Genomic DNA, 57,671 nt, shown 5'->3' on the forward strand with positions numbered 1-57,671 from the left:
GTTTGGTAGGTCCGGTGTAACTATAGTAAACATTGGTCATGATGTTGAATTTCTTCGGTAGAAAATATTTGATATATCCCGAAGCTCCACCTTCAAAGTTGGTTGCGTTATATTGTGTGTTGATTGAATTTTGCTGTGTATTAAGGCCCGCATTCACCGAGAGATCAAAATCAAAGCCTTCTGAATCTTGTTCATTTAAACTCGAGCCCAGGCTGAAAGAGGTATTTTTTGAATTGTTCAAGAGAAACTCACCTTGAGATTGACCACTTTCAAATTTTGTGTAGCTGTAACTATTGTTGTACCGGATATTTGCACTTTTATTGAAGTTAATGCGACGATTGGCCAGGGGTTGCATATGATTGATGTTCAATCCGCTGTTCCAGTTCGATTTGCCCGATAAGTTTTCATAGCTACTGATTTGAGCAGAATTCTCCATGACTGTCGTCTTATTGACAATTGGGTTATTAACAAAAGAGAAATTTCCGTTAATATTAATGTTCGTACCCTTCAGCAAACTGAATGCATTATAATTTGCCGAAATGTTGTTGGTGACAGCCCGTTTGAGGTCTGGGTTACCGATCTGTTGAAATAGTGGGTTAGTCTGCGGTTGCAGCGGTTGTAACTGATCAAATGAAGGAATGATATTCGAACTCTGGTAAGCCAGTCGGATATTTTTGCTATTTGAAATTCGGTAATTGGCATCAAAGTTTAGATTGTTGTCCCAAAAATTCCTTGAAAGGTTTATATCCCGGTCACTATCGCTTAACTTTTGATTTTTGTAAAATGTTCGGTTGGAGAGATTAACCTCAAATTTATCCTTCCGATAAGACAAATGGACATTAACTCCCTGGTTGGTATTATTGTCAATCTGATTTTTAGAGTATAATGGATCTTTCTCTTCAGTTTCTATGTCTGTTGATATCTGTTCATTCCTGTTGTTTGACTGATTGAAGCTGTAGCCCAAAGCTAAATTCATGGCGTCATTGAGCCTGTTATTGAAATTCAATGAAGTAGAAAAGTTATTGCCTTTGTTATTACCCCTTCTATTTTGGTTAATACGCGTGGTATCATTGCTCTGATGGATAATTGTTTCTGAGTTAACCTTGCTGTCCGAAGTTGATTCATTATAGTTGTTTCCGACCATTAGATTCAATGAACTGCCGGCTTTGAGTCTTTTTCTATAGTTCAGGCGAAAATTATTGCTTTGGCTCGAAGTATTCGATTCATTTTTCTCATTAAAGGAGCTAACAGCAGCACCAGTGCCATCTTTGGTGGCACTTTCCGACTGACTTAAACTGAAATTATTTGACCAATTTCCGTTGGTCTGTAGTTCTAAATTTTGAGTTGAATCCAGTCGCATGGAGAGATTGGATCTGACGCCATTGCTTCTTGCGCTATTTTCGTTGTAATTTTTGCTATTTCGTTCTAAGATCGAGTTATCAGGGAGAATGTTTTTGTTGTAATTTTCCGATTGATTTTTGTTGCTACTGTTATTGTAATTATAATTCGCATTTACCTTTAAAGCCTTTTTGAGAAACTGATTTTCGTAGTTAGCGCCGAGAGATGTGTTCAGTGGTTGCCCCGTGATCTGGTTGTTCATCCGCAAAGAGCCTTCACGACTATTAGAGCTCCCCATATTATTGTGATTGGCGGTGATGCCAATCCGTTCCGTCTGGTTAAATTTGGCTGCAAATAAGTTTCCAGCGTAGAGCTCCTTGGTACCACCTAATAGCTCTGCATTTCCGAAGATACCTTTTCTGGCCTTTTCTTTTAACACCACATTGACTGTCTGAATACGTACACCGTCATCTATACCCGATAGTTCGGCTTCTTCTGATTTTTTCTCATACAATTGTACTTTGTCTACTGCATCGGCCCGGACATTGCGTATGGCAATTTTAGGGTCATAACCAAAAAATTCTTCGCCATCAATAAAGACTTTCTGTACTGCTTTGCCCTGAGCGGTGATATTTCCATCTCCAGACACCGTGAAACCAGGCAATCGTCGAAAAAGATCTTCGAGCTTTGCGTTTTTCTCGGTTGCGAAACTTGCTGCATCATATTCTATCGTATCTCCCTTGAGTGTGATGGGCAGTCTACGTGTAATGATAACTTCTTCAAGGACATTTTTTTGCGAATTGATCTTAATGTCGTTGAGGTCGATTTCCTTATCCTTGATGTCGATGGTGTCACTATAAAGTTCAAACTTTGGGTAGGTCGCTAAAAGTATATAGCTGCCGGGTTTAATATTTTTGATCAGAAATTTCCCTTCCTCATTGGCTCTGTTAAAATAACGAAGCACAGAGTCTTTATTCAATAGGATGATTGAGGCATTGGTCAATGGCTTATTGTCAGCTTTATCTAAAATTTTCCCCTTTATGCTTGTCTGGGAATAAGCTGTGCTGATAACAAAAAATAATAGGAATAATTGAATTAATCTTTTCATTTACTGGTTGTATGTGCCAAAGATAATTTAGTTAATTGTTAATAAATGTGAAATTATTGTCAAGGAGTGTAAAATCTTTGGTATAGAGATTTTTGACAAAGTAGGATCTAAAAATTACCTTTGCACAAAATTGATGTTATGACGTTTGAAAATTATTTGCAACAATTCGAAGATATATTGAATCACCCTGAAAATCACCCCACCTATCAGGATGACGAGTACTATCAATACACTAAAATGAACTGGACAAGGATGGGCCGTTGGTTAAAACGTTTTGAACCAAATGAGGCTTTTCAACAGTTTATTGACACGATTTCGGAACGACAACAATGGATCATTATTACGGAGCCTTGGTGTGGCGATGCGGCACACTCTGTTCCAATGCTTGCTAAGATGGCTGCCCAAAATCCCAATATTACTGTCGATATCCAGTTGCGTGATAGCGCTCCCTTTTTAATAGATTCGTATTTAACAAATGGCGGGAAATCAATCCCGATTCTAGTAATCCGAAATCAGGATGGTGCAGATTTAGCTGTCTGGGGACCACGACCAAAGGGCTGTCAAGACCTATTCTTGAGTTTGAAGGAACAAGGGAAAGATTTCTCTGATATTAAAGAAGAGATTCAAAAATGGTATAATACGGATAAGGGAGCGGAGATCCAAAAGGAGATTCAGGCGCTTTTGCAGAAATAGAAGAAAGCTGATAAAAAGGAAGAACTAGATTCACTCGATTTGGTTCTTCCTTTTTATGGCCTCTTTCTATAAAGGTTTATTTTTGGAAACCTAGTTATTGTTTTATACTGCTCTTTGCCTCCAGTAGTATTACAATTTTATTAAACCCTTTTTTTCTCGCGTGCTGGAGCGGTGTTACACCTTCGTCGTCGGCGATATTTTTATCGCTGTTGGCGTCCAGTAGTATCTGGACAATATCCACATATTTTTGACTGCCATCTCCAAGTATAATTGCCTCTAATAGTGCGGTCCAGCCCAGTCTATTGATATGGTCAATAGGGAACCCTTTTGTATTAGCTAATAGTCTTACGGTCTCCACATGACCGCGTTCGCAGGCCGGAATAAGTGCTGTACCATTATACCGATTGAAAATCTTGAAATCCGCACCGTGATCAAGGTAAAGTTTAACCAGTTCAGTATAGCCTGAAGCGCCAGCATAGAGAAAAGGGCTGTCCAAGATATTGTCCTGCTGATTCACATTCGCACCATATTGAATAAGTAATTTCGCCATAGCGAGGTCTTTCTTCTCTGTGGCGATCAACAACAGCGGTTTTGAATCCTTACCTTTTTGGTTTGCACTAGATCCATTGTCCAATAGTGTTTTTACGGTGTTAATCTGGCCCTTGGAAACGGCTTCAATAATGTCGGTCGGGGCGATATTGTCTTGATTTGTTGTGTCCATACTCTTGCACTGTACTGAAAGTGTTGATATGATAGCGAGTAACGCTATCTTAACGTATAAATTTTTCATTTTGATGAATGGATTAATAATCTTTATTATTCTTTTAGTTTCTTTGTATTCGCTTTTTGATATACTACAAATTTAGGTAGAAACTAAGTGGTTGTTTTGTTAGATTTATATTGATTATTGTCAAATTTATATATAAATCTAACTGTTAGTAGTTGAAAATGAGTAAACTTAAATTAAGGATATATGAATATTGAAGATCTAAGAGATTATTGCTTGTCCATTGGACCGGTTACAGAGGAGACGCCTTTCGGACCAGATACGTTGGTATTTAAGGTCGGGGGTAAGATATTTTTATTGGTCGGATTAGATCAGATCGATATACTGCGATTTAATGTAAAATGCGATCCTAAGAAAGCTGTGGAACTCAGGGAAAGATATGATCAGACTGTATTTCCGGGGTATCATATGAATAAAAAACACTGGAATACAGTCATTGCGAATCGGGAACTGAATGATCGGGCACTGGAAGAACTTGTCTTGCACAGTTATAGCCTGATTGTTGAAAGCTTGCCGGCTAAAGTTAAACAGGAACTTAAAAGTAGTTAATATCCTTCTGAAGTGTAAAGAATTAGTTGCTTAGAAAGAAAAGGTGATAGAAATGACTTTTCTTGAGAGCTATAATGGTAGCTTTGCGATCATTTCAATGCATAATTAACAGCATTGGGAATATATTTACACTAATACTATTTTTTATGAAACAAAGACGAATTTACCTTTGGGTAATTTGTTTTATGCTACTTTTTAGTCTGGGGAGTTGCATAAAGGAGGAAGCATTAAATGCTGAAGCGGATATTGAAGGAGCTACTATTACTCAGAGTGACCAATTTTTAAAGAGAAAACCTTCCATTGATAATAATACAGTTGTTTTTCCGCTAAAACGTTTCACGGGAAGTTATGTGCATTCGCCCGAATTTGTATTAACTCCAGGAGCGACAATAGAGCCGAAAAGCGGAACCCAACTTGATTTCACTGAACCACAGAAATACACGGTTACTTCTGAGGATGGCGCTTGGTCCAAGACCTATACTGTTTCATTTGTTATTGATGAAGGCGCAGATTTGTATTCAGCGTTTGAATATGCTGAAGTTGTAGATACCGATAGTCCTGAAGGACACTACCATAAATTTTATGAATTAACAAAACTTGGACAGAAGACATATAGCTGGGCAACTGCAAATGATGGCTATAATATTCTGGCTGAAACACTTTTGGAAGAAGGAGAGGAATTGGTTCCCGGTTTTTATCCAACATCCCAAATCGCCGATGGGTATATTGGCAAAGGTGCGCGGCTTGTAACCAAGAGTACAGGCTCTTTAGGTGGGATTTTCGGTACCCCTCTGGCTGCTGGTAATTTATTCTTAGGAGCATTTCAAACCACTTTCCCGACGATCAAATCTCCACATTTTGGCATATTGTATGAGGAAAAAACTGCGCCATTAGCTATAAAAGGCTTTTTTAAATATAAAGCTGGTGAAAAATTTGTTGTCAATAATAAGCCATCATCACTCACCAAGGATACTTGGGATGGTTATGCCCTCTTATTTGAAAGAGCTTTACCGCCCAATGACGACTTTTTGTCGGGTGACCATGGATTTGTTGATAAGCGAATAGTCGCAATAGCACGGGTCGGGGCCAAAGAACAGATCGAAACTAACGAATGGACCGCATTTAGCTTGCCATTTTCTTTTGTAAATGGTAAATCATTTGATCCCAATAAAGAATATATGTATACGATTGTATTCAGCTCGAGTAAAGAGGGGGACAAATTTAACGGCGCAGTAGGGAGTACATTACTTATTGATGAAGTAGAACTTGTCGTCGATGATGCCAAATAATCATTGGTTCATATGCTGAATACAGCAATATGGTGTAATTGCTAACTAGGTGAATTTTTACAAGGGTGCTTGTGTGAGGAAAGGTAGGTTCTAAGAATATAGGGCACTGATTTCTGAAGACAAACATACATCAAAAGAATATTTTAATGAACAAAATACTTTATATAATAGCTGTTTTCATGATGGCGACCGGTTATGTGCAGGCTCAAAATGGTCAGTCAAACGGTAATCCGAATTTTTTTAATACAGATATTGACTACTCGGTACAGGCGCAATTCAGTATCGGTGGTAGTAGTCCATTAGGCCTTCCTAAGACAATACGCAAAATCGAAAGCTATAATCCTGGGTTACAGGTAGGCTTGGAGGCAAATGCTACAAAGTGGTTGCAGGCGGATAAACGATGGGGAATTCGTACAGGAATTCGTTTCGAGACGAAAGGAATGAAAACCGAAGCTCGTGTGAAAAATTATCTGACCGAGATTGTGAAAGATAATTCAAAAGTGAAAGGGTATTATACTGGGAAGGTAGAGACCAATGTACAAAATACCTATCTTACATTGCCCGTTTTAGCTGTTTACAAATTATCAGATCATTGGAATTTATATGGAGGGTTTTATTTCTCGACATTGCTGGATAATACATTCGATGGAAATGTATCGGATGGATATTTGAGACAAAATACCCCAGTAGGAACTAAAATTACGTTTGAAGAGGGGAGTCAGGCTTCTTATGACTTCTCCGATAATATCCGGAAATTTCAATGGGGAACACAACTTGGAGCGGAGTGGAAGATGAACAGACATTTCAAATTGTTGACAGATCTTACCTACGGTTTTAATAATATTTTAGAAAAAGATTTTACCTCCATAGATTTTGGTATGCATAATATCTATCTTAATGTGGGATTTGGATACAATTTCTAATAGAAACTGATCGTATACAATCCGATAATAGTCCGATTATCTTATAGCATAATTTCATTGGGGTAAAATGAAAATAGTCCTTTAGTAGTTAAACTAACGGACTATTTTTATTTAAGGCCTAAACGAAGCGACTTCTGTTACATTTTTAAACCGATCTCTCTCAATCTTTCATCCAGATATTCACCTGCGGTATAGTCTTCATAGGCCTTTGGATGAGCTGTGTCGATGCAAGAGTCCAACGAAGCTAAGCTCATAGAAGATTTTGGATGTAAAAAGAAAGGAATTGAGAAGCGGGAAGTACCCATTTTTTCACGCGGAGGATTGACTACACGGTGAGTTGTTGACTTAAGTTTGTTGTTGGTCAAACGCTGCAACATATCTCCCACGTTGATCACAATATCTTCTCCTTTTGCTTTGATCGGGAACCATTCACCATCTTTTGTCAATACTTCCAGTCCATCGGCGCTAGCACCAATTAATAGTGTAATCAAATTTATGTCCTCATGGGCACCTGCACGTACTGCATCAGGAGCTAATGCGTCTGGATCTGCAATTGGGAAATAATGGATCGCACGCAAAATTGAGTTACCATTGATCACAAATTTCTCAAAATAATTTTCTTCAAGATCTAAGTAGGTGGCAATAGCTTTTAACAGTTCACGACCTGTGTCTTCTAGTTTTTTATAAACTTCTGCCGTTACGCCATTAAAGCGTGGTATTTCTTCCACTTGGGGATTGTCTGGAAAGTCAGCTTTTGAATATTCTTCACCAACGATGGTTTGACCTCGTTGCCAGAATTCTTTTAGATCTGGTGTTTTAGCATCTTTCGCTTTTTCTCGTCCCTTAGCTGTATATCCACGTTGGCCCGCAAGTTCAGGAAATTCATACTTTTCTTTTGTTTCGGTTGGTAAACCAAAGAATTCTGGAACGACCTGATATAATTCTTCAATTAATTCTTTTGATAAACCATGGTTTGCAATCGTTACAAAGCCTGTCTCATTGAAAGCCTTGCCAATATCCTGAATGAATTGATTTCGTTGTTCTTGGGTTCCTTGTGTGTAATGTAACAAGTCCAAGCGAGGTATGTTTACTAAAGCCATACGAAGTTGATGTTTGTTTGGGACAAATTTAACGCAATTAATTTTGAATATTATACATTGATTGTTAATAAAAGTTTTATGTTTTACTTTATTTAACTGTGTTTCAGTTGTTAAAAGTTTTCCACAATGAGGTTTTGGTCATAAAAGTGCAAGAAATACACTTCTTAAGAGAAGGTGGACGATAATTCATAAAAATTACATTTTCTAGCTTGTTATTCTAATTCTTAACTATTATATTTGTTATGCAAGCATAATAATAAATCGCTTGTGATTACGCTATGGACCAAAATCAGACAATCGACTATTTTTTAAAAACAGGTTGGCAAACGATTGCCAATAAATATAATCAAATTGCTTCGCAGTATGGCTTTACCCAGGCTGCTGGTTATATTTTAATCAATATCCATAAGGAGGGTACTCCTGTTTCTCAGATTGCGAATTTGACGGGAGTTAAAACAACGAGTTTGTCCCGGGTGTTAAATAACTTAGAATCCTTGGGATTCATTTATCGGGAGACCAGCGAAACGGATAAACGCTCTGTAAAGGTGTATCTGACAGATTTGGGTCGGGAGAAAAGAAGAATAGCCAAGGATGTGGTACGTAATTTTAATCAGTACCTCGCTGATAATTTTTCGGAAAATGAACGTGATCAATTGATTGCTTCTTTGGCTAAGCTCAATGAGCTGGCGACCAGTTATAAGGAAGAAGTGATCGTATAGAAGTTAAACCAAATGTACAGATGTGCATGATAAATATGTTATGATGAACAGAAATATTAGAAAAGTGGCGGTTCTCGGTTCGGGTGTTATGGGCTCGCGAATTGCTTGTCATTTTGCTAACATTGGTGTCGAGGTATTGCTGCTGGATATTGTTCCCCGCGAACTGCTGCCAGCAGAACAAGCTAAGGGTCTAACGTTAGAGAGTAAAGCCGTTCGGGATCGGATTGTCAACAGTTCGTTAGAGACTGCTTTAAAGACAAATCCTTCGCCAATTTACAGCAAATCCTTTGTAAAACGTATCAAAACAGGGAATTTTGATGATAACCTCCAAGACATCGCACAAGTGGACTGGATCATCGAAGTCGTTGTGGAACGATTAGATATTAAAAAATCTGTTTTTGACCGTGTAGAACAATTCCGTAAACCAGGGACATTGATTACTTCCAATACTTCTGGTATTCCTATTCATCTGATGACAGAGGGACGGAGTGAAGATTTTAAAGATCATTTTTGCGGGACACACTTCTTCAATCCACCGCGCTATCTGCCTTTATTGGAGGTAATTCCGACACCGCACACTAAGGCTGAGGTTGTTGATTTCGTGCTTCATTTTGGCGATAAGATGCTAGGGAAGACGGTTGTTCTGTGTAAGGATACACCAGCATTCATCGGTAACCGGATTGGCGTTTATTCGATGTTGGCAGTGACTCATCTGGTTGAGCCTTTAGGGCTGACAGTGGAGGAAGTGGATAAATATACAGGCCCCGCAATGGGACATCCCAAATCAGCAACTTTCCGTACTGCGGATGTCGTAGGTCTTGATACCTTGGTGAATGTAGCTAATGGACTGGCACAGAATGCGCCCGAAGATGAAGCCAAAGGCGTCTTCCAGCTTCCTGCCTTTATCAGTAAGATGGTTGAAAATAAATGGCTAGGTGAAAAAACAAAAAAAGGATTTTATGAAAAGGTAAAAGCCGCTGATGGTAATTCCGAAATCCTTTCCTTAGATCTTAAAACATTAACATTTGGCTCGCAACAAAAAGTTAAGTCAACAACATTAGAGGCTACCAAGCCAGTTGAAGATATCCGTAAGCGGATGAAAGTCTATGAACAAGGAACAGACAAGGCGGCGGAGCTCTTCCGTGCCATGCATTATCCTTTATTTGAATATGTTTCACGTCGTGTTCCTGAAATCACAGATGATTTCTTCCGTATAGATGATGCCATGCGTGCTGGCTTTGGTTGGGAACTTGGGCCATTTGAAGTCTGGGATGCTTTGGGGGTCCGTGAGACCTTGGCTAAGATCAAGGCCGAAGAGAAGCGTTTGCCCGGACAAGATGGTGAGGTGGCATCCTGGGTGCATGAAATGTTGGATTCAGGACATGAATCTTTCTATAGAATAGAAAATGGTGTTCGCCATTACTATGATATTGCATCCAAATCCTATAAAGCTATTCCTGGAACAGAGGATTTGATTGTTTTGGATCATATCCGTGAAAGCAAAACCATCTGGAAAAATACAGGTGTTTCAATTATTGATCTCGGTGATGGAATCATCAATTGTGAGTTCCATACCAAGATGAATACGATCGGTGGCGATGTGATTCAGGGTTTGAATAAGGCAATAGATCTTGCTGAAAAGGAATACCGTGGATTGGTTGTTTCCAATGACGGAAAAAATTTCTCTGCTGGAGCCAATATTGGAATGATTTTCATGATGGCTGTGGAGCAGGATTTTGATGAGTTAAATATGGCCGTTCGAGCCTTTCAAAATACATCCATGCGTTTGCGTTATTCATCCATTCCGGTTGTCGTAGCGCCATTTCAGATGACCTTAGGCGGTGGCTGTGAATTTTCGATGCATGCAGATTTTGTGCAGGCTCATGCCGAAACCTACATGGGCTTAGTGGAACTGGGCGTAGGTGTTATCCCAGGTGGTGGTGGAACTAAAGAATTTGCATTGCGTGCTTCCGAAGAATTTAAAGATGATCAAATCGTTCAGAATACGTTAAAGGATAAATTCCTGACTATTGGTCAGGCGAAAGTCTCGACCTCTGCTTACGAGGCCTATGAGCTGGGATATCTACAGAAAGATAAATTTGCGATCACGATGAACCGTGCACGCTTACTTGCTGACGCAAAAGCAAAGGCATTGGAGTTGGCGGATGAAGGTTACGTACAACCCGCACCACGAAACGATATCAAAGTGCTAGGTAATCAAGGTTTAGGGATTGTATATGTAGGAGCATCATCCATGCGTGAAGGAAATTATATCTCCGACTATGATCGCAAAATATCGGAAAAACTGGGTTGGGTGATGTGTGGTGGTAACCTGTCATCGCCAACGGAAGTCTCTGAACAGTACTTGTTGGACCTTGAACGAAAGACCTTCCTTGAGCTCTGTGCTGAACGTAAAACACTTGAAAGAATTCAGTACATGTTGACAAAAGGAAAACCTTTACGAAATTAGTATTGGGTATTGAGTAATGAGTATTGAGCAATGCATAAGTTTCAAGAATTAAAAGTATGGCAAAAGGCAATGAATATGACTGTCAGCATTTATAGCTGTACAGAAGATCTTCCGAATACAGAGAAATTCGGATTGATATCCCAAATCAGGAGAAGTGCAATCTCTATTTGCTCAAATATTGCTGAAGGTGCAGGTAGAAATACAAAAGGTGAGTTTATACAATTTCTTGGAATAGCAAACGGCTCTGCTTATGAGTTACAGACACAGATTGAATTGGCTTATCGACTTACATTTTTAAATAAAGAAATTAAAGATGGATTGGTTGCGGAAATCGAAGAAATTGAAAAAATGCTATACAATCTTATAAAGTCTTTAAAATGAATGATAATTGAGTGGTGGTACTCAATACTGAATACCCACTACTCACTACTAAAATAAAAATAATGGAAGCATACATAGTAGCAGGATTTCGTACAGCAGTAGGTAAAGCGCCTCGAGGAGGATTTCGCTTTATGCGGGCTGATGATTTAGCATCAGATGTAATTAAACATCTCGTGTCCACTGTGCCGAATTTAAATAAAGAAGATATAGATGATGTCATTGTAGGGAATGCGATGCCTGAGGCAGAACAGGGGCTTAACATGGCACGTTTTATTTCCCTGATGGGTTTAGATACAGATAAAGTGCCAGGCGTTACCGTCAATCGGTATTGTGCCTCTGGATTGGAGACGATCGCCACGGCGGTTGCAAAGATCAAAACCGGTATGGCTGATGTCATTATCGCAGGAGGTGTTGAAGTGATGTCCGGAATGCCTTTCGGAGGCTGGAAAATTGTTCCCAATCCTGTCGTTGCCCAAGAGCATCCCGATTGGTATTGGGGTATGGGGCTGACTGCAGAGGCTGTAGCGAAGGACTACAATGTCTCCCGTGAAGATCAAGATGCCTTTGCACTGAAGTCCAATCAAAAGGCTGTTGCCGCTATTCAAAATGGTCATCTTAAAGATGGTATTGTGCCGATCACAGTCAAAGAGAACTATCTGAAGGACGGTAAGATAGCGACTCGTAAATATGTTGTAGATACCGATGAAGGGCCTCGTGCAGATACATCCCTGGAAGCTCTGGGTAAGTTGAAGCCTGTATTTGCGGCCAATGGTTCGGTGACAGCAGGAAACTCCTCACAGACATCGGATGGCGCAGCATTTGTGTTGGTTATGTCTGAGGCAAAAGTGAAAGAGTTGGGTGTTAAACCCATTGCCAAGTTGGTCAGTTTTGCTGTTGCAGGCGTACCACCGCGGATCATGGGAATCGGACCGATCTATGCGATACCAAAAGCTTTGGAACGGGCTGGACTTAAAAAAGAAGATATCGATTTATTTGAATTGAACGAAGCTTTCGCTTCCCAGTCTTTGGCTGTTATTCGTGAACTGGGGCTTGATGAAGAAAAGGTCAATGTCAATGGTGGAGCGATAGCCTTGGGGCATCCGCTAGGCTGTACAGGAGCGAAGCTGACCGTGCAGGTTTTGCATGAATTGAAACGTCGTGGCAAAAAATATGGTATGGTGACGATGTGTGTGGGAACAGGTCAAGGAGCGGCCGGTATCTTTGAACTATTAGACTAAGTTCGGACACTAAAAATAACAGTATAAACCATTTTATTTGCTAGTCTCATAGCAGATAAAAATATTCAAAATATTGTGTAAACCTGGGTGGTCAAAAGCCAACTTAGGGTTGCACCTCAAATCTAAAAAACAATGAGCGAAAATAAAGCAATCAAAGGCGGTGAGTTCGTTATTAGAGAGACTCCCTATACAGCTATTTTTATCCCAGAGGAGTTTGATGAAGAAGCGAAAATGATTCGTCAGACCTGTTTGGATTTCTTAGATACCGAAGTATTAAATAAGCTTGATCGTATTGATGCACAAGAGGAGGGATTGATGCCTAACCTGATGGATAAAGCTGGTGAACTAGGTATGCTGGGGGTGTCGATTCCGGAAGAGTATGGTGGGTTTGGTAAAAACTTCAATACGTCGATGCTCGTAGCAGAGGCCGTAGGTGGAGGTTTCTCTTTTGCCGTCGCTTTGTCTGCACATACAGGTATTGGTACTTTGCCTATCCTTTACTATGGTAATGCGGAGCAGAAAGCGAAGTATATTCCTAAACTCGCAACTGGCGAATGGAAGGCTTCCTACTGTTTGACAGAACCAAATGCCGGATCAGATGCCAATTCCGGCCGCACCTCCGCAAAACTAAATGCTGAAGGAACTCATTATCTGATCAATGGTCAGAAAATGTGGATTACCAACGGTGGATTTGCAGATATCTTTATTGTATTTGCAAAAATCGATGATGATAAGAACCTGACAGCATTTATTGTTGAAAAAGATTTTGGCGGAATCACCATGAACCCCGAAGAACATAAATTGGGAATCAAGGGATCCTCCACACGCCAGATTTTCTTTAATGACTGCGCCGTTCCGGTTGAAAACATGCTATCCGAGCGGGAAAACGGATTTAAGATTGCCGTAAACATTCTGAATATCGGACGGATCAAGTTGGGTGCTGCGACAAATGGTTCAGCTCGTATGGTGATCAATCACGCGGTTCAATATGCCAATGAACGTGTGCAGTTTAACTTGCCGATTTCTAAGTTTGGTGCTATTCGATACAAATTGGCAGAGATGGCGACACGTTTATTTGCTGTGGAATCAGCATCCTATCGTGCGGGTCAAAATATTGATGATGCCTATGATGCATTGATTGCAGGCGGTATGGACGAAGCAAAAGCCAAATTGAAATCAGTTGAACAATTTGCGATCGAGTGCGCTATTATCAAAGTATGGTGTTCTGAGATGTTAGATTATGTGGTGGATGAAGGTGTGCAGATTTATGGTGGAATGGGTTATTCAGCTGATGCGCCGATGGAGCGTGCTTATCGCGATTCACGGATCAACAGGATCTTCGAGGGTACCAATGAGGTGAATAGACTGCTTGTTGTAGATATGTTGTTAAAACGAGCCATGAAAGGTGAACTGGATCTGATGGGGCCAGCGCAGGCAGTGGCAAGTGAACTGCTGGCTATTCCTGATTTCGGGGAAGAAGATGATGCACCATTCGCAGCAGAGAAGAAAATTGTCTCCAACCTTAAGAAAGCAGGCTTACTCATTGCCGGAGCCGCTGTTCAAAAGCTGATGATGTCGCTTTCAAAAGAAGAAGAGATTCTAATGAATATCGCAGATATTATCGGTTACGTATACATTACGGAATCTGTATTGTTACGTGCAGAAAAGCTTGTCCATACTGGTTCTGAAAAGGCCGAGTATGCGACAGATATGGCGAAGATCTATCTGTATGGTGCGATTGATAAAATCAATGCTGCGGGTAAAGAAGCGCTGTATTCCTTTGGTGAAGGCGATGAGTTGAATATGATGCTGGTTGGATTACGTCGATTCACTAAAGCGCAACCATTTAACATCAAAGACGCACGTCAGCGGATTGCTAAAAAATTAATAGAAGAAAATAAATATTGTTTTTGATTGATAATGATTATTGGTTTTGGTTGTGTGGCCGGAGAGAAATCTTCGGCCATTTTTGTGTTACAATAACGAAAAGTAGCTACAATTATATTAAATTTAGCCTTTTAATACTAACCGTTATATGGCATCGTCAAGATCATTTGCACTTACAGAAGACTGGGTAGTCGTCATTTTGGGACTCGCTACCATTTTTTTAGCACTTTCGGGTATTTTTGCACCTGTACCTAATTTTTCCTGGAGTAACTTTTCCGAACTGACCTCCACAATTTTTGATTCGGCCAATCTCAACAAGATTTTTCAGCAGTTTATCTTTGTCTTTGTGACAGGTGTTTTTGGGGCGTTTTTGCTTGGTAAATCCGTTAAACATCTGCTGGTCGTATTTCCTGTAGTGTTTATTTTGACTGTATTTGCGCTGATAGTAGCGGGCAATTCGACAGTGAAAGAATATAATCTCGAGGCTGTTATTTTTAGTTTGATTATAGGTTTGGTCATTAGCAATTGTTTTAAGCTGCCTACCTGGTTTAAAGAAGCCTTGAGTACTGAATTGTATGTCAAGATCGGATTGATTCTATTGGGTACCACTGTTATCTTTGGGGATATCCTTAAAGCGGGCTCATTGGGACTTATCCAAGCTTTGGCAGTTGTATTGTCAGTTTGGTATTTCGCTTTTTGGCTCTGTAAAAAATTGAAGATAGACAAGGAAATGTCCCTGATGTTGTCCAGTGCAGTTTCTATTTGTGGTGTTTCAGCGGCCATTGCTACCTCAGGAGCTATTAAAGGTGATAGCAAAAAACTTTCTTATGTGATTTCCCTGGTGTTGATCACCGCAATTCCAATGATGATTTTTATGCCCTATATGGCTGAATGGATGGGCTTATCGCAAGAGGTGACCGGTGCATGGCTAGGAGGTAGTATCGATACAACAGGAGCTGTTGTTGCTTCAGGCTCCCTTGTTGGAGAGGAAGCGTTAAAGATCAGTACAATTGTCAAATTCTCGCAAAACGTATTGTTAGGACTAGCGGCATTCGCGATCAGTATTTATTGGACCTATGCAAAATCTGTGGATGACGAAACAAAGCGGGATAAACCGACGTTAAAGATTATCTGGGAACGCTTCCCTAAATTTGTGCTTGGGTTTGTATTTGCATCGCTATTATTTTCCTTTGTAATTTCTCCTGAAAAAATTGATGCTGTCAAGGGTAGTCTGAAAAACCTGCAGGGACTCTGGTTTACCTTAGCATTTACTTCGATCGGTCTGGAAACAAATTTCAAAGACCTTTTTGTACAAGATAATAAGAAACCCCTTTATGCATTTTTGATTGCGCAGACCTTTAATGTCGTAGTGACTTTGTTGATCGCACTGGTGCTGTTTCGATAATTTATTGGTATGTATATGGGCCGAATACTTTCGGAGCTAAATAAGATTTGCAAAAAAAGTCTGCTATCCTTGGCGGACTTTTTTGTTCTACCTTTTTTCATTTTCTCGATCTCGCCATAGTTCTGCCGAAGGGCCTCCAAGAAAATAGAGGATTCAATTTTTTCTTACTAAAGTGTTTGGGTTGTCGGATAAGACAATGTTGGTCGCGCATGAAAAAGCAAAGCTAAACCTAAGGGAAAACCTCATGTACGTGAATAGATATGAAAGGTTTATACAAGAAATATGATGCGTAAAATCTATTTTTTTATAGTGTAAGTGGTTGTTAATTAGTGTTTAATAACGTTTTTAAAAAAAATATTTATAAAATCTATCAAATTAGTAGTCTTTTAAAAAATATTTCTATATTTGTACTGTCGTCCTGATTTACAGTGAGTCATGAGGGCTGACAAAAAATGAGCATACTTAATTATGGAAAGAATGAAAAAAGATTACTTTTTAAAAACAAGCTTACAGATTACTTCATTGGAAGTGGTTTTTACTACCCTAGGAAATAGTGAAAAACGAATGTGTTGTTAAAATTTCTCTCTTACACTCTCTTATATTAGAAAAGGGAAGCCGAGGCTTCCCTTTTTAAACAAAGTTTTAACAATGAAACAAGTTCTATTGGCGTTGGCACTTGTTTATTTTCACTATTAAACTGAATAAATTTATGAAAAAAAATGCTATTTTTCGAATTAGCGTCATTTTTAGCTTGCTTTTAGCTGGTTCTTATCAGACATATGCGCAGGTAGAAAATCCTAAACCCATTATAAATGCTTCATTGACAGGTACTGTGATCGATGCTGTTACAAAAGAGCCCCTGCAAGGTGTAACTGTACAAATTGAAGCCGTTACCCACCAGGTGAAGACCGATAGCAAAGGCGTATTTCAATTTGTTACAGGACAGAAACTACCTTTTTCACTTATTGTATCCATTGTAGGTTATCAAACACGACGGGTTGTCGTTGATCAATCACCCACTATAATTGAATTGACACCACGTTTGGAAGCCTTAGATCAAGTAGTCGTGACTGCCCGTAGACGCAAGGAGCAATTACAGGATGTACCGATCCCCGTTTCTATTATCCGTGGGGCGGCTTTGGAAGATGCCGGAGCTTTTAACGTCAATCGGCTGAAAGAACTTGTGCCGACGGTGCAATTGTATTCTTCCAACGCACGTAACACGACACTTAATATCCGTGGGCTTGGTTCAACCTATGGACTTACCAATGATGGTATAGACCCGGGTGTCGGATTCTATCTGGACGGTGTATACATCGCTCGGCCAGCTGCAACTTGGCTAGACTTTATTGATATTGATCAGATCGAAGTATTGCGAGGGCCACAGGGTACACTCTTTGGTAAAAATACGACTGCAGGCGCCTTTAATATTACTTCACGGCTACCCCAATTTACACCTGAGGCTAATGTTGAAGTTAGCTATGGCAATCAGGGATTTATTCAGGCAAAGACATCTATCTCCGGACCGTTAGCTAAGAATCTGGCTGCGCGGGCCTCCTTTTCGGGCACGCAACGGGATGGTAATCTGTTTAACGTCCACACCAATCGAAAGATCAATGATATCAATAACCTCGGATTTAGGGGGCAATTGCTGTTTACACCGACTGAGAATATCAAATTGGTACTCTCAGGAGATGTCTCTTCTCAAAAGCCCGACGGATATGGTTGGGCAGTCGCAGGTGTTGTTAAAACCCAACGTGCTGATTACCGACAATTTGATGCTATAATCAAAGATTTAGGGTATGAATTGCCCTATAAAAGCGCATTTGAACGTAAGATTGACCTCGATACGCAATCCAAAGCTGATAATAAATTGGGCGGCGTAGCGCTGAATGCTGATATCAAGATTGGTGAAGGTACCTTGACATCAACTTCAGCTTGGCGAAAATGGACCTGGGTGCCTCTCAATGACCGGGATTATCTAGGTCTTCCTGTCTATACTGTTTCCGCAGGTAATTCGGTGCATAACCAATGGTCGCAAGAATTTAGGTATTCTGGCAAAATCAGTGAGAAAGTAAGTGGTGTAGTAGGCTTATTTGGACTTTGGCAGGATCTTGGTACCGATCCTGTGCATACAGAAGAGACGGGATCCGCATTCTGGCGCTTTCAGAAAAGCTCTACGAGCGCCTTATGGGAGACTCCGGGGTTATTTGACAATTTCGGCATTAAGACTGTTTATGGAATCAAAAGTACAAGTTTAGCCGCTTATACACAGATTGACTGGGAGGTGACCTCCAAACTTCATATCTTACCAGGACTGCGCTATAACTACGACAAAAAGAAAGCAAACTACGATAGACAGACCTATGGTGGGCTACAGACATCCGATCCGGCGCTGTTGGCACTCAAAAATGGGGTCTATACCAACCAAACTTTTGATATAAACGCAGATGCCGATAATTTTTCAGGACAACTGTCTGCGAAATACCGTTTCAACCCCAAGATTAATGCTTATGCAACCTACTCTATCAGCTATAAGCCAATTGGAATCAATGTTGGCGGATTGCCAACAGCAAATGGTGCTGTGCTACTAGATCTAGCTGAAGTAAAACCAGAAGCAGTTCGCCACAAAGAGTTGGGTGTGAAAACTAACCCAACACGCAACTCGATCCTTAACTTATCCGTTTACCAGACTGATATCAAAGATTATCAAACACAAGTACAAACACCTGAACCAGGTGTGAATCGGGGTTACTTGGCCAATGCCGAGAAAGTACGTGTCAAAGGGGTGGAACTCGACGGTAATATTAATATTGGTCACTTTCTGCGCCTGAATGGTGCGCTGGCCTATACAGATGCGAAATACGTAAAATTTACGAATGCACCAGTTCCGCTGGAAGAAGTTGGTGGGCCGCAGGCTTTTAAAGATATTTCGGGCGGAGTGCTTCCGGGAGTATCCAAATGGTCTTGGTCTTTGGGCGGAGAAGTTAATCAGAGCGGCAAACTGATCGGTATCAATGGCTCCTACTTTTTGGGAGCAGATCTTTTCCATCGCTCCAAATTCTCTTCAAGCTCATCTCCATCGCAGTATTTGAATATAGATGCTTATACTTTGCTGAATGCACGTTTGGGTTTTAGGGGGTCGAATGGCGTTTCAGTTTTTGTGTGGAGCAGAAATTTGACAAATAAAGATTACTACGAGCAATTGCTCGCAGCTCCGGGCAGTTATGGTCAATATGCCGGAGTCGTAGCTGATCCAAGAACCTACGGCGTAACGCTCCGGTACAATTGGAAACAGGGAAATTAGGACCGTAATTCATAATATATTTTCATTAGCCGTCTCTGATTTATTTAGAGGCGGTTTTTTTGTATCCGAAAAGAGAGATTGTGTCAATAGAAATTTTATCGATGATAATTTGCAGCCTCTGCTTGCTTTATTTATGGAAAACCGTATCTTAATTCATCATTAAGGTGAAAGATTTGCGCATGAACGAAAAAGAGCTATTACAACATTATAAAAAAACAGGAGACCTATCTGCGCTGGGGAAATTATATTCGCCTTATATGTCCTTGCTTTATGGTGTATGTTTCAGGTATTTGCAAGATCCCGATCGTAGCCAGGATGCCGTCATGCAGATCTTTGAGGAGCTAATTCCGAAACTGCGTCATTACGAGATTGATAATTTTAAAAGCTGGTTGCACGTATACAGTAAGAACTATTGTTTAATGCAATTACGCAAAGATAAACGGACGACACAGGTGGATATTGAAGATAATTTGTTTGAAAGCGAACAAAAACTCAATACCAGTGAAGAGGCAAAATGGGAGGAGCGGGATTTTGAAAAACTAGAAGGTTGTATGCATACTTTAAATGAAGAGCAAAAAGAATGTGTACGTTTGTTTTATCTGGAACAAAAGTGCTATAAAGACATCGCAGATTTAACAGGATATGATTTGAATAAAGTCAAGAGTGCCATCCAGAATGGGAAACGCAATCTGAAAATCTGTATGGAAAGGAAAGAAAATGGAAAATAATTATCAGTTATCGCGAATTCATAATTACATCCATGGTCTAATGAGCAGAGAGGAAATGTTTCAACTGGAAAAAGAAGCATTGGAAGATCCCTTTTTACAGGATGCCATAGATGGATACCGATTACAGAATGGAGTTGATGCAAAGCAATTAAGTTTGCTGCAGCAGAGACTTAGCCGTCGGGTGGAAAATACCATAGCGACAAGACATGCACAATATTATACTTGGCAACGTTTAGCCATTGGCGCAGCGGCAGGGGTTTTGTTTGTTGTTTTATTAGCGCTTCTATATTTTAAACATTTCAATGGCATAGCGGAGCGCAGCACAGATGTTACACTCAGCGAACCGGAGAACATGGTGGCAATTGAACCCTTGCTGGATGGCGGAGAGGCAACACCGCTAGGAGGATGGAAAGCGTTTGAACAATACCTTAATAATCAGGTAACGGATACGGGAAGAGGAGGGGAGATTATTGTCAATTTTACTATCGGAAAGGATGGATTGCCTAATCAGATCCACGCAGAAGGAACACCAGAGCAAGCTCTTTTTGATGAGGCTGTACGGCTTCTTCGGTCCGGAGTTAAGTGGCAGGGAACCAAAGCCCGTTTGAAAATTACATTTCCCATAGAAGACATGAAGAATCCCTCACAATCAAATGTCATCAAACCTCCGCATTGTTTTGGGGTAGAAAAATCTTAGAAAAAAAAATGAGCGATTTCCTTCAAGAGAAATCGCTCATTTTTTTTGACAACATTATCCGTTCTTAAAATGCATACCTCAACCCAAGTTGAATTTGAAAAGGATTACCGTTTAAATTGGATACACCAACGCCTGAACTCATATTATAAATATATTGCTGATTGGCTGCATCGAAACTCTTGATCGCATAAAGATTTTGTTTGCCCAAGTTGTGTCCTACACCCCAGCTTTTTTTCAGGAGGTTGGCTACATTGAAGATATCAATAGAGGCTTCAAGTCCATGATTTTTATAGAACTTTACATTCTTTGCCAAATGCAGGTCAAATACGCCATAGAAACCATTGATCCCCCCATTACGTTCTGCTACTTGACCCAAATTGCCATTGATGTAGTTTTTGATGCTTTTCTCAGCATTTGGATCGTCCAGGATTGCTTGAATACCGTTTTTGATATATTCCGGGGTGTTTTTGTTGTTGGGATCGTAGATAAAAGCAAGATCATTGGAATTTACAAAGTCCCCATTGACATTTCCATTGACAGCTAATGAATAACGTGTTCCAGCAATTCCGCTGAAGCGCAGACCCATAGAAACACCCCATAAAGAGGGCATTGTTCCATAGAACACGACTTTATGACGGAATTGATTATCCGAGTACGACATTGTACTTAAGTTGCGAGGATCGTCTTTGACCATTAGGGAGAGGGTAGCAGTATTGGCAACATTACCATTATACGAGGTATTGTCTTTTGTATCATTCCAAGTATAAGACATCGTGATTTGTCCATCCTTGTAGTAACGATAAGTTCCGTCCAATACTACGGTATACGAATTGTTTTTTCCATCACTATTCATTTCCAATACCCGACCAACCTGTTTGGTCTTACGGCTATTGGTCCAGTTGGCTGCCCCGTTTGTGGTATTGATGCTTGACGCAGGAACATATACGCCACGGTTATCCTCGGCAGTCAACCTAAAATAAGGGTTCTCCACCATGTTGCGATCTACATACATATAGTTGTTGCGTCCCCAAGTACCGTAAGCACTTAAACCGATGCGTAGCGAAGGCGTGAAGAAATGATTGATGGAAATATTGGCTTTATATACAGTCGGCACTTTCACATCCTTGCTATTGGTATTGATTGTGACAAGTTTTTCGATCTTTGGATTGTCCAGTAGTTCACGTCCGGGAGCTGTGTCGGGATCCTTGCGATATCCTGCAAAATTTGGCTTAGGAATTAATGTAGGATCCGTGATATCTACGCCAGCAATGCGTGAACCATCAAACAACATATTGTTTAACATAGAATATGGGTTGAGTGCCGACCCAAATATACCAGCTCCAAAACGGATGATATTTTTCCTCTCTTCATTGATATCCCAGTTGAATTGCACACGAGGCTGTATTTGAAACGTGTTAATCCCATTGTCGGTTGAAAGACCTAATTCGTCATAGACCGTCTGGTTGAATGTAGCTTTCTTGAGGTATTTCGTGTTGTCCAGACGTAGGCCGCCGACTACGTCAAGACCTCTTGCGATTTTAGCTTCCATCTGCCCATAAACACCTACAGCCAGATTGTTGACCAAAGTGTTTTCTTGGTCAGTCATATATACATCGCGCGCATAGCGATAAGGGGTCAGGTTATCGAAATTTTGTAAACCTGTAAAATAAAAACGACCGTTCATTTCACTACCATAACGAAAATCCATGTTCGTATACATGATATCGGCACCGAAAGTATATTTGATCTTATCCGTATTGTAATATAGGTTGTTGACCAACTGCAGCATATTGCCATTGAACCATTCTGGTGAAAAGCGTTGACCACCGAGTTGGATAGAATTGTTGTATTTATTCGCGCCATCTACTGATTGGATGGATTCAACGATCGCGCGGGGAATACTATGTGACTGGTCAAATCCGTCAACATTATGCTGTGCTTCAGAGCGTTCGTAAAAATGCTGGATCTTTAAATCATTTGTCAACTTGGAACTGATCGAAGTACGCAAAGAAGCCATAAGGCTATTGTTTATATACTTTCTGTTGGTGTAAGATTCATAGGCGTTAATTCCCGTATTATCCCCTTCCTGTTGATTGTCGGAGTCATACACAAAGTTATTGCGAATGGTCAATAGGTTCTTTTCATTTAATTGCCAGTCGATTCGAGCGAACGCGGCATCAGTCTTTTTCTTTTTGTCAAAGGAGCCAAATAGACGGTCGGCACTAGCGCCATATTTACCTACAGCAATTCGGGTGAAATCATCCAAGGTCGTTTGTGTAACTTTGTATCGTGCAATATCTTCGGTTGTTTGGATATCAGCGATCTGAAGCGGACGTGTATCCATTTGACGATCCCATGTAACAAAGAAATGGGCTTTATCCTTAATAATTGGCCCCCCCAACGAAAATCCATATTGATAAGTGGAGAATTTCTGTTTGCGTGGAGTTTCATTCAGATTATACTTACTGGAAAGCCAATCTGCCCGGGCAAAAGTAAAGGCGCTTCCTGTCAGGGTATTTGTTCCTGATTTGGTCACGGTCGTAATGCTACCGCCGCCACTACGACCAAAAGTGACATCATAATCGTTGGTGACCACTTTGAATTCGCGAATAGCCTCCATAGAAATTGAATAAGCACCACCGCTATTTCCGCCCGCTACCGTACTGCGCGAGTTCATGCCATCTACCGTAAAATTAGTCGAAGATGCGCGTTGGCCCGCAAGGTTCGTCCCGCTGCTCACTGGCGATAGATCGATCAGCGAAGAAAAATTCCGACCATTTACAGGCATTTTCTTAAGATCATTTGCCGTAATAGCGGTAGAGGCACCTAACGTTTTGATCTTATTTTTAGGGTCAGCAGCAGCGCCCTGTACAATTACTTCGTCAAGCTTAGTTTCCGTAGAAGATAAACTAAAATCTACTGTAAGCTCATCGCCATAATTTAATTTATAGTCTGTTTTCTTTTGTTCAGCATAACCGACATGATTGACTGATATGGTGTATGGAGAGCCTAAGGGCAGCTGCTGAAAGGTATATACCCCATTTTGATTGGTCAAAGTTGTTTGTCTAAATCCAGTAGATTCATTCCGCACAGATACTGAACTGCCCTTGACCGGTCCAGATCCATCTGTGATACGCCCCGTGATGGTTGCTTCCGTGCCTTGAGCCCAGCTTCTGCTTGGAATTTGAAAAAATGTGATAATGGTTAGGAGCACAAACCAAATGATGTTTTTCTGCATAATAATTTCGTTTCTAGTTTAGTTGATCAGTGTTTGTCACAAGTATGTTGCGAAATTATTCGTATAGTATTGCTAAACTGTTAAGTCGGTATTATTAAATATTTAAAAAGAATTGGCCATGTTAAGATAAAGATACAGCATATACTAATAGGGAATCGATAGATGCTGCGAACAGTATATATCCCTTGGTAAAGAAAAACTTACAAACGAATAAGGGCTCGAATGATTCGAGCCCTTAATGATTTTATCGTATGTTGCAGTACCTTATTCTTCCCAACGAATTTTTTCTTCGATAGGCGTACGTACAGGTTCGCGCGCATCTGATTCATGATGTCCTAAGTAAAATAGGCCGATACATTTTTGGTTCTCTTCCAGATTAAGGAAACCGCCCAAATGATTGATTAAGCCCGGTGTTGCCCAGTAACCACCAATATTCAACGAATGTGCAGCGAGCCACATATTTTCTACAGCGGCAGCAGTACAAGCCAATTCTTCCCATTCAGGAACTTCACCCGTATAATTGACGATAAGCGCAATGGCAACATTTGATTGTGTTGCTTTCTTGCCCATGGTGATCTCTGTCGCTTCCGTATATTTCTCCGCTGGTGTAACCGATTTATAGATGCGCGATAATTCAGTACCCAAGCGTTGAAGCCCTTCTTTACGGAAGATCACAAAACGCCAAGGCTGTGTCCGTTTATGTGTTGGAGCAGCATTAGCTGCTTCCAAAATGCTAAGGATATCCTCTTTGCTTACTTCTTCTTCAGTAAAAGAAGCTTGAAATACCGATCTTCTGTAGTGTATTGCTTTTAAAACGTCGTTTTTCATTAAAAATATGTTGATTTTAGAATGTACTTATGCTTTTTCTTCCCATAAAGATACAACATGCAAAATTGTTTTGACCGCTTTTTCCATATCTTGTGCTGATACCCATTCTTGCTTCCCATGAAATGCATGTCCACCCGCAAAGATATTAGGACATGGAAGCCCCATAAATGATAGGCGTGATCCATCGGTACCGCCACGGATACTTCTTCTTTCTGCGACCATACCTGCTCTTGTAATAGCTTCCATGCCAATTTCCATAATTTCTGGATACTGATCAAGGATCTCTTTCATATTGCGGTATTGCTCTTTTACAGTGAATATATAGGTACAATTTGGATAGCGCTCAACAATAGATTTTGCTATTGCTTCCAGTTCATCTTCATGTTTTTTCAGATTAGCTGTTGCATGATCACGGATGATAAATTGAATCTCTGCCTTCTCCACCGATCCACTGATATTCACTGGGTGCACAAAACCGTCCTTTTTATTGGTGCTTTCTGGAGAAAGTCTGTCTTTCGGTAATGCATCGATGATGGCACTTGCGATTTTAATCGCACTTTGCATCTTTCCTTTTGCAAAACCAGGGTGCACGGAGACGCCATGGATCGTTAAAGTTGCTCCATCTGCCGAGAATGTCTCATCCTCGATCGTGCCGGCTTTTTCGCCGTCCATGGTGTAGGCAAAGTCTGCCGCCAGACGTTTTAAATCTGCTTTATCAACCCCACGGCCGATTTCCTCGTCCGGTGTGAATAAAATCTTGATATCACCATGTTTAATCTCCGGGTGTTTCATCAATAGGCGTGCAGCATCCATTATTTCAGCGATACCAGCCTTATCATCCGCTCCTAAAAGCGTTGTTCCACTTGCCGTAATTACATCGTTTCCGATTTGATTGGCTAGATCGGGATGTTCTGCATATTTGATCACAATGCTATTATCATCTGGAAGTACCAAATCTTGTCCTTGGTAATTACGGTGTACCAATGGTTTTACATCTTTGCCAGAAGAATCCGGAGAAGTGTCCATATGAGAGCAGAAACAGATCACTGGAACTTTCTTGGACGTATTGGAGGGGATGGTCGCATAGATGTAACCATTCTCATCCATAGCGGCATCCGAAATGCCCAATGATAAGAGTTCTTCTACCAATAATTTACCCAAATTTTTCTGTTTTTCGGTAGATGGACATGTCGGTGAATTTACATCAGATTGTGTGTCAATCTGTACGTAGCGTTGAAATCTTTCCGAAACTGAAAAGTCACTTATGTTATTAATCTCAAATGTGCTCATGCTAATCGCCTTAATGTGATAAGGGCGACCAAATTTACAAATTCTAACGGGCTTCGACCAAAAACAAACAAGACTTGTCAATAAACTGACAAGTCTTGTTTACTAGAGGTAATATTTCGCTAACCTCCTGTATCTTTTTTGGGGAGTAATCCTAGGTTTAGCTTATTTTTTTTCGTCGGCGTAGCCAAATACTTTCTGCAAGATATTTGTATTTCTGCTTCCGCCGATATTGTTTCTGATTTTTGATTCCTGATCAGCTACTTTGATAAACAAACCATCTATGGCCTTTTGAGTAACGTAAGCGGTCAGGTTTGTTTCTACCTTATTGCCTAGCGGTAAATTATTATAGGCTGAGGTCAATTGCGTCCAATATTGGTCTACATTATTTACACCCATGGCAGATTGAATGACTGGACTAAACTTGTTTGTTAATTCGGTTGATGTATTTGTTTTGAAAAATGTTGTTGCAGCATCTTGCTTGCTTCCCAATAGGATATTGGTCGCATCAGTGATGGTCATTTTAGACAATGCATTTACGAATACCGGAGCGGCTTCTTTTACGGCACCCTCAGCGGCTCTGTTCATGCTTTGAATAAATTGATCACAAAGCTTGCCCATGCCGACTGCACGAAGCGTTTTTTCTACCTTTTGGGCCTCCGCAGGCATTAAAATCTTTACCGCTGCATCACCTAAGAAGCCATCTTTTTTTGCCAAAGACTCAATACTCAGGTTAAGGCCGTTGCTTAGAGCTTGTTTGATACCCAATGAAGCATCTTTATTTGATAATGAAGCCAAGGGGTTCGACTTGGTAGAACCCGTTGTTGAAGAGCTCGCAGTTGACGAATTCGTCTTTTTTGTGCTGTCAGTTTGACTCTGAGTTGCTTTATTCAACGCGTCGTTGATCTTTTTAAAGATTTGCGCTTCACTGTTGTTGGAGAACAAAAGCCCTGAAACAAATAGGGTACAATATAGTAATGGAAATTTCATCATGATATGTTTTGCTGTCAAAATTAAGGATATCGACCGTTAATTTTTGTAAAAGTTTAAATTGCCGGCTGTTCTTTCCATGAAATTGTCCGTATCCGTAGCAGATGCGCCACAACCCCACTGCAACGAAGATCCTAAATTGTCACAGCAGTCCCTGCCGGCCTATTTCCACGAAAGTGTCGTCACAACAGGGAAGTGGTCAGAAGGAAACTTACTCAGGTAAGTATCTGTCAAAATACCATATTTCTTCGCCTGAAAAGGTTTGGTGATAAAGATATGGTCAATCCGACCAGAGGCTCTTAGGCTCTTTCCCCAACCATTAAAAGAAGAGTTGGGCTCATATTTAAGCGGAGATACTTCATGTACATCTGTGACGATATTGCTCTTGGCAAGTGTAAAATAGGCCTCATCTTTTTCGTCTACATTGAAGTCGCCTGTTAAGATCAGCGGAAGATCCTTCGCAAATTCTTTTGCCTTGGCCAGGATCAATTTTGCACTTTCCGTGCGGGCTGTACGTCCGATATGGTCAAAATGGGTATTCATAAAGATAAAGCGCTTTTTATTGGCTTTGTCTTCAAAAATTCCCCAGGTACAGATACGTGGTAAGGCCGCATCCCAACCCTTGTTCGGATGTTCGGTATCTGTTGCAGAAAGCCAGAATGTACCACTTTTTATGGCTTTGAACCGATTGGTGTTGTAATAAATTGCAGAGTGTTCACCTTCCTGTGCGCCGTCATCACGCCCCACACCGACATAGTCGAATCCCGGAAGCAATGTTTTTAGATCCTGAACCTGATCATGAAAGGCTTCCTGAACACCGAATATATCAAAACCATGATACTTAATCAGATTGGTCAAAGGCACTTTGCGGTCAACCCACATATTACCAGTATCTACAGTATTTCTTTGTCTAATATTGTATGTAGCTGCAATGAAATCTTGCGCATAGGAGATATACGAAAAGCATAATGCTGCTGCGAGAATAAAGTATTTTTTCATCTATATTATTTTGTTCTTCAGTTGTGATGAAGCTATCAGATTTATTCATCGAGTACATGTTTTAAGCGGCATTCATGAGCTCGCTTTACTCGGTTATTCAATCCCTAGTGTGATCGAATAAATCATGATGGTTTCATTTGAATAATTAGTTTAGGAATAGTTACCTCATTAATATAAAGATGTGCAGTATTCCGTTTTTGTTATTTATTTAATTATTTTTTCAATACTTGAAGCAAGAGCTCGGGTTCATCCGTTGTGATGAAATCGATCTTTTGTCCAATGAGATTGCTCATTTCTTCTTCTGTATTGACTGTCCAGGCATTCACTTTCATACCCAATTGATGGGCTTCCTGTAGCCAACTTGCATTCTTTTTGAAGACCGAAAAATGGTAGTCTAGGCCATTGATTCCTGCAGCATTCACATCAGCAGGTGATTTATCCCCATTAAGGTATTGGATATTTGCTTTTGGAGCGAGCTCATGAATCTTTTGACATGCCTCAAAACTGAATGCGATATAATCTGTTATTTTCTCTGCTTTTAGAGTTTTTACCATTTCAACGGACTTTGTAGCTGCCTCCAGTGTCCGTTCTACACCCAGTTTGTTGGTTTTTAACTCCAGGATCAGACGTAAGCCCTTTAATTTTTTTCCTGCTTTGATATACTCTTCCAATGTTGGGATAGATTCCCCATTCGGGTGTTTTTTTGCCAGGAGTTCTGTGTATGTTGCTGTTGCGATGTCAATACCGTAGAAATCATTGTCGTGGTTGACGACAAGTATATTGTCTTTGGTGAGGTGTACATCAAACTCAGATCCAAAGAGTTTAAGTTCATGTGCGGCTTTTAAAGAAGCGATGGAATTTTGAGGAAGATGGCTGTTTTTCCACACGCCACGATGTGCAATTGCTTTGGTCTGTGCAAATAGTGTTGCCGATGAAATGACCATAGCCAACGTCAGACAGCTAAAAATGTGTTTTTTCATATGTGTTAGTTTGAAAGCTGATTTTTACAGTATAAAAAAAGTGGTACTTTTTATCCTGATTCACAAGATCTAAAGTACCACTTTTATGTTTAGTTATTGTTAACTGTAATTTATTTTTTACCATTCCATTCTGCCATGAACTCGTCTAAGAATCCAAGCATATATTGGTGACGGTGTTCCGCAATTCTTTTTGCGGCCTGTGTATTCATTTTATCTTTCAACAACAGCAGCTTCTCATAGAAGTGGTTGATTGTCGGAGCTTCAGAATGTTTGTAAGCTTCTTTATCTTTATATTCCTGTACCGGAATGTTGGGGTTGTACATTTCACGGCCTTTATTTCCGCCGAAACTAAATGCACGCGCAATACCTATTGCACCGATGGCGTCCAAACGATCGGCATCCTGTACAATTTCCATCTCTTTGGAATGGAAAGAAACTTCACCCAAACTTGCTTTGAAAGACATGTTAAAGATGATTTTTTTGACATGGTCAATGATTTCAGGAGAAATTTCTAGACTTGCCAAAAACTCTCCGGCAACACGAGGGCCAATTGTTTCGTCACCGTCATGGAATTTGCTGTCCGCAATGTCATGCAGGAGCGCTGCTAATTCGCAGACCATGACATCAGCTTCTTCATCTTCTAAAATTAACTTCGTATTGTTCCATACGCGTTGAATATGCGACCAATCATGGCCTGCTTCTGCAAATTTCAAACGATCTTGCACAAATGCGACTGTGCGTTCAATAATGTTATTCATACAATACTTTTGTTTTTTCGCGAGTACCCTCGTATAATTCGTATTCTAATAATCTACAATCTAATTTACCGTTATAAAATTCTATACGTCTGGACGCACGGAGTCCAATTTTCTTTGCAAGATCCGGATTTCCGGTAAATATATAGCCTCTATAACCTTTGCATTCCTGTTTCATAAAATCACCCATACGTTTGTAGGTAATCTCCAACTTGGTATGCGTACCTAAACGTTCACCGTATTCTGGATTGAATAAGATGACACCTCCTTCTTTAGGAACGTGCGTTTCCGCAAAATCGCATACTTCAAATGAAATTAATTGTTCCACTCCAGCAGTGCGGGCATTCATCTTGGAAACATTTATTGCTTCTTCGGAGATATCCGTAGCAATAATTTGAGGAGCTGCTTTTTTATTGATCTGATCTTTTAACAGGCGACGTTCCTGGAAGAAAACAGTTTCATCGTAACCGATGAAATGCATGAATGAATAATTCATACGCAGTAGTCCTGGTTTTCTATTGGTTGCAATCAATGCTGCTTCAATGGCCAATGTTCCCGATCCACACATCGGATTGACAAAGGCGGATTCGCCATCCCATTTTGATGCAATAATTGTTGAGGCTGCTAAGGCTTCCAGCATGGGTGCCTTGCCCGGAATCTTACGGTAACCATGTTTGGCTAGCGTTTCTCCAGAGGTGTCAATGAAAATTTCAGCACGGTCATCCTTCCAATAGAGGTGAACCACAGCTTTGTTGTTTTCCGGCCCTGAATTCGGACGCATACCTTTTTTATCTTTAATACGATCTACAATCGCATCTTTTACTTTGACATTCGCAAATAAAGGCGTACTAATTGTTTCATTGTCCACATTGGAACTCACAGAGAAATAACCATCGAATTGAATGAGCTCTTCCCAAGCAATCGTGCTCAGCTCTTCATAAAGCTCAGTAGGATTGTTCGCTGAAAATTCCTTTAACGAATATAGAATCTGCGAGGCGGTACGCAAGTTCAGATTGAGCTTGATCGTATCATTTACGCTGACTTTCAATTCGACTCCAGTAGGAAATGCTCTGACGATGTCAAAACCTAACTCTTTAACTTCCTGTTGCAAATACGGCGATAAGCGTTTATTGCACGTAATGATAACTTTATTGGGGGTGTTGAAAACTTCCATCATATTTTGTACAAAGTTAATTAAACTCTTCCTCAAAAATTGCTTAATTTTACGCTTTAATATTTATTTTTTTGATTATGGAAATTAGAGGAAAAGTACACGAGATAGGAGCGACACAACAAGTGACAGAATCATTCAAAAAACGTGATATGATTGTAGCTTATGCCGAAAACCCACAATTTGTTGAGTATATCCGTTTTGAATCAACACAAGACAGAACTTCAATTTTTGATAACCTAGCTATTGGCGAAGAGGTAGAGGTATCTTTTAATCTTCGTGGTCGTCCTTGGACAAATAAAGATGGCGTAACGACATATTTCAATTCATTGGTTGCATGGCGTGTAACAAAACTAGGAAATGCTGCTCCAGCACCATCTACTCCAGGTTATGCTGATATGCCTGCTCCTGTAGATTTGTCTGGTTCATCAGATGATGATGATTTGCCATTCTAGTCTGAAATAAGACATTCAAATCCTGTCGGCATAACCTACTATACATGCATTGTGTGTCGTATTTTGCCTTACAGTATATCATATAGATTGGACTGCCCAGTTTGGACAGTCCTTTTTATTTTGCGCACATTCCGACTCGGTCTGCTCGCCCTTATTCGATACCCAGCTGCTTCGCAGTACGCTTTTGATACCTCTCGTTATTTTACGGAGTGCAATTTTTTGAATTACATAAGTTATTTTCTTGGCGCCGAAATTGCTTGATACCGGGTATATTTAAATCAAGACAACAGATTATGAAATCATCAGTATTATTTATTTGCCTGGCAGCACTTTCTTTAAGCGCATGTAATCAAGCAAAAAGGGAAAATCAACAGGTGGTAGCAACAGATTCGTCCGATCATACAACGATGACAGCGGATACCGTCCATACATCTCAAAATTCGTTGGACTGGCCCGGTAAATATGAAGCAACCATTCCCTGTGCGGATTGTGAAGGTATCAAAACGAATATTACCTTAAAAAATGACAATACTTTCTCTATTGTAAGTGAATATATCAATAAGAACACCAAAGTTGAAGATTCAGGTAAAGTCATGTGGCATGACAATGGTTCTGTTGTACACCTGACAGGTAAAGAAACGAATATGAAATTAAAGGTAGGTGAAAATAGACTGATCGGACTGGATCAGGAAGGCAAAGAGATCGATGGTCCCAATGCGGATCGCTATATTTACAATAAGGTCGAAGGCGAAAAATAATAGCTGGATCAAATCGAATTAACCACTCACATATTTCCCAAATGGGATCTTCCGCAAGCAATACGTCAGTAAAGCACTGGAAAGTAAGGTGAGAATTGCTGCTACCGGTATTTTCCAAAGTGTCGATAATGGTAGCAGTGGATGAATATAATTCAAAAACAAGATATGGCTTAGATAGATGCCAAAACTATGGATGTCGATGAATTCCCAGAATGCATTCAACCGTTCTGGGAGTTTTAGACATTGAATAAATACAAATAATAAGCCTGCACTTAATGCAATATTGGGTGAAAGATAATTATACAATGTAGGGTCAAATTCGCCTTTTTCCAGACTGAGATAATAAGTCCCCCAACCCGTAATCAGACAACAACCTATAAAGAAGGGGAGGCTAGACCATCTTAACTGGGGGAGTGGATGATTGTAGAGATAGTAACCTAAGACGAGATAACCCATGTAGCCCGTAAAGAAAGTTAGGTCAAAATTCGGAAGATATGCATTAAACCATTTGTTGCTGAAAAACAGTGAAGCAAACCACAGGCATAAGAAAATCTCAATCTCTCTTTTTGAACAGTTCCGGATCATTTTTCGCAAAAAAGGTATTGCTAGATAGAGCCCGATAAGCATGTAAAGGTACCATAGATGTGCGTTGCTTCCTGATTTTAAGCGAATTAACATAATGTTGATAACTTGTGGAAAACCAACATACTCAAAATCAATATAACGGATAAAATAATAGATCAGGTAGACGATGGTCCAAAAGACAAATGGCGGAATAATTTTAGACAGACGCTTTTTGTAGAATGTGGCTGTATCCTCATCTCTTTGCAAAAGTAATGCACCGGAAATGATGACAAAAAGTGGGACTGCAAAGCGTGAAAAGCTGTTGATCCAATTGGCATAATCCCAATCAAAAGAATCAAAATCATTACTATTTAAATAGCCCGAAGAGGAGTGGATTAGAATAATCAAAAAAATTGCTATGATACGCAATACACTGATATAACTACTTCGGGCCATTGGAATCGTTTTTTTATGTGTTAACGTTTATTGTCATAGACCTTGAGGTACATCAAGGCCAACAAAGCGCCGATGCTTGCCATACCTACACCTACTAGGGAAGGGGTATTGTAGGCTAATCCCATGGTGATGGGAATGCCCCCTAAAAATGCACCAAGTGTATTGCCGAGATTAAAAGCAGCCTGTCCGCCTGCTGCGGCTAATGTTGCGGAATCTTTCGAAGCCCGGATCAACATCAGCTGGGTTGGTGAACCGATAGTAAAAGAAACCAAGCCAGTAATAAAAGCCAAGGGATACGCTGTCCAGCCTAGCGGCGAAACAAAATAGACCATGACCAAACAGAGCGCCATAGCCGAGAAACTCGCGATAGCTGCTTTTGTTGGTGAAATGGTGTCTGCCAATTTCCCGCCGATCAGATTTCCGAAAAACATACCAACACCTATCAAAATCATAATCAGGGGTACCCGGTCAGCTGGAACGCCAGAAACTTTAGTTGCTAAGGGAGCAATATAACTGATCCAGGCAAACAACCCACCTGTGCCGATAGCAATAATCGCCATTAATAACCAAGCAATCTTTTTGTTGAAAAAGCTGAGCTGATTGAATATATTATTTCCTTTGGAAGCCTCAATTTTCGGCATCCAGGCATATATTGCTGCAAAGGTAACCAGTCCCAGTATACTGATAATGCCGTAAGTTAGTCGCCAGGAATAATGATGGCCAAGATAGGTTCCTAATGGGACTCCGGCGAGGTTCGCAATAGTCATGCCCGTAAACATGATCGAGATGGCCTGAGCCTCTTTGCCTTTCGGTGCAAGCTTGGCTGCAACAACAGATCCTACGCCAAAGAATGCTCCGTGTGGAAGCCCAGCCATAAAACGCGAAAGACTGATCAAAAACTGTCCAGGTGCAATACTGAATAAGCCATTGAAAATAAAAAATAGTAACATCAAAAAGAGTAAAACCTTTTTTGGAGGATATTTACCCGTGAATAAGACTAACGTAGGAGCACCTACAACTACACCGAGCGCATACAGGGCAATAAGGTGAGCCGCAGTAGGGATTTCGATATGCAGATCCTTAGCAATATCAGGTAGAATACCCATCATCGTAAATTCGGTCATCCCGATGGCAAGTCCCCCAAAAGCTAAGGCAATAATTCCTTTGTTCATATGGATGGTTGGAAGTTGATAGTCAAAAGTAAAAATAAAAAACGGGTTATTACATGTTGATTTATGCATCGATGTCATAATCCCTTTGGACGAGCCAATCGATCAAGATAAGGTTGAAGTAGATCACCAAAGGATTGCATAGAGAACAAAGATTGAGGAGCAAGTATTAAAGACAGTGCTCATAAGCCGCTGGCTTGAACAAGTAAAGTCTAAATACTAATATCTCTTTTTAGGCACGCAGGTAATATCTTTGGTCTTTCTAAGGACAATAGGACGTTGGTCAAATCGACTCTCTAGTACAACGGAGTCCGCAGAATGATAGACAACTTTAAAACGTGGGATATATTGACCCGAAAGATAACAACCTGATATCTTTTGCTTGCCATTTTCTTTGGTGTATATTCCGTCTACGATAACCGAATCACCACGCAGCACATAAATACCTTTGGCATGCTCTGTCCAGGAACCGTTTTTATAACAACTATCAGGGATAGTCTGTACTTTGTTGTTCACATGCATTGTCGCATAAACCGAATCACAGGTAAACTTAAATTCAGTCAATGTATACTGCATCATCTGCTGCTGTCCCGGAATACTATCCTGTACCCACTCGCCCTGTAAAAACGAAGCTCCTTCACCCTGCATATCTGAATTAAATTTGCAGGCGGTAAAAAAGAAAAACATACCTATGGCAAGAGCCAGTAGGTATGTTTTTGATGATATATTTTTTATTGAAATTATTGCCACAGCTTATTTTAAACTTCCAACCATTTCTTCAGGTTTTACCCAAGCATCAAAATCTTCCGGAGTCACATAACCCAAACGTACTGCTTCTTCTTTAAGTGTAGTTCCGTTTTTATGCGCCGTTTGTGCAATTTCAGCAGCTTTGTAATAACCAATTTTCGTGTTTAACGCAGTTACCAACATCAATGAGTTGTCAACCAATTCTTTGATGCGTTTGTAGTTAGGCTCTATACCTGCGGCACAGTGCTCCTCAAAAGAAATACAAGCATCACCCAATAAACGTGCAGACTGTAAGAAATTAGCTGCCATCAATGGTTTAAATACATTCAACTCATAATGTCCTTGTGTACCACCAATGGTGATAGCAACATCGTTCCCCATAACTTGGGCAGCGACCATTGTTAACGCTTCACATTGTGTAGGATTCACTTTACCTGGCATAATAGATGATCCCGGTTCGTTTTCTGGAATAAGGATTTCACCAATACCTGAACGAGGACCAGAAGCTAACATACGGATGTCGTTGGCAATTTTATTCAATGCAACAGCCAATTGTTTCAATGCACCATGTGTCTCTACGATGGCATCGTGTGCTGCCAAAGCTTCAAATTTGTTCTCCGCAGTAACAAATGGAAGACCTGTAAATTCAGCGATGTATTTTGCAACAACAACATCATAACCAGTAGGTGTGTTTAAACCAGTCCCTACAGCAGTGCCGCCAAGTGCTACCTCAGATAGATGTGAAAGTGTATTTCTTAGTGCTTTTAGACCATGGTTTAATTGTGCCACATAGCCAGAAATCTCCTGACCTAATGTCAATGGTGTCGCATCCATTAAGTGTGTACGACCGATTTTAACAACATTCTTGAACTCTTCAGCTTTTTTAGCTAGCGTATCACGTAGTTTTTCAACACCTGGAATAGTTACTTCGGCAACAGCTTTATAAGCTGCAATATGCATTCCAGTAGGGAACGTATCATTTGATGACTGTGATTTGTTTACATCATCATTAGCTTTTAATACAGGTTCTCCTTCGCCAATCTTATGTCCAGCCAATACTTGGGCACGATTTGCCACAACTTCATTTACATTCATGTTGGATTGTGTTCCCGAACCAGTTTGCCAGATGACCAATGGAAATTGATCGTCTAGTTTACCCGCTAGGATCTCATCACATACAGCGGCAATGGCATCACGTTTTTCAACAGGTAATACACCTAATTCGTGGTTTGCATACGCTGCTGCTTTTTTCAAGTAAGCAAAACCTGCAACGATCTCATGTGGCATAGAAGCTGCCGGTCCGATTTTGAAGTTGTTGCGTGAACGTTCTGTTTGTGCACCCCAGTATTTATCTGCAGGTACTTGAACTTCACCCATCGTATCTTTTTCAATTCTGAATGACATATTGTTTTGTATAAATAAAACGTAAAAATTAATCAGTATCTGTGCAAAAGCACAAAACACATCGATCACAAAGTTAACGGATAATACAGTAAAAAGTAAAAATTAAAAGGTAAAAATCAAAAATTGAAACAATTAGTAAGCCATCGTCTTGTATAACCAAGATTTTACTTCTCACAGCTGAGAAATAAAAATTAAAAGCTAATAATAAAATAATGGAAACCGTTAGTAAACCATCGTCTTGTATAACCAAAATCTAAATACTCATTACTAAATACTCAATACTCTCTACTCAAAAGCCAAGGCGCTTGGTCAGGAATTCATTCACATGATGAAATACCTGCTTTGGTTTTAGTGCACGCCAAGACAGTTCATTGAGTGCACCGCCAAAATTGATATAATAATCAATATTCTGTTGTTGAAACTCTTCAATGACATGGTCACGGAAGCCTACGCCTGCAATCCAGCCATCGTCGATATCTTGGAACCATTCTTCATAATAGGAGTCATCGGAAGCATGGAAATTCAATACATTCTCTCCAATGAGGATAAAATATTTTATACCCTGACTGATCATGACATCTATAAGCTCTCTTTTCAGTAACATGATATCATTGTATATAGCATCATTCCATTCACCGATCAACTCAATAATACAGTATTGTTTTTCATAATCGACAAATAATACCTTTAGATACAGCGTCAGCGAACCGAATTCATCCCATTGTGGATGCAGTAAAAAGTTATAGATCTGTTTGTCGAAATCGAATTCGCTGTATACTGTGCCATAAAATGGTGATTGTTCGTCCTCGGCAGCGATATAATAGTCGCGCCAATTGTAATAAGGTTCGATTTCGTGCATATATTAAATTCCTTTCCAAATTCAAACTAAGATAAATTTGTGCTTATTTGCAAGTTTCATTGCCGCTATTTCGTGTTTTCTGTCAAAGCGAGTGAGCAGAACTTCTGGACGTAAACAGTCAGCGACAATTTTTTGTTTTTAATGTAAAATTATACGGCTGTTTACAGATTAAACCGAATAAACTTGTTACTTTTGAGACGTAATTTCATGAGCGCACAGGCTCGGTTTATCTTTTTATAAACACTGGGTTTTTCCAATGCAAAAGAGTATTAAGCGAAATATTTTTGTAGCCGCTACATATGCTGCAGTATTGCTTCTTGGCTTGCTGTTGGGACAGAATTATGCCGAAGAACAAGGTAGTAACCAGAAAACAACCTTTTCAAGTTTAGGCTCCAATGGAAATTCGGACAAATTGCAATACCTGGTCCAGCTGATCTCTGAAAATTACGTTGACAATATTAGCGTTGACACTGTGCAAGATGAAGCCATTGAACACGTTGTTTCTCGCCTTGATCCATTCTCCACTTTTTTACGACCTAATCAGGTGCTCGCTAAGCAGGAAACTCTGGAAGGGTCCTTTGATGGAATAGGGGTGGAATATTTTCGTTTAAAGGATACGCTGCTTGTCGTAGGAATGGTTTCTGCAGGACCTGCGGAGAAAAGCGGCATGCGGATCGGTGATCGTATTCTAAAAATCGGGAACAAAGATCTTGCAGGGAAAAAAGTGCCTGAGGCAGAAATTGAAAAATTGATTCGTGGAAAGAAGGGAACTGCTGTACTTATTTCGATCCAACGGAATGGACAGACACTCGTTAATCCGCTGAAAGTCATCCGTGACCAAGTAAACGTAACCAGCCTGGATGCATCTTATATGATCGCTCCTAAGACTGCTTACATCAAAATCCGTCGCTTTGGACATAAGACCTCAGACGAATTTAAACAGTCGCTGATTGATCTGCGAAAAAGCGGTGCGCAGGATCTCATCTTAGATCTACGAAATAACGGTGGCGGATTTGTGCATACTGCAATAGATCTGGCGGGACAGTTTTTTAAAGAAAAGAGACTGTTGATGTATACCGAAGGAGCTAATGAACAACGTCAGGATTATTATTCAGAGAAACCGGGCGAGTTTGGTGATGGTCGTGTGGTCATATTGATCAACGAAAGCACAGCATCAGCGAGTGAGATTCTGAGTGGTGCCTTACAGGATTTAGATCGGGCTACCGTCGTTGGAAGGCGATCCTATGGAAAAGGACTGGTCCAGGAGCAATTTGATTTCTCCGATGGATCTGCAGTGAATTTGACTGTTGCACGTTATTATACCCCACTTGGAAGATGTATTCAACGTAAATATAGCCGAGCAAACTTTGATGCGGCAAAATATATGACAGGTTTTGATCTCTGGACGCTTGATACCGAATTTCGTCAAAAGGAAATGTTTACAACAAGCAAAGGTAAACTGGTTTTTGGTGGTGGTGGAATTTTGCCGGATGTGAATATCCCAATTGATACCAACGAAACAAGCGCGAAGTATCGGGAGATCTACCATTCCAATTCAATCGAAGAATTTGTGTATGACCGGTTCACCAAACATCTACCGGCATATTCCATTGAAAACTTTATCAGTGGTTACCATTTACCTGCGGCAGAGTTTGATCTTTTTATTTCATTTCTGAATACACAAAAGCAGATTCCGGTGAATGCAAATGAAGCAAAAAACCTGCATGATCTGATTCAGTCGGATATTGAAGCTTTGGTCGGAAGGTATTATTTTGGACGAGAAGCTTATTATAAAATAAAAAATAGAAGGGATAAATTTATCGAAATAGGCCTCAAATCGTTGGGCTATCAGATGCCTAAGGTTTAAGTCGTAAATCTGACCATACTGGGTAGTGGTCGGACAGCTTTTGTTTGACAACCTGATAATTCATAACCTGAAATTTTGGACTGGCAAAGATATAGTCAATCTGAAAAATCGGCAAAAGCGCATGGTGGGTGACCCCCCATCCGTTTCCTTTCTCCTTAAAGGCATTGTACATGCCATCTCCAATTAGATTCACCGAATAACTCATAGGCGTATCATTAAAATCACCAACAGCAATATAAGGATATTGACAGTCATTCATGTGTTTTTTCAGCGAATGAGCCTGTTCACTGCGGAGTTCAAATGCATTTTTTAGCTTTCGGCTCAACCGGCGAGTTGCCCTATTATCTGTTTCAGTCTTGTTGGACAGATTTTGAATAAATTCCTTGTCTTCGTTCTGCAGAGCAAAGGATCGCAGGTGGATATTATAGATACGCACCAAGGTGTCCTGCTTTTTGATGTCCACATAGCATATTCTGTTGATGCCATAGTCGTTGTCACGAATAGTGCCCGAATCGTAGATGGGAAAACGGGATAAAACAGCCATGCCATAGGCCTCGTAATCATTTTTGGAACTCGGTTCAAAGAAGAAATAATCGTAACCCAATTTGTCCTTAAACTCTTCGGAGAAGACATGTTTCCCTTTGATTTTACTGATATACTCCTGAAAGCAAATGACATCAGGGGAGATGCTATCAATGATGCGGACAACGTCGGCTTTAAAGTTCTTTTTTTCTTCATCAACTTTTTTGAACAAATGGGCATTGAAAGTCATGATGCGTAATGTCCGTGTTTCAGAAGGGACAGGTGGGTTTTCTTTGCGGATATTCCAATGTTTGGTTAGAAAGGGCCAACCCAATAAGATTGCTGCCAAAGAGTAGAGGGCAACCTTTCGTTTGCGCAATAACCAGTAACAGATAAAACCAATGTTGACAAGCAGAATCGGGAGGTAGCCCAGTCCCATAAATGCAATGGGCCAAAAAGATTTCGGATTGATGAAGGTTGCCGAGTAACTCATGAGCAATGCAATGATCGCAAGCATATTTGCCAGGAACATTGTTTTGCTTATAAATCCCAGTTTTCTTCTTAAAAATGTCCTTCTATCCATCAACCTTATCGCCACTATTGCTTGCCCTAAAGAGCGTTTCTTTTTCATGGTGTGTCAGACTTTCATAACCAGATACTGAAATCTTGTCTAGGATAGCATCAATTTCATCCTGATTTGGTAAGTCATAACGATGTTTCCGATTTGTCGGTATATGATTGCCTACAACAACTTTCATTTTTGCAGGCTTTTTTTGTTTTTTCTGAAAAAGTGTTGACCAGTCCATTCCTGATCTTAGGGCATAGGTAAAAGCCATTCCGAAGAGAACGACAGCAAAATAAGAGACTGCGGCGGGTCTGTTGCCAATGGCAAAGAATAAAAATTCCAATGCAAAATAGACGATGGCTACTATTTTTAATTTAACAGTACCAAACAATAATAGCCGCAATTCATAGTTCGGAACTAAAGTGACAATTGCTGCAAGTACCGCGGCCAATGGATGTGCTCCCCCCATTAAATGCAGATCTGTCGGCGGAGGAATAAGTGTGCCAAAACCCACATAGAGGGTACTACTCAAGAGCCATGAGGCAATGTAGACAAAGAAAAACTGCCTCTTGTTTAGGAATGTGAAGAATATCTGGCCTACCCAATACAGCCATAGGCTGTCAAAGATTAAATTTAAAAGCTGAACATAGACAAAATTGGACGAAATCACGGACCAAGGTTGTGCTAAGAAAACCGAAAAACTGCTTGGCAAACTCAATTGCTTGACAATAGGCTGTAGGAAACTTTGAGAGATGAATTTCAGCTCAAAGAGCAGGTCCAAAAAATAAATGAGGACAAATAAACATACCTGAATACTGATCACAACCGGAATCGGCGAACCTGTTTTATACGTTTGTCTCCAAAAATCTTTTAAACCAATGCTATTCATGACGCGCGCAATTAATAAATTCCCTTTCTAATCTTCCACAATTTGAGCAGCAAGTAACCAAACAGTGCACCACCAACGTGTGCTAGATGGGCTACCGAATCTCCTGGTCTAGATAAGCTCATATAGATCTCGATCAAAATAAATCCTCCGATCATATATTTGGCTTTGACTGGTACAGGAATAAACAAAAATTGAAGCGGTATGTTTGGAAAAAGGTAAGCAAAAGCAAGCAATACACCATATACGGCACCGGAAGCACCCAGCATACGTGAAGTATAGACTTCTTGTACCAAACCTGGATTAGATGTGTTTAGTGTAGACATGTCCAAACTTTGGTGCAAAGGGAAGAAACTCCCTGTTGCATTAAATATTTCAAAGCCCTGAACACCCATTTGCAATAGCCATGCGCCGATACCAGAAATCAGATAGAAATTCAAAAAACGTTTAGGACCAAGTACTTGCTCGATCATCGGACCAAAGATGACCAAAGAAAACATATTGAAGAAAATATGGCCGAGGTCGGCATGCATAAACATATGCGTAATTATCTGCCATATTTTAAAATAAGGTGAATCCGGGTAGAAAACCGGAAGATAATTATAAGCAATGGGCACAAATTGTGATCCTAAAAAGAATACAATATTTACGATCAGTAAATTCTTGATAACGGGTGTCAATTGTTGAAACATATAGTTCTATCTTCTAGTTTTTACCAAATTTTTCTGCTAATTCCTGCAATGTAAATGTTACGATAACAGGGTTGCCATAGATGGAGATATTCGGTGATTGACAAGCAAAGAGCTTGTCGACCAATTCTGCCATAGCGGTGTTGTCAAGCTGTGTGCCTGGTTTGATCGCAGCATTACGAGCAAGGCTTTTTGCTAGATTCTCGCGCTTAGCTAGCTTGTATTCGGATTGATTATTTTTATAATCTTCCAATATTTTTTCAATCATTTTGATCTCATCAAAGCCTGTTCCCAAGTCTGCTGGAATTCCGTCAATAATATAGGAATTTTTTCCAAATTCACGAATTTGAAAACCTAGACCATTGATGTCGTCCAATAAGTCTTTCATCAGCTCATTATCCGCAGGGTTGAGGTCTATTGTCTGTGGGAATAAGCTTTGTTGGCTTAAGCCTTTATGCTGATCGAGCTGCTCCAGAAACTGTTCAAATAAAATACGTTCGTGAGCAGCTTGTTGGTCAATAAGAATAAAGCCAGAATGAATCTGTGAAACAATATACTTGTTGTGCAGCTGAAAAAATAATTTAGAGGAAGTTTTATCTTCCACTTGGATGGCCTGTGGGAGGTCCGTCTTCAATTCTGAACTAGTATGCAAAGGAAGCTGTACAGACTCCTCCTTTTCGACGATTTCGTACAATGAATCCCAATTGCTTGGTATTCCCCCTGTTTTTTTTGCAAAACCTTCCGCATAACTATCCGATCTGGAATAGGATGATTTGGACTTGTCCGTGTCAAAAGGATTAAAATCTGGATTAAAGGTGACTGTTGGCGCAATAATTTCGTCCAATGATTTCTTTGTGATCAGATTGGTGAAGCTTGTCTCCTGTTCAAAATCCAAAGAAGGCATGATATTATAGCGTCCCAATGACCTTTTCACCGCTGATCGGATGATGGCATAAATTGCCTTGTCATCCTCATATTTGATTTCGGTCTTTGTTGGGTGTACATTGATATCAATACGAGCAGGATCTATATCGATAAATAGGACATAAAACGGAAAAGTTTCCGCTTGCATAATATCCTCGTACGCATTCATAACCGCATGGTGCAGATAAGGGTCACGGACAAATCGCCTGTTGACAAAGAAAAACTGTTCGCCACGTGTTTTCTTCGCAAATTCAGGTTTTCCGACAAAACCTTCCACTTTAATAATGGATGTATCCTCTTCCACAGGAACCAGTCGTTGGTTGTAGTTGTTTCCGAAGATATGGACAATCCGTTGTTTCAGTGTCTCGGCAGGGAGATGATATATTTCATTTCCATCACTATGTAGTGAAAGGAAAATCTGTGGATTAGATAATGAAATACGCTGAAATTCGTCAATGATATGGCGCATTTCAACAGAATTACTCTTTAAGAAGTTCCTGCGGGCAGGAATATTGTAAAAAAGATTTTTGACTAAAATATTTGTTCCAGCAGCAACAGCTTCTGGATATTGATTGACAACTTTTGATCCTTCTATTTCGACCACCGTACCAAGTTCATCTTCGATACGGCGAGTTTTTAGTTCTACTTGTGCTATCGCAGCGATGGACGCCATCGCTTCTCCACGGAAACCCATGGTGCGAATAGCAAATAAATCTTCAGCTTTCCGGATCTTTGACGTCGCATGACGTTCAAAGCAAAGGCGAGCATCTGTTACGCTCATGCCACAGCCATTGTCAATGACTTGGATCAACGATTTGCCCGCGTCTTTAACAATAAGTTTTATTTTGTCAGCTCCAGCATCAATGGCATTCTCAATCAATTCTTTAATGGCAGACGCTGGTCGCTGCACCACTTCTCCCGCCGCAATCTGATTAGCAACATTATCTGGAAGTAATTGAATAATATCCGACATATAATACAAAGTTACGAAATATCCATATTTAGAAAGCACAAACACAAATGAAAATCAACCGGATATTCCAGATGGCCTCTAAAACCGTCGAAGCCTTGTGCCTGTCTTTAAAAAAATGGGCTATCCGCTGTTATGACATCTCCAGTTTTAGGAAACGTGCGGTTTCGCTTTTCTTGTTTTTAATTAAATTTTCTGGTGTTCCTTCAAATAATACTTGACCACCTTCTTTCCCTCCCTCAGGACCGATATCAACCACCCAGTCCGCGGATTTGACAACATCAAGGTTGTGTTCGATAATCAATACCGTATTTCCACGGTCCACCAGTCGGTTGATCACACCCATGAGTACATTGACGTCTTCAAAATGAAGCCCTGTTGTTGGTTCGTCGAGGATGTAAAATGTGTTTCCGGTATCTTTCTTGGAAAGTTCTGTGGCAAGTTTCACCCGCTGTGCCTCTCCTCCAGATAAGGTTGTAGAAGATTGACCCAAGGTAATATAACCTAAACCTACATCTTGTAATGTTTTGATTTTTCTGTAAATACTTGGTACGTTTTCAAAGAAATCAACAGCATCATTGATGCTCATATCGAGTACATCTGAAATAGATTTACCTTTGTAGCGCACTTCCAAAGTTTCTCGGTTATAACGCTTTCCGTGACATGTTTCACAAGGAACCTGTACATCAGGAAGGAAATTCATCTCAATCACCTTCAATCCTGCACCCTGGCAGGTTTCACAACGCCCACCTTTGACATTGAATGAAAAACGACCGGGTTTATACCCCCTGATTTTTGCTTCGGGAAGCTGAACGAAGAGCGTACGAATATCGGAGAATACACCTGTATAGGTTGAAGGATTGGAACGCGGTGTACGGCCGATAGGACTTTGATCAATTTCAATGACTTTATCAATATGCTCCAAGCCCTCAATCTTTTTGAAAGGAAGTGGAGTCGCTTTCGCTCGAAAGAAATGTTTATTTAAGATCGGGTACAATGTACCGGTAATTAAACTCGATTTACCAGAGCCCGAAACACCCGATACAACGATCAATTTGCCGAGCGGAAAGGTTACAGTCAGGTTTTTCAGATTATGCCCAGTAGCGCCATGAATGGTCAGCGTTTTGCTATTACCTTCACGTCGTTTCTCCGGGATCTTAACCTCTTTTTTCCCATTAAGATAAGCTGCGGTCAAAGAGTCTGATTTTAAGATCTCGTCGGGTTGGCCTTCAGCAACGACTGTACCACCATGAACACCCGCCGCCGGGCCCATATCAATCACATAATCCGCATGTAAGATCATATCCTTATCATGCTCAACGACCAAGACCGAATTGCCAATATCACGTAAATTTTTGAGCGCCTTAATGAGACGTTCGTTGTCACGTTGATGTAATCCGATGCTCGGTTCATCCAGAATATAAAGCACATTGACCAACTGCGAACCAATCTGGGTGGCTAAACGAATCCGTTGCGCTTCCCCACCGGATAGGGTTTTTGCTGTACGATCCAATGTCAGGTAATTCAAGCCTACATCCAGTAAAAAGCCCAAACGAGCCCTTATTTCTTTAAGTATTTCTGTAGCAATGACTAACTGGCGTTCATCCAGTTTGCTCTCTACCTGATCGAACCATTCTTTCAACGCAGAAATATCTAATGTCGATAGTTCATGAATATTCTTGTCTGCGATCATAAAATGAAGCGATTCTTTCTTCAACCTTGCTCCTTCGCAAGTAGGACAGGTAACTTTGGTTCTGAAATCATCCAGTGAAGGTGCTTCATCAGAAGATTTTCCGGAAAATTCCTCGAGCATTTTGAAGATCCCTTCAAATTCCACACGATATTCACGCGTGCCATAACTTCCATAGGATACGGTGACGACGATAGGTTCTTCTTTATTACCAAATAAAAGTTGGTCGATCTGCTCATCGCTCAGTTTTTCCAGTGCTGTTGTTACTGCAAAATCCAATTTTTTGGCTACTGCTTTAAGTACCTCAAAAGTCCAGTTCTCCCGTGTTGGCCCCAATGGTGCCAGCCCCCCTTTTTGAATGCTGAGTTTTTTGTCAGGAATGACAGCATTTTTGTCAATCTCAAAGATATAACCTAATCCATCACATGTCGGACAGGCACCATAAGGTGAGTTGAATGAGAAGGTATTGGGTTGGGGTTCATCATAAGAGATCCCTGACTCCGCATCCATCAGATACCGGCTATAAAATTGTTCCTGATTATCTTTGGTAGACACTTTGATAATGCCTTTTGCTGTTTTCATGGCCTGCATAACCGAAGTCTGTAGCCGCTTTTTGTCATCGCGTTCTATTTTCAGACGATCAACAACAATCTCAATATCGTGAATTTTATAGCGGTCTACTTGCATTTTTGGGACAAGGTCCAGTATTTCACCATCTACACGCACTTTGACATAACCCTGTTTACGAATTTGCTCAAAAAGCTCCCGATAATGTCCTTTACGTCCTTTTACGACAGGAGCGAGGATATTTAACGCTTGCCCTTCAAATTCATCCAAAATACGGTCGATCACCTGATCGTCAGACATGCGTTCCATTTTTTTGCCAGTGACATAGGAGAATGCTTCACCTGCGCGGGCAAACAAAAGACGCATAAAGTCGTATACTTCAGTAATGGTTCCTACAGTTGACCTTGGATTTTTGCTCGTTGTTTTCTGTTCAATGGAAATCACAGGACTCAAACCCGATATCTTGTCCACATCCGGACGCTCCATACCCCCCAAAAACTGACGGCTATAGGCACTAAAAGTTTCCATGTACCGACGTTGTCCCTCCGCATAAATGGTGTCAAAAGCCAGGGATGACTTTCCACTGCCACTTAAACCGGTGATGACGACCAATTCGTTTCTCGGAAAAGATACATCTATATTTTTTAGATTGTGCGCACGCGCCCCAAATACTTGAACTTCACTCTGTTCGCCCAAATCTGGGCTTCTTTTTACTGCCATGAAAACTCCTTAAAACCCTTGTAAAGGGATAAAATGCAAAACATGCAAAATTACAGATTTTAAAGGAATTATGCGAGCCTATCTGACTTTTGGAATAAAATGTGATATACAGGTGATGCGGAGCTCTTGTGATGCTGTAATGATTTAGGAAAGTTACGAAGGTTATTGTTATCTTGTGATCGATTTAGATCGTTATGACAACCTTGTAAGCTGTAAGTTTATACAGAAAGTGTCTAGAAAATAAAACGTTAAAATTAAAAAACCAATTCAACGAGTTTGTAAACCAAAGGTATGTTTCAACTAAGGTCGCAATGCTCAATACTCAATACAACAATAATGCGAAAATACGACGTCAGCAAACAGGAAAAACAATCCATCGAAGATATTGTCCAATTTTGGAAAAAGGAGAATCTATTGGATGAACAAAAAGCCAGTGAACTGATGGATAGCCTCGATGTTAAAAGTTTTGATTGGGGGCAACTGGCGCGTTATGCTTTTTGGATCGCCTTGGCCTCTTTGGTGTTCGCTGTTTTCTCGCTATTTACAGACGCTTCTTTCCTGGCTTTTGTGGATACTCTTTATGAAGCGCCCAACATTTTATTCTGCTTCTTTTTTGCTGCGGTCGCTGTGCTGTTCTATACGCTGGGGTTTCGTTATAAAAAGCGTTATCCCTATAAGAATCTTTCCACAGAGACCATGATGTTGATCGGAGTATTCGGAACGGCAGCCTGCATCGGGTTTATGGGTAAGGTATTGGATAAAGATACCATGCATTATTCGCTTTTATTTTTATTGTCCGTTGCGATCTATGGTATTCTTGCGGTAAAGCTCGATAGCAAGCTGATCTGGACCTTTATGCTTTTGGCCCTTGGCGTTTGGTTCGCCACCGAGACAGCCTATCATAGCAACTGGGGATTTAAATTCTGGGGAATGAATTATCCGCTACGCTTTACTATTTTCGGTGCAATGATCACAGCAGCTGCGGTTTGGCTGCAACCACGTTTTGAACGCTTGCAGATCTTTCAGCCGGTCAGTTATATCATTGGATTGATTTACCTTATGGTTTCCTTATGGACACTGTCCATTTTCGGTAACTATTCGGATTTTTATGAATGGACCACCGTACGTCAATACCATATGTTTTATTGGGGTATTTTATCAACTGCGGTGTCCGCTTTTCTCGTTATTTATGGGTTAAAAGCAAAAGATAATGTCACCCGTGAGGTAGGCTTTGTATTTTTGGTGCTGAATATCTATACACGCTATGTGGAGTATCTATGGGATAATATCAACAGAGCCGTATTTTTCTTGATCCTGGCAGTTTCCTTTTGGTTTGTCGGACGTTGGGCAGAGAAATTATGGAATAGACGAAAAGAGGAGCTCGAAAGGTAATAACAATTGAATCCTCCAATAGATGGTATCGCGAAACGGAAGCGTTATGAAAACGATGCTGTGGATTTTTTTCTTAAACCGATTTTATTTGAATGTCTTAAACGCGCTGTAGAAAAGATTGAATCCATATAGCAACCCGAATGCAGGATAAACAACCTCTGGTGTAAGTTTCAGAAATGAACCGTAAACCCTACGCCTCGATTCGAACTGATGCTCAGATTCGGGTCATGACTTAGGTATTTTCGTATGCGGGTGATAAAAACGTCCATGCTCCTGCCGGTAAAAAAATCAGCGCTCCCCCATACCTTTTCAAGGATATCTTCCCGTGTCACGAGCTGACCATTGTGCTGGCAAAGGAACAAAAGTAATTGTGCTTCCCGCTCGGTGAGCCTATATTGTTCCAAAGCATGACTCAGCAACAGTTGGTCGGGAAAAAATAGGTACGAACCAATTGGAATGGAACCTGCGGATACATGTTTTTGATTGCGTTTTAGTATATTCTGTATACGAAGTAACAATTCTTCAGGATCACAGGGTTTGGTAATATAATCGTCGGCACCGATTTTTAAACCGGTCAACTTATCGATCTTCTGTTCTTTGGCCGTTAAAAAGATAAAAGGAAGTGATGGGAAAAGTGTATTGATCTCTTTGGCCAGTGTAAAGCCGCTCACCTGGGGGAGCATCACATCCAAAATAATTAAATCATATCCCACAAGCTGCTGAAAGTCTGCTATAAGATCATTCGGCTGTAAAATCCATTCCACCTGAAAGTCCGACAGCTCGAGGTATTGTTTCAGCATGAATCCGAAATCCGGATCATCTTCTACCAACAATAGTTTATTCTTCATAACCCGATAAATTAGCGCGGCAATAGCACCACAAAAGTTGTTCCTTGCTGCAATTTACTCATCACGCTGATATCGCCCGCATATTTTTTGATGATATTCTTAACCAAAAATAGACCGATTCCTAAACCCTTCGTGTCATGGATATTATTTTTTTGGATACGGTAAAACTTTTCAAAAATATAAGGCAATTCGCTTTCTTCCATTCCTTGTCCATTATCGCTGACCTGAATGGATAGCTGGTTTTTCTGCTCTTCAAAACGGATATTCAGTTGTGTAGCACCGTATTTGGCCGCGTTATTCATCAGGTTTGAAAATAATGTCGCTGCATCTAGAGGATTAAGGCAAATCTGCATGTTGGAGCTTGGCGCAACAATGAGTTTGACCGTTGGATTGCACAGCTGAAAATCACTAAAAATACTCGCTAGTTCATCCGGAGTTATGGGGGCTAAACTCGTCGTCGTTTGGTGCTCATTCAGCGGATCTAGTGTCTGTTCCAAGCGGTTAACCTGGCGTTCAATAACCGCTATGATCGTGTCATCCGGAGATTTTCGGAGTGTTTTAGCCGCAATTTTAAGGGTAGCGATAGGCGTTTTTAGCTCGTGCGAGATATTGTCCACCACATCGTGCAAGACAGCGATCTGTTTGTCTTGTTTTCGGAGATTAGTGATGGTTCGATAAAACAGCCAGATAAATGCTGCAAGAATCAATAAAGTGCTCAGTAATAGCGAAGTCAGCTCCCTGAACAAAATCCAGCGCAGATTGACCACTTCAAAAGACGTCTTTCGCGGAACAGAAAAAACATATAAGATTTCTCTGCTCTGGACGCTATCCTGAACTTTGTTTGTTTCAGTTTTCTCTGTAAGCCATTTGCTGCTTGATAATTCCGTAGGGTTGTGAAAAGTGCCCTTTGTGGTATACACGGTGATGGGTCCATTAACCAATGGGGTTGCTACATCCTTATAATAAATACCCAATATTTCCTGTCGGAGGATCACATGCATACCCAGTGGCCGGAATATACTGTCGACATATTTTGTTAGCTCCAGGGATGTTTTCTGCGCATGTGTTTTATATAAATTTTTTAGACCTTCTGCCGTGATCTCCTTTTTAACCAGTTTAATGTAATAATCACGGGCGATATCCTTGCTTAATAAGTTGTTGTCAAAAATAGAATCGGAGTCTTCTAATCTGTCCAGGTTCTTTTTGACATCAGCGAATACTTCACGTTGTTTGAGCCGATAGGTATTGTACAATTGATAACCTTGTATGCCAATGAGGATGGCAAAAAATAGGGTGAAAAGGATGATATAATTTTTAGGTTTCAATTCCATATACAAATATAATTGCTTACTAGCAACATCATACACCTTAACGCAGCATTAACTCTTCATTAACCATATTTAGCGGAGGTAATGGACAATTTTGGAGCATTAAATACCGAAATATGAAAGGATTATTATTTTTGCTCTTAGCTCCTTTGCTTTCCACAGCACAGACTAGACAAGTAGCGGGACAGATTCAAAAGGGAAATAGCGAGCAACTGGCTGATGTATCTATTGTGTTATTGGATAGTACTTATCAACAAATTAGAGAAATGAAGACTGATCTTTCCGGAAAGTTTGAATTAACATTGAAACAGCATACGAAATACTATCTCAAAGCATCACATTTGAATTTTGGCACGAAGGAATTATTTTTTTACAGCGATACCATAAAAAGTCCGTTGATCGTGACACTTCTTCCTAAAGCGAAAGAGCTTGAGGAAGTTAATGTTGTAGGCCGGCAGCCTCGATTGATCCGCAAGTTGGATCGCCTAGAATTTAACGTACAGCATAGTAATCTCTCTGCACTCAATACCTGGGATATCCTTAAACGTACACCTTTGGTGATGGCTAATGGCTCGGACTTAATGGTTCGGGGAAGTAAAAAGATTATGGTGCTGATCAATGACCACAAGATTCTGCTCAGTGGCGAGGAGCTGAAAACCTATCTGGAGAATACCGCTGGCAACGATGTCCAGTCCATCGAGGTGATTACCAATCCCCCTGCAAAATATGAAGCGGAGGGAAGTACAATCATCAATATCAAGCTTTCCAAATCTACCTTATATGGGTATCGGGGTACGTTAGTGGGGTTGGCGGAAAAAAGCACGACCTGGAAACAGTTGTTTGGACTGACACAGTATTACAAGAATGAAAAATTCAATCTACGGGCGACATACAATTTTGGGCGTGGTACCTATGCACGTTATGAAACAAACTACGTGTATTACCCGAAAGAACAGACCTCATGGGAAGGCACGATGGATCGTTTCGATACCAATAATAGCCAAAATAGTTATGTGCTTTCGATGGAATATACACCAGACACAACATGGTCGGTCAATATGGGCTTAACGGGTTATTATGGGCCGAGGTCCTACGGGGTCTATGAGGTACCTACAGCAATCTATAATAAAGACCGTGTGCAAGAATCCAGCTATTTTACAACAAATGATCATGAACGGTCCAATAAAAACAACAATCTTTACCTTCAGGTAAGCAAGAAACTCAGCTCCAAATGGAGTATCAATTGGTCTTCTTATTTTACGTCCAGCAATGCTACCAACGATCAAGATGTTTTGACGGCATTGAATTTTAAAGGGGAAAAACCATCAAGTACGCGTTTTATTAGCAATAACGAGAGCGAAAACCGACTTTTATCCACACAAATGGACATTACGGGAAAGATAAAAGAGCTAGAGGTCGAGTTCGGTGGAAAGTTTAGTGCTGTAAAAACAACAAGTGACTTAATATTTTCGGACGATGAATCAGGTACCCTGCAATATCGGCCCGACAAGAGTAGCCTGTTTGATTATAAAGAGCGTAATGCCGCCTTATACACATCGTTTAACTATAGCTGGAAGAAATGGAGCTGGAAGGCGGGGTTAAGAGGGGAGTATACCGACCTAGAAGGACGGGTTTCAGAACCGGAGGACATTAATAAGAAGGATTATTTTGTGTTGTTTCCCACTTTCTACATGCAATATGCGCTCTCGGATCAGCAACAATTCGGATTTTCCTATGGTAAACGCATCAGCCGTCCCGCTTATTCATGGCTTAATCCGGCGAAATCCTATTATAACCTGTTTTCATATTTCCAGGGAGATCCCCGCTTGAGGGCCACGATTGTGCATAATCTCAATCTGACCTGGACAAAGAACAATTGGAATGTGGATCTATTTTATCGTTTTGAAAAATGGCCTAATATGGAAATTGCTTTGCAGGACAACGTCAATCACCAGCTGATCTTTCAATATACCAATATTAAGAAAGGGCAAGGGGCAGGTATAGATTTGGGGAAGAGCTTTCAATTGACCTCCCGTTGGGGATTAAATCTTCAACTGGAAGGAATGTACAATGAGAATTATTTTATGGGGGCCGATGCGGTGCTACATAAGAACGATGTTTATATCGGTAATGGCAACATAAGTTCAAACTATGTCTTGGACAAAAATGCGGGTTGGAATCTGGAACTCGGCAATACGTTTACCTCACCGACTATTCAGGGACCATTCCGGATTACAGGCTACTCCAGTACCTACGTGATGACCAACCGAAAGTTTTTTAATAAGCGACTGGAAGTCAACCTTGCATTTATGGATATTTTTAGGACAGAGAAAATGAGGATATCGTCAAAATATGCTGATCAGAACAATTATTTTGATGATTATCGGGATACAAGAAAGGTAAATGTGACGTTGCGGTATCACTTTGGGAACCAAAAGGTCAAGAGCAGCAACCAACCGAATAAGACCGAAGAGCAATCAAGACTTTAGCCCGCTATTCTTTAAATAGCGGGGCTGTCCTTCCTATTTCAGATTCGTTTGAAATAGGAAGGACAGACATACTGAAATTTAGTTTATTTTTAGCGAATAAGTGATGTTGATACCACCCGCTGCAAGCATATCATGTACTGAACAATATTTTTTCACAGCTAGCTCGGCTGCTTTCGTCGCCTTCACTTCATCAATTTCCCCTTTGAGGAAAAAGTTGATATGAATATCCGTAAACACTTGGGGCACTTCTTCACGGCGCTTTCCTTCTACTTCCACTTGGACATCATCAATTTGTTGACGCTGTTTTACCAGGATACTATGTAGGTCAAAAACGCTGCAAGAACCCAATGCCATCAATACCAACTCCATGGGGCGAACACCTTTTCCTTCACCACCGATCGCTTCAGAACCATCGATATTCACTTTGACGGAAGATAATTCACTGCTGGCTTCGAAATGCACAGCTTGGTTGACACGGTTTAATTTGATTTTCATAAGAATAATTATTTACGCGTATTGTATTTGTCTGTTAACACATCCACGCGGCCATCAATAATGACTTCCACTGTACCATTCTCATCTTATGCAGATTTGTCTGGGGTAGCTTTTGAGACGGATGAATGTTAAACAAAAATAAGCATTGTTTAACAAAAAAAGGTCATCTGAATGTTCAATTCAAATGACCTTTTTTTGTTATCCTTTTGGCTAATTTATAGCACTAAGGTAAGGCAACTCCACCATACTGGCTGATATTTACTTTCCCTAATTTGGTGCTATATTTTGCATTGATCGCATCAACAAAAACATTGGCCATAATGGCATAGCCCATAGGTGTTAAGTGAACTCCATCCAATGAAAAGATGTTTCCAGTAATATATTTATTGCTGATGGCGATACCGTTAATCTGATAGCCCGATTTTACTTTGTTCAAGAAGCTGTAGATATCCGCTACTGCAAGTTTTTTGCTGTCCGCAATTTGTTTGATCGTTGTGTTTAGCGCGACGATACGATCTTGGACCATTTTTGCCTCAGCCTCATCCAAGACAAAATTGTCACCAACAGGATTTGCTGGATGTAGACCGTAAGGAGCCGGATTGACAACGCCAGTTACAGGGTCTTTGAGATCTCGTCTGCCCAATAAGCCAGCCGAAGAAAATGGTAGAATAAACATGTCTTTATCCGTTGCTGCACGTGGGATTGTCTTTGTTTTAATGTAGATATCCGTGAGTGGTGCGGCATTGGGATCTTGCGCTTTTAATGCCGCATTCGCTGCAGCCAATAATGCCTGGCGTGTCACTGTTGTGAAGTAAGGAACGGCCGTCACATCAGGAATGGTGGCAACAACTCCTTTTTGTTCTTTGCTGGTCAATTTGGTGATAAAGCCGGTATAAAACCTCGCAAAGTCCTGTTCAGAAATCAAGGTGTTTGTGGCATCAGTAGTTACGGCACCATTTGTTGCATAGCCCAATACATCATTATTTCCTAATGAGAAGGAAAAGAAGGTATGGTCTTTAGTCGTTGCATAATCTACATAAGTTGTGGTGACTGGCGCATTGTCGGGTAGCAATCGCTCAAAATAAGGATTCCCTTTTGTGGTACCTATTCCTGGCGCAAATGCCATATCCAAACGCATTCCCGGTACGCCCAGATTATTGATGGGACCAGTGTACTTGATGTAAAGCGGCTTTTTGTCTTCCGTTTGTCCACGGATGGCCAGGTGGTCAGTAACTGTACCCAATTGCGGTTGACCGTTCACCAGTGCTTTTAAATATAAGAACCCACTACCATTATAGTTTTCCGCAGGAAAATAAGGTTGCAAAAACTCTCCTCCGCCTACTTTTTTCATTTCTTGAGCAAGCATATTCGGGAAAGATTGTTCCTGACCCTTGAGACTGAGCCCACTATTGGCGTATCCAGAAGTTAGTGAGTTACCGACAGCTATATACTTGCTGAAATCTACATTTTCGGGGTTTCCACCTTTGGTGTCAAGGTCGATAGACGGTTTACAGGACGCAGCCAATGCTATCGCCGCAAAACCAATATAAAGCTTAATATTTTTTTGAAATCTTTTCATAATCTATTACCATTTATAGGTGAATGAAATTGAAGGGGCATGAATGTTAGTCTTGTAAGCACCCTCAATTTGTGTTGCGGGGCTTACTACAGTACGCTCTTTCAATTTTTGTAAAACATAAGCTGCGTGCAGGCTGAATTTGTCGTTAATTGCATAAGACAATCCCAGTGCCCCCATGATACGGTCGTTGTCCGGTGTCTCCGCATAAACATGGTCTTTGTCAACCGGTGTTTTTACATAACCTACTCCGGCACGTACAGCCAAATGCTCGCAGGCTTTATAATTCACACCAATTTTCCCTGAAAATGCATTCTTATAATTTTTTATCTGCTCAGTATCTTGTAGCAGCGGTGTATTGTCTGCATAATCAAATACTAACTTTTTATAAATATTATATTGGATAAAAGTTCCATCGGCAACAACATCTACTTTGTCACTAACTGGGACCGAAATGCCTAGGTTAAGTGATGCCGGTAAAGGAAGCTCTGCACTGAATTTGGTGTCGGGAAACGAAGCTGCAACAGCATCAGGTACCGTAAAATCAGCATCCCCTTTTTTTAGTTTGGTAACGACTTTCGATCGGTAAGATAGGGAGATCGCGACGTTGTTGTCAAAGTTGTAATGGGCACCAACGTTGTAGCCTATACCAGTACCGGTACCAGTTAATTTAGCACTTGCAGAAGATCCGTCAGGTAAAAACAAGGGTAATGACCGCGCTAGATCGACCATACCGATGTTGTACACGAATCCGGCACCTACACTTAAGTTATCGGTAAGTTTATAACTAATGGTAGGCTGTATGTAAATCGCGCGCAACTTGAGGTGGTTGAGTTCGTATTTTCCAGGCCAACTGTCTCCCCAATCCACTGCTCCACCGTAGGGTGTATAAACACCTAGACCAGCTTTCCAACGTGCATTGTCAGGGCCAAATGTAGCAAAGACAGAAAATGGTGGGGTAACTTGCGAGCGTGTGTTGTAGACTTGATTGCTTCCTGATTCTTTGAAGGCTGATCGATACATTACCGTAGATATCCCTGCTGATACCGCATTATGGTCCATTTTTGCTAAACCTCCCGGATTGTAGAATATACTTGTTTCGTCTGTGAATAGTGCAGATCCAGCACCAGCCATACCTAATGCTCGTACGCCTTGCGTATTCACTTGAGACCCTTGTGCAAAGAGCAGTGATGGTGATGCACAAAGTATTGAGAATAATAATTTCTTCATACTAGTGTTTATTGTTGGTTAACATTCCTCTTTAAAATACAATGCTAACATAATAAATGTTTGGCTAATATTAATAAATGTTGTGTAATATTTTTTTTGCTCGTACCTTTAAGAGCAAGGAAACTAAAAATTAAACGATCATATTTTATGGCTACAATCACTTTTAAGGGCAATCCAGTGAACACAAAAGGCAATTTACCACAAGTTGGTGAGCAAGCGCCTGATTTTAAATTAACTGCAGGAGATCTTTCAGATAAGTCACTCGCAGACTTCAAAGGGAAAAAAATTGTGTTAAATATTTTTCCTAGTGTGGATACTGGAACTTGTGCGGCATCTGTACGTGCGTTTAACAAAGAAGCATCTCAATTGGACAATACGGTTGTATTATGTATATCAAAAGATTTGCCATTTGCACAAGGTCGTTTTTGCGCAGCCGAAGGCTTGAGCAATGTGGTGACATTATCAGAATATAAAGATGCGAATTTCTCTGATGCTTATCAATTGGCAATCGCCGATGGACCATTAGCAGGTCTATTGAGCCGAGTTGTGATTACTTTGGACGAGAATGGTAAAGTCTTGTACGAAGAGCAAGTTGCCGAAATCGCTGACGAACCAAACTATGCTGCAGCGATTGCTTCGTTGAACTAGGAAATCATGAGTAGTACGAGGATAAAGAAGGCAGAACTATCAGCCGAAAGGCTTATAAAACCAGCATCTCATATCTCAATACTAAATACTAAAAAAGCGTGCTAAGCACGCTTTTTTAGTATTTATTTTGTCTTCTCTAGGGCTTGTAAGATATCGTTGATAATATCTTCCTGATCTTCTAATCCAACCGACAATCGAATACTGCCCGGTTGTATACCTAAGTTCAGTCGTTCGTCCTCAGACAGCTTGGAGTGTGTCGTGGATGCTGGATGCGTAGCGATTGATCTGGAATCACCTAAGTTGGATGTGTATAAAATCATTTCCAATTGGTCAACAAAAGCTTTTGCACGTTCAAAACCACCCTTGACAACCAGTGTAACAATGCCACCGCCTGCTTTCATCTGCTTCTTAGCTAGCTCATATTGTGGATGGCTTGGTAGAAAAGGATATTTTACATCTTCGATCTCCGGATGATTTTCTAACGCTTGTGCCAGTGCGAGTGCATTGGAACAATGGCGATCCATACGGATACCTAGGGTGTCCAGACTTTTGGAAATAATCCAGGCATTAAATGGTGACAATGCGGGGCCTGTGTGACGGATAAAGAACATCAATTTGTCTATCAATTCCTGTTTTCCAACGACAATACCACCCAAAACACGTCCCTGTCCATCCATGTATTTAGTCGCTGAATGGATGACCAAGTCAAATCCATACTGAATTGGTTTCTGAAGATATGGCGTCGCAAAACAGTTGTCGATCGAAAGAATAATATTTGGATATTTTTCTTTGAACTTGCCCAACCATTCTAAATCAACCAATTCCAATCCGGGATTGGACGGTGATTCCAAAAATATAATTTTCGTATTTGGCTGTATAGCCTTTTCCCATTCCTCAGGATTAGCCGCGTCTACATAAGTTGTGGTAACACCCCAACGCGGAAAAAGTTCTGTAAATAACTGATGGGTAGAACCAAATATCGCGCG

Annotated in this window: 46 protein-coding genes (2 of these 46 cut by a window edge); 19 read left to right on the top strand and 27 right to left on the bottom strand. The window is 40.5% G+C overall.

Translation table 11 applies throughout. The features are described 5' to 3' along the window. Positions 1-2,446, bottom strand: the 5' portion of a protein-coding gene (locus OGI71_RS21860; protein ID WP_282251924.1) for an outer membrane beta-barrel protein. The gene continues 239 nt to the left of window position 1, outside the view; the window shows 2,446 of its 2,685 coding nt (coding positions 1-2,446); its start codon is at positions 2,444-2,446; the stop codon falls past the left edge of the window. 138 nt (positions 2,447-2,584) lie between these two features. Between OGI71_RS21860 and OGI71_RS21865 the strand changes: the two genes are divergently transcribed. Further along, positions 2,585-3,139, top strand: a complete 555-nt coding sequence (locus OGI71_RS21865; RefSeq protein WP_282251926.1) for a thioredoxin family protein — start codon at positions 2,585-2,587, stop codon at positions 3,137-3,139. Between the two features lie 94 nt (positions 3,140-3,233). On the opposite strand, the gene OGI71_RS21870 is transcribed toward OGI71_RS21865, so the two are convergent. Next, entirely contained in the window at positions 3,234-3,929 is a 696-nt protein-coding gene (locus OGI71_RS21870; protein ID WP_282251929.1) for an ankyrin repeat domain-containing protein, read from the bottom strand. 183 nt (positions 3,930-4,112) lie between these two features. Here OGI71_RS21870 and OGI71_RS21875 point away from each other — a divergent pair, with 183 nt between their 5' ends. The 3 genes from OGI71_RS21875 (at position 4,113) to OGI71_RS21885 (ending at position 6,687) form a co-directional block, all read left to right on the top strand. Continuing rightward, entirely contained in the window at positions 4,113-4,475 is a 363-nt protein-coding gene (locus OGI71_RS21875) for an MmcQ/YjbR family DNA-binding protein (protein WP_282251930.1), read from the top strand. Positions 4,476-4,621: 146 nt separating this feature from the next. Then, positions 4,622-5,764: a PCMD domain-containing protein gene (locus OGI71_RS21880; RefSeq protein ID WP_282251932.1), complete on the top strand. Its 1,143-nt coding sequence runs from the start codon at positions 4,622-4,624 to the stop codon at positions 5,762-5,764. Positions 5,765-5,910: 146 nt separating this feature from the next. After that, on the top strand, positions 5,911-6,687 hold the full coding sequence (locus OGI71_RS21885) for a porin family protein (RefSeq protein WP_282251934.1): 777 nt from the start codon (positions 5,911-5,913) through the stop codon (positions 6,685-6,687). Positions 6,688-6,824: 137 nt separating this feature from the next. Here OGI71_RS21885 and OGI71_RS21890 read toward each other — a convergent pair whose 3' ends face one another. Next, entirely contained in the window at positions 6,825-7,787 is a 963-nt protein-coding gene (locus tag OGI71_RS21890) for a 2-oxoglutarate and iron-dependent oxygenase domain-containing protein (protein ID WP_282251935.1), read from the bottom strand. 278 nt (positions 7,788-8,065) lie between these two features. On the opposite strand from OGI71_RS21890, the gene OGI71_RS21895 reads away from it, so the two are divergent. From OGI71_RS21895 to OGI71_RS21935, 9 genes are all read left to right on the top strand, one after another. Next, positions 8,066-8,506: a MarR family transcriptional regulator gene (locus tag OGI71_RS21895; protein WP_120260278.1), complete on the top strand. Its 441-nt coding sequence runs from the start codon at positions 8,066-8,068 to the stop codon at positions 8,504-8,506. Positions 8,507-8,546: 40 nt separating this feature from the next. Further along, entirely contained in the window at positions 8,547-10,976 is a 2,430-nt protein-coding gene (locus tag OGI71_RS21900; RefSeq protein ID WP_282251936.1) for a 3-hydroxyacyl-CoA dehydrogenase/enoyl-CoA hydratase family protein, read from the top strand. Between the two features lie 30 nt (positions 10,977-11,006). Beyond that, positions 11,007-11,357: a four helix bundle protein gene (locus OGI71_RS21905; protein ID WP_282251937.1), complete on the top strand. Its 351-nt coding sequence runs from the start codon at positions 11,007-11,009 to the stop codon at positions 11,355-11,357. Positions 11,358-11,419: 62 nt separating this feature from the next. After that, positions 11,420-12,595 carry an acetyl-CoA C-acyltransferase gene (locus OGI71_RS21910; protein WP_282251938.1) on the top strand — a complete coding sequence of 392 codons (1,176 nt, stop codon included), beginning with the start codon at positions 11,420-11,422 and terminating at the stop codon, positions 12,593-12,595. Between the two features lie 132 nt (positions 12,596-12,727). Next, complete coding sequence (locus tag OGI71_RS21915) at positions 12,728-14,509, top strand: acyl-CoA dehydrogenase family protein (protein WP_282251939.1); 1,782 nt, start codon at positions 12,728-12,730, stop codon at positions 14,507-14,509. Positions 14,510-14,630: 121 nt separating this feature from the next. After that, complete coding sequence (locus OGI71_RS21920) at positions 14,631-15,887, top strand: putative sulfate exporter family transporter (protein ID WP_282251940.1); 1,257 nt, start codon at positions 14,631-14,633, stop codon at positions 15,885-15,887. A 709-nt stretch (positions 15,888-16,596) separates the two neighbouring features. Continuing rightward, positions 16,597-19,194 carry a TonB-dependent receptor gene (locus tag OGI71_RS21925; protein ID WP_282251941.1) on the top strand — a complete coding sequence of 866 codons (2,598 nt, stop codon included), beginning with the start codon at positions 16,597-16,599 and terminating at the stop codon, positions 19,192-19,194. 179 nt (positions 19,195-19,373) lie between these two features. Next, a complete protein-coding gene (locus tag OGI71_RS21930) occupies positions 19,374-19,922 on the top strand; it encodes a sigma-70 family RNA polymerase sigma factor (protein WP_282251943.1) in 549 nt (182 codons plus the stop codon). 40 nt (positions 19,923-19,962) lie between these two features. Continuing rightward, the gene (locus OGI71_RS21935) at positions 19,963-20,619 is read left to right on the top strand and encodes a hypothetical protein (protein WP_282251945.1); all 657 of its coding nucleotides are present in this window, start codon (positions 19,963-19,965) and stop codon (positions 20,617-20,619) included. Positions 20,620-20,683: 64 nt separating this feature from the next. On the opposite strand, the gene OGI71_RS21940 is transcribed toward OGI71_RS21935, so the two are convergent. From OGI71_RS21940 to OGI71_RS21975, 8 genes are all read right to left on the bottom strand, one after another. Continuing rightward, on the bottom strand, positions 20,684-23,857 hold the full coding sequence (locus tag OGI71_RS21940; protein ID WP_282251946.1) for a carboxypeptidase regulatory-like domain-containing protein: 3,174 nt from the start codon (positions 23,855-23,857) through the stop codon (positions 20,684-20,686). Positions 23,858-24,121: 264 nt separating this feature from the next. Next, positions 24,122-24,685 (bottom strand): nitroreductase, encoded by a 564-nt coding sequence (locus tag OGI71_RS21945; RefSeq protein ID WP_120260269.1) that lies wholly within the window; start codon positions 24,683-24,685, stop codon positions 24,122-24,124. A 27-nt stretch (positions 24,686-24,712) separates the two neighbouring features. Beyond that, positions 24,713-25,975, bottom strand: coding sequence for a peptidase T (gene pepT / locus OGI71_RS21950; RefSeq protein ID WP_282251947.1), 1,263 nt, complete (start codon positions 25,973-25,975; stop codon positions 24,713-24,715). A gap of 162 nt (positions 25,976-26,137) precedes the next feature. Beyond that, entirely contained in the window at positions 26,138-26,965 is an 828-nt protein-coding gene (locus OGI71_RS21955; protein WP_282251948.1) for a DUF4197 domain-containing protein, read from the bottom strand. A 159-nt stretch (positions 26,966-27,124) separates the two neighbouring features. Next, complete coding sequence (locus OGI71_RS21960) at positions 27,125-27,961, bottom strand: endonuclease/exonuclease/phosphatase family protein (protein WP_282251949.1); 837 nt, start codon at positions 27,959-27,961, stop codon at positions 27,125-27,127. Between the two features lie 212 nt (positions 27,962-28,173). Then, complete coding sequence (locus tag OGI71_RS21965; RefSeq protein WP_282251950.1) at positions 28,174-28,941, bottom strand: glycerophosphodiester phosphodiesterase family protein; 768 nt, start codon at positions 28,939-28,941, stop codon at positions 28,174-28,176. 110 nt (positions 28,942-29,051) lie between these two features. Then, the gene (locus OGI71_RS21970) at positions 29,052-29,699 is read right to left on the bottom strand and encodes an HD domain-containing protein (protein ID WP_223581695.1); all 648 of its coding nucleotides are present in this window, start codon (positions 29,697-29,699) and stop codon (positions 29,052-29,054) included. Continuing rightward, positions 29,692-30,870, bottom strand: coding sequence for a class I SAM-dependent RNA methyltransferase (locus OGI71_RS21975; RefSeq protein ID WP_120260544.1), 1,179 nt, complete (start codon positions 30,868-30,870; stop codon positions 29,692-29,694). Before OGI71_RS21975 ends, OGI71_RS21970 begins: the two co-directional genes overlap by 8 nt. 77 nt (positions 30,871-30,947) lie before the next feature. On the opposite strand from OGI71_RS21975, the gene OGI71_RS21980 reads away from it, so the two are divergent. Next, positions 30,948-31,322 (top strand): DUF3127 domain-containing protein, encoded by a 375-nt coding sequence (locus tag OGI71_RS21980; protein WP_120260264.1) that lies wholly within the window; start codon positions 30,948-30,950, stop codon positions 31,320-31,322. 293 nt (positions 31,323-31,615) lie between these two features. After that, positions 31,616-32,080, top strand: coding sequence for a copper resistance protein NlpE (locus OGI71_RS21985; protein WP_282251953.1), 465 nt, complete (start codon positions 31,616-31,618; stop codon positions 32,078-32,080). Between the two features lie 18 nt (positions 32,081-32,098). On the opposite strand, the gene OGI71_RS21990 is transcribed toward OGI71_RS21985, so the two are convergent. From OGI71_RS21990 to OGI71_RS22010, 5 genes are all read right to left on the bottom strand, one after another. Continuing rightward, on the bottom strand, positions 32,099-33,100 hold the full coding sequence (locus OGI71_RS21990) for an acyltransferase family protein (protein ID WP_282251954.1): 1,002 nt from the start codon (positions 33,098-33,100) through the stop codon (positions 32,099-32,101). Positions 33,101-33,120: 20 nt separating this feature from the next. Further along, entirely contained in the window at positions 33,121-34,272 is a 1,152-nt protein-coding gene (locus OGI71_RS21995) for an MFS transporter (protein WP_282251955.1), read from the bottom strand. Between the two features lie 216 nt (positions 34,273-34,488). Then, positions 34,489-35,019 carry a fumarate hydratase gene (locus OGI71_RS22000; RefSeq protein WP_282251956.1) on the bottom strand — a complete coding sequence of 177 codons (531 nt, stop codon included), beginning with the start codon at positions 35,017-35,019 and terminating at the stop codon, positions 34,489-34,491. Between the two features lie 3 nt (positions 35,020-35,022). After that, positions 35,023-36,420, bottom strand: a complete 1,398-nt coding sequence (gene fumC / locus OGI71_RS22005; protein ID WP_120260260.1) for a class II fumarate hydratase — start codon at positions 36,418-36,420, stop codon at positions 35,023-35,025. Positions 36,421-36,709: 289 nt separating this feature from the next. Then, a complete protein-coding gene (locus OGI71_RS22010; RefSeq protein ID WP_259179946.1) occupies positions 36,710-37,279 on the bottom strand; it encodes a hypothetical protein in 570 nt (189 codons plus the stop codon). A gap of 256 nt (positions 37,280-37,535) precedes the next feature. On the opposite strand from OGI71_RS22010, the gene OGI71_RS22015 reads away from it, so the two are divergent. Further along, positions 37,536-39,146, top strand: a complete 1,611-nt coding sequence (locus tag OGI71_RS22015) for a S41 family peptidase (protein ID WP_282251958.1) — start codon at positions 37,536-37,538, stop codon at positions 39,144-39,146. Here the strand turns inward: OGI71_RS22015 and OGI71_RS22020 are convergent. The 5 genes from OGI71_RS22020 to uvrA all read right to left on the bottom strand — a co-directional run bounded on the left by OGI71_RS22020 (position 39,136) and on the right by uvrA (position 46,679). Continuing rightward, the gene (locus tag OGI71_RS22020; RefSeq protein ID WP_282251960.1) at positions 39,136-40,299 is read right to left on the bottom strand and encodes an endonuclease/exonuclease/phosphatase family protein; all 1,164 of its coding nucleotides are present in this window, start codon (positions 40,297-40,299) and stop codon (positions 39,136-39,138) included. The two genes, OGI71_RS22015 and OGI71_RS22020, sit on opposite strands and share 11 nt — an antisense overlap. Beyond that, positions 40,244-41,122, bottom strand: a complete 879-nt coding sequence (locus OGI71_RS22025) for a rhomboid family intramembrane serine protease (protein WP_282251961.1) — start codon at positions 41,120-41,122, stop codon at positions 40,244-40,246. Before OGI71_RS22025 ends, OGI71_RS22020 begins: the two co-directional genes overlap by 56 nt. 11 nt (positions 41,123-41,133) lie before the next feature. Continuing rightward, a complete protein-coding gene (locus OGI71_RS22030) occupies positions 41,134-41,811 on the bottom strand; it encodes a rhomboid family intramembrane serine protease (protein ID WP_282251962.1) in 678 nt (225 codons plus the stop codon). Between the two features lie 13 nt (positions 41,812-41,824). Further along, positions 41,825-43,705, bottom strand: a complete 1,881-nt coding sequence (gene mutL, locus OGI71_RS22035; RefSeq protein ID WP_282251963.1) for a DNA mismatch repair endonuclease MutL — start codon at positions 43,703-43,705, stop codon at positions 41,825-41,827. A 130-nt stretch (positions 43,706-43,835) separates the two neighbouring features. After that, complete coding sequence (gene uvrA, locus OGI71_RS22040) at positions 43,836-46,679, bottom strand: excinuclease ABC subunit UvrA (RefSeq protein WP_282251964.1); 2,844 nt, start codon at positions 46,677-46,679, stop codon at positions 43,836-43,838. A gap of 336 nt (positions 46,680-47,015) precedes the next feature. Between uvrA and OGI71_RS22045 the strand changes: the two genes are divergently transcribed. Continuing rightward, the gene (locus OGI71_RS22045; RefSeq protein WP_282251965.1) at positions 47,016-48,071 is read left to right on the top strand and encodes a DUF2157 domain-containing protein; all 1,056 of its coding nucleotides are present in this window, start codon (positions 47,016-47,018) and stop codon (positions 48,069-48,071) included. A gap of 170 nt (positions 48,072-48,241) precedes the next feature. Here the strand turns inward: OGI71_RS22045 and OGI71_RS22050 are convergent, their stop codons facing one another. Then, positions 48,242-48,919, bottom strand: a complete 678-nt coding sequence (locus OGI71_RS22050) for a response regulator transcription factor (protein WP_282251966.1) — start codon at positions 48,917-48,919, stop codon at positions 48,242-48,244. 11 nt (positions 48,920-48,930) lie between these two features. Continuing rightward, a complete protein-coding gene (locus OGI71_RS22055; protein ID WP_282251967.1) occupies positions 48,931-50,250 on the bottom strand; it encodes a HAMP domain-containing sensor histidine kinase in 1,320 nt (439 codons plus the stop codon). Positions 50,251-50,363: 113 nt separating this feature from the next. Here OGI71_RS22055 and OGI71_RS22060 point away from each other — a divergent pair, with 113 nt between their 5' ends. Further along, entirely contained in the window at positions 50,364-52,736 is a 2,373-nt protein-coding gene (locus OGI71_RS22060; protein ID WP_282251969.1) for an outer membrane beta-barrel family protein, read from the top strand. A gap of 78 nt (positions 52,737-52,814) precedes the next feature. Here OGI71_RS22060 and OGI71_RS22065 read toward each other — a convergent pair whose 3' ends face one another. From OGI71_RS22065 to OGI71_RS22075, 3 genes are all read right to left on the bottom strand, one after another. Beyond that, entirely contained in the window at positions 52,815-53,231 is a 417-nt protein-coding gene (locus OGI71_RS22065) for an OsmC family protein (protein WP_282251970.1), read from the bottom strand. Positions 53,232-53,454: 223 nt separating this feature from the next. Then, positions 53,455-54,810 carry an SGNH/GDSL hydrolase family protein gene (locus OGI71_RS22070; protein WP_282251971.1) on the bottom strand — a complete coding sequence of 452 codons (1,356 nt, stop codon included), beginning with the start codon at positions 54,808-54,810 and terminating at the stop codon, positions 53,455-53,457. A 6-nt stretch (positions 54,811-54,816) separates the two neighbouring features. Continuing rightward, the gene (locus OGI71_RS22075) at positions 54,817-56,037 is read right to left on the bottom strand and encodes an outer membrane protein transport protein (RefSeq protein WP_223581732.1); all 1,221 of its coding nucleotides are present in this window, start codon (positions 56,035-56,037) and stop codon (positions 54,817-54,819) included. 147 nt (positions 56,038-56,184) lie between these two features. Between OGI71_RS22075 and tpx the strand changes: the two genes are divergently transcribed. Further along, positions 56,185-56,685 carry a thiol peroxidase gene (gene tpx, locus OGI71_RS22080; RefSeq protein ID WP_120260246.1) on the top strand — a complete coding sequence of 167 codons (501 nt, stop codon included), beginning with the start codon at positions 56,185-56,187 and terminating at the stop codon, positions 56,683-56,685. A gap of 122 nt (positions 56,686-56,807) precedes the next feature. On the opposite strand, the gene OGI71_RS22085 is transcribed toward tpx, so the two are convergent. Next, a protein-coding gene (locus OGI71_RS22085; protein WP_120260245.1) for an aminotransferase class I/II-fold pyridoxal phosphate-dependent enzyme crosses the window boundary here: on the bottom strand, positions 56,808-57,671 show its 3' portion. The gene runs 309 nt beyond the window's last position; 864 of the gene's 1,173 nt are visible here — the last part of the coding sequence; its start codon lies off the right edge, out of view; its stop codon occupies positions 56,808-56,810.

It is taken from the genome of Sphingobacterium sp. ML3W (assembly GCF_029542085.1).
Classification (GTDB): domain Bacteria; phylum Bacteroidota; class Bacteroidia; order Sphingobacteriales; family Sphingobacteriaceae; genus Sphingobacterium.

Bases quoted from the DNA above. Each gene is read 5' to 3' on its own strand.
- OGI71_RS21985 (WP_282251953.1), top strand. From the start codon at position 31,616: ATGAAATCATCAGTATTATTTATTTGCCTGGCAGCACTTTCTTTAAGC.
- OGI71_RS21995 (WP_282251955.1), bottom strand. From the start codon at position 34,272: ATGAACAAAGGAATTATTGCCTTAGCTTTTGGGGGACTTGCCATCGGG.
- OGI71_RS21920 (WP_282251940.1), top strand. From the start codon at position 14,631: ATGGCATCGTCAAGATCATTTGCACTTACAGAAGACTGGGTAGTCGTC.
- OGI71_RS21980 (WP_120260264.1), top strand. From the start codon at position 30,948: ATGGAAATTAGAGGAAAAGTACACGAGATAGGAGCGACACAACAAGTG.
- OGI71_RS22030 (WP_282251962.1), bottom strand. From the start codon at position 41,811: ATGTTTCAACAATTGACACCCGTTATCAAGAATTTACTGATCGTAAAT.
- OGI71_RS21975 (WP_120260544.1), bottom strand. From the start codon at position 30,870: ATGGAAGTTTTCAACACCCCCAATAAAGTTATCATTACGTGCAATAAA.
- OGI71_RS21955 (WP_282251948.1), bottom strand. From the start codon at position 26,965: ATGATGAAATTTCCATTACTATATTGTACCCTATTTGTTTCAGGGCTT.
- OGI71_RS21915 (WP_282251939.1), top strand. From the start codon at position 12,728: ATGAGCGAAAATAAAGCAATCAAAGGCGGTGAGTTCGTTATTAGAGAG.
- OGI71_RS21930 (WP_282251943.1), top strand. From the start codon at position 19,374: ATGAACGAAAAAGAGCTATTACAACATTATAAAAAAACAGGAGACCTA.
- OGI71_RS21870 (WP_282251929.1), bottom strand. From the start codon at position 3,929: ATGAAAAATTTATACGTTAAGATAGCGTTACTCGCTATCATATCAACA.
- OGI71_RS22055 (WP_282251967.1), bottom strand. From the start codon at position 50,250: ATGGAATTGAAACCTAAAAATTATATCATCCTTTTCACCCTATTTTTT.
- OGI71_RS21910 (WP_282251938.1), top strand. From the start codon at position 11,420: ATGGAAGCATACATAGTAGCAGGATTTCGTACAGCAGTAGGTAAAGCG.
- OGI71_RS22050 (WP_282251966.1), bottom strand. From the start codon at position 48,919: ATGAAGAATAAACTATTGTTGGTAGAAGATGATCCGGATTTCGGATTC.
- OGI71_RS21935 (WP_282251945.1), top strand. From the start codon at position 19,963: ATGAGCAGAGAGGAAATGTTTCAACTGGAAAAAGAAGCATTGGAAGAT.
- OGI71_RS21865 (WP_282251926.1), top strand. From the start codon at position 2,585: ATGACGTTTGAAAATTATTTGCAACAATTCGAAGATATATTGAATCAC.
- OGI71_RS21880 (WP_282251932.1), top strand. From the start codon at position 4,622: ATGAAACAAAGACGAATTTACCTTTGGGTAATTTGTTTTATGCTACTT.
- OGI71_RS22015 (WP_282251958.1), top strand. From the start codon at position 37,536: ATGCAAAAGAGTATTAAGCGAAATATTTTTGTAGCCGCTACATATGCT.
- OGI71_RS21900 (WP_282251936.1), top strand. From the start codon at position 8,547: ATGATGAACAGAAATATTAGAAAAGTGGCGGTTCTCGGTTCGGGTGTT.
- tpx (WP_120260246.1), top strand. From the start codon at position 56,185: ATGGCTACAATCACTTTTAAGGGCAATCCAGTGAACACAAAAGGCAAT.
- mutL (WP_282251963.1), bottom strand. From the start codon at position 43,705: ATGTCGGATATTATTCAATTACTTCCAGATAATGTTGCTAATCAGATT.
- OGI71_RS21905 (WP_282251937.1), top strand. From the start codon at position 11,007: ATGCATAAGTTTCAAGAATTAAAAGTATGGCAAAAGGCAATGAATATG.
- OGI71_RS22075 (WP_223581732.1), bottom strand. From the start codon at position 56,037: ATGAAGAAATTATTATTCTCAATACTTTGTGCATCACCATCACTGCTC.
- OGI71_RS21890 (WP_282251935.1), bottom strand. From the start codon at position 7,787: ATGGCTTTAGTAAACATACCTCGCTTGGACTTGTTACATTACACACAA.
- fumC (WP_120260260.1), bottom strand. From the start codon at position 36,420: ATGTCATTCAGAATTGAAAAAGATACGATGGGTGAAGTTCAAGTACCT.
- uvrA (WP_282251964.1), bottom strand. From the start codon at position 46,679: ATGGCAGTAAAAAGAAGCCCAGATTTGGGCGAACAGAGTGAAGTTCAA.
- OGI71_RS22025 (WP_282251961.1), bottom strand. From the start codon at position 41,122: ATGAATAGCATTGGTTTAAAAGATTTTTGGAGACAAACGTATAAAACA.
- OGI71_RS22070 (WP_282251971.1), bottom strand. From the start codon at position 54,810: ATGAAAAGATTTCAAAAAAATATTAAGCTTTATATTGGTTTTGCGGCG.
- OGI71_RS22020 (WP_282251960.1), bottom strand. From the start codon at position 40,299: ATGAAAAAGAAACGCTCTTTAGGGCAAGCAATAGTGGCGATAAGGTTG.
- OGI71_RS21945 (WP_120260269.1), bottom strand. From the start codon at position 24,685: ATGAAAAACGACGTTTTAAAAGCAATACACTACAGAAGATCGGTATTT.
- OGI71_RS22010 (WP_259179946.1), bottom strand. From the start codon at position 37,279: ATGCACGAAATCGAACCTTATTACAATTGGCGCGACTATTATATCGCT.
- OGI71_RS21960 (WP_282251949.1), bottom strand. From the start codon at position 27,961: ATGAAAAAATACTTTATTCTCGCAGCAGCATTATGCTTTTCGTATATC.
- OGI71_RS21875 (WP_282251930.1), top strand. From the start codon at position 4,113: ATGAATATTGAAGATCTAAGAGATTATTGCTTGTCCATTGGACCGGTT.
- OGI71_RS22065 (WP_282251970.1), bottom strand. From the start codon at position 53,231: ATGAAAATCAAATTAAACCGTGTCAACCAAGCTGTGCATTTCGAAGCC.
- OGI71_RS22060 (WP_282251969.1), top strand. From the start codon at position 50,364: ATGAAAGGATTATTATTTTTGCTCTTAGCTCCTTTGCTTTCCACAGCA.
- pepT (WP_282251947.1), bottom strand. From the start codon at position 25,975: ATGAGCACATTTGAGATTAATAACATAAGTGACTTTTCAGTTTCGGAA.
- OGI71_RS21885 (WP_282251934.1), top strand. From the start codon at position 5,911: ATGAACAAAATACTTTATATAATAGCTGTTTTCATGATGGCGACCGGT.
- OGI71_RS21990 (WP_282251954.1), bottom strand. From the start codon at position 33,100: ATGGCCCGAAGTAGTTATATCAGTGTATTGCGTATCATAGCAATTTTT.
- OGI71_RS21940 (WP_282251946.1), bottom strand. From the start codon at position 23,857: ATGCAGAAAAACATCATTTGGTTTGTGCTCCTAACCATTATCACATTT.
- OGI71_RS21970 (WP_223581695.1), bottom strand. From the start codon at position 29,699: ATGAATAACATTATTGAACGCACAGTCGCATTTGTGCAAGATCGTTTG.
- OGI71_RS22045 (WP_282251965.1), top strand. From the start codon at position 47,016: ATGCGAAAATACGACGTCAGCAAACAGGAAAAACAATCCATCGAAGAT.
- OGI71_RS21965 (WP_282251950.1), bottom strand. From the start codon at position 28,941: ATGAAAAAACACATTTTTAGCTGTCTGACGTTGGCTATGGTCATTTCA.
- OGI71_RS21895 (WP_120260278.1), top strand. From the start codon at position 8,066: ATGGACCAAAATCAGACAATCGACTATTTTTTAAAAACAGGTTGGCAA.
- OGI71_RS21925 (WP_282251941.1), top strand. From the start codon at position 16,597: ATGAAAAAAAATGCTATTTTTCGAATTAGCGTCATTTTTAGCTTGCTT.